General features: G+C 64.5%; 57 protein-coding genes and 1 tRNA gene (1 of these 58 cut by a window edge). 18 read left to right on the forward strand and 40 right to left on the reverse strand.

The genetic code is table 11. The annotated features are described in order from the left end of the window. From BLP96_RS16615 to rplU, 17 genes are all read right to left on the reverse strand, one after another. Window positions 1-296, reverse strand: a 296-nt coding sequence (locus tag BLP96_RS16615) for a transposase (protein WP_143005131.1), incomplete at its 3' end; no start/stop codon positions are given. Between the two features lie 219 nt (window positions 297-515). Further along, entirely contained in the window at window positions 516-1616 is a 1101-nt protein-coding gene (locus tag BLP96_RS16620; RefSeq protein ID WP_176761549.1) for a pilus assembly PilX family protein, read from the reverse strand. 11 nt (window positions 1617-1627) lie between these two features. After that, window positions 1628-2134 (reverse strand): PilW family protein, encoded by a 507-nt coding sequence (locus BLP96_RS16625; RefSeq protein ID WP_089688420.1) that lies wholly within the window; start codon window positions 2132-2134, stop codon window positions 1628-1630. Continuing rightward, a complete protein-coding gene (gene pilV, locus BLP96_RS16630; protein WP_089688422.1) occupies window positions 2131-2535 on the reverse strand; it encodes a type IV pilus modification protein PilV in 405 nt (134 codons plus the stop codon). Before pilV ends, BLP96_RS16625 begins: the two co-directional genes overlap by 4 nt. Further along, window positions 2532-2987, reverse strand: a complete 456-nt coding sequence (locus BLP96_RS16635; protein ID WP_176761550.1) for a GspH/FimT family pseudopilin — start codon at window positions 2985-2987, stop codon at window positions 2532-2534. The genes pilV and BLP96_RS16635 overlap by 4 nt, the downstream gene beginning before the upstream one ends. 4 nt (window positions 2988-2991) lie before the next feature. Then, the gene (locus BLP96_RS20505) at window positions 2992-3426 is read right to left on the reverse strand and encodes a type IV pilin protein (protein ID WP_089688426.1); all 435 of its coding nucleotides are present in this window, start codon (window positions 3424-3426) and stop codon (window positions 2992-2994) included. 173 nt (window positions 3427-3599) lie between these two features. Then, complete coding sequence (gene ispH / locus BLP96_RS16645) at window positions 3600-4598, reverse strand: 4-hydroxy-3-methylbut-2-enyl diphosphate reductase (protein ID WP_089688429.1); 999 nt, start codon at window positions 4596-4598, stop codon at window positions 3600-3602. A gap of 172 nt (window positions 4599-4770) precedes the next feature. Then, on the reverse strand, window positions 4771-5217 hold the full coding sequence (gene fkpB / locus BLP96_RS16650; protein WP_089688431.1) for an FKBP-type peptidyl-prolyl cis-trans isomerase: 447 nt from the start codon (window positions 5215-5217) through the stop codon (window positions 4771-4773). Window positions 5218-5257: 40 nt separating this feature from the next. After that, window positions 5258-5776, reverse strand: a complete 519-nt coding sequence (gene lspA / locus BLP96_RS16655; protein ID WP_245682294.1) for a signal peptidase II — start codon at window positions 5774-5776, stop codon at window positions 5258-5260. Beyond that, a complete protein-coding gene (gene ileS, locus BLP96_RS16660; protein WP_089688433.1) occupies window positions 5769-8603 on the reverse strand; it encodes an isoleucine--tRNA ligase in 2835 nt (944 codons plus the stop codon). The genes lspA and ileS overlap by 8 nt, the downstream gene beginning before the upstream one ends. 9 nt (window positions 8604-8612) lie before the next feature. Beyond that, window positions 8613-9650: a bifunctional riboflavin kinase/FAD synthetase gene (gene ribF, locus BLP96_RS16665; protein WP_089688435.1), complete on the reverse strand. Its 1038-nt coding sequence runs from the start codon at window positions 9648-9650 to the stop codon at window positions 8613-8615. Window positions 9651-9754: 104 nt separating this feature from the next. Continuing rightward, window positions 9755-11278: a murein biosynthesis integral membrane protein MurJ gene (murJ, locus tag BLP96_RS16670; RefSeq protein ID WP_089688577.1), complete on the reverse strand. Its 1524-nt coding sequence runs from the start codon at window positions 11276-11278 to the stop codon at window positions 9755-9757. Window positions 11279-11458: 180 nt separating this feature from the next. Then, window positions 11459-11725 (reverse strand): 30S ribosomal protein S20, encoded by a 267-nt coding sequence (rpsT, locus tag BLP96_RS16675; protein WP_089688437.1) that lies wholly within the window; start codon window positions 11723-11725, stop codon window positions 11459-11461. 216 nt (window positions 11726-11941) lie between these two features. Further along, window positions 11942-13081, reverse strand: a complete 1140-nt coding sequence (proB, locus tag BLP96_RS16680; RefSeq protein ID WP_089688439.1) for a glutamate 5-kinase — start codon at window positions 13079-13081, stop codon at window positions 11942-11944. Between the two features lie 11 nt (window positions 13082-13092). Continuing rightward, on the reverse strand, window positions 13093-14277 hold the full coding sequence (cgtA, locus tag BLP96_RS16685; RefSeq protein ID WP_089688441.1) for an Obg family GTPase CgtA: 1185 nt from the start codon (window positions 14275-14277) through the stop codon (window positions 13093-13095). 86 nt (window positions 14278-14363) lie between these two features. After that, the gene (gene rpmA / locus BLP96_RS16690; RefSeq protein ID WP_089688443.1) at window positions 14364-14621 is read right to left on the reverse strand and encodes a 50S ribosomal protein L27; all 258 of its coding nucleotides are present in this window, start codon (window positions 14619-14621) and stop codon (window positions 14364-14366) included. Between the two features lie 35 nt (window positions 14622-14656). Beyond that, window positions 14657-14968, reverse strand: a complete 312-nt coding sequence (rplU, locus tag BLP96_RS16695; RefSeq protein ID WP_089688446.1) for a 50S ribosomal protein L21 — start codon at window positions 14966-14968, stop codon at window positions 14657-14659. 263 nt (window positions 14969-15231) lie between these two features. Between rplU and ispB the strand changes: the two genes are divergently transcribed. The 3 genes from ispB to BLP96_RS16710 all read left to right on the forward strand — a co-directional run bounded on the left by ispB (window position 15232) and on the right by BLP96_RS16710 (window position 18853). Then, the gene (ispB, locus tag BLP96_RS16700) at window positions 15232-16236 is read left to right on the forward strand and encodes an octaprenyl diphosphate synthase (RefSeq protein WP_089688448.1); all 1005 of its coding nucleotides are present in this window, start codon (window positions 15232-15234) and stop codon (window positions 16234-16236) included. A gap of 90 nt (window positions 16237-16326) precedes the next feature. Further along, window positions 16327-16403 (forward strand) — tRNA-Pro (locus BLP96_RS16705). A gap of 317 nt (window positions 16404-16720) precedes the next feature. Then, entirely contained in the window at window positions 16721-18853 is a 2133-nt protein-coding gene (locus BLP96_RS16710) for a TonB-dependent siderophore receptor (RefSeq protein WP_089688450.1), read from the forward strand. A 110-nt stretch (window positions 18854-18963) separates the two neighbouring features. Here the strand turns inward: BLP96_RS16710 and BLP96_RS16715 are convergent, their stop codons facing one another. Continuing rightward, the gene (locus BLP96_RS16715) at window positions 18964-20664 is read right to left on the reverse strand and encodes a putative bifunctional diguanylate cyclase/phosphodiesterase (RefSeq protein WP_089688452.1); all 1701 of its coding nucleotides are present in this window, start codon (window positions 20662-20664) and stop codon (window positions 18964-18966) included. Window positions 20665-20945: 281 nt separating this feature from the next. Here BLP96_RS16715 and BLP96_RS16720 point away from each other — a divergent pair, with 281 nt between their 5' ends. After that, a complete protein-coding gene (locus BLP96_RS16720) occupies window positions 20946-22280 on the forward strand; it encodes a sensor domain-containing diguanylate cyclase (RefSeq protein WP_089688454.1) in 1335 nt (444 codons plus the stop codon). A 10-nt stretch (window positions 22281-22290) separates the two neighbouring features. Here the strand turns inward: BLP96_RS16720 and BLP96_RS16725 are convergent, their stop codons facing one another. From BLP96_RS16725 to BLP96_RS16735, 3 genes are all read right to left on the reverse strand, one after another. Continuing rightward, window positions 22291-22740: a universal stress protein gene (locus tag BLP96_RS16725; protein ID WP_089688456.1), complete on the reverse strand. Its 450-nt coding sequence runs from the start codon at window positions 22738-22740 to the stop codon at window positions 22291-22293. A 94-nt stretch (window positions 22741-22834) separates the two neighbouring features. Next, window positions 22835-24337 carry an SLC13 family permease gene (locus tag BLP96_RS16730; RefSeq protein ID WP_089688458.1) on the reverse strand — a complete coding sequence of 501 codons (1503 nt, stop codon included), beginning with the start codon at window positions 24335-24337 and terminating at the stop codon, window positions 22835-22837. Between the two features lie 45 nt (window positions 24338-24382). After that, complete coding sequence (locus BLP96_RS16735; protein WP_089688461.1) at window positions 24383-24628, reverse strand: hypothetical protein; 246 nt, start codon at window positions 24626-24628, stop codon at window positions 24383-24385. Window positions 24629-24749: 121 nt separating this feature from the next. Between BLP96_RS16735 and BLP96_RS16740 the strand changes: the two genes are divergently transcribed. Then, a complete protein-coding gene (locus tag BLP96_RS16740) occupies window positions 24750-25550 on the forward strand; it encodes a TlpA disulfide reductase family protein (protein WP_089688463.1) in 801 nt (266 codons plus the stop codon). Between the two features lie 107 nt (window positions 25551-25657). Continuing rightward, window positions 25658-28606, forward strand: coding sequence for an RNA polymerase-associated protein RapA (rapA, locus tag BLP96_RS16745; protein ID WP_089688466.1), 2949 nt, complete (start codon window positions 25658-25660; stop codon window positions 28604-28606). Window positions 28607-28612: 6 nt separating this feature from the next. On the opposite strand, the gene BLP96_RS16750 is transcribed toward rapA, so the two are convergent. After that, window positions 28613-29518, reverse strand: a complete 906-nt coding sequence (locus BLP96_RS16750; RefSeq protein ID WP_089688469.1) for a TIGR01777 family oxidoreductase — start codon at window positions 29516-29518, stop codon at window positions 28613-28615. An 87-nt stretch (window positions 29519-29605) separates the two neighbouring features. Here BLP96_RS16750 and BLP96_RS16755 point away from each other — a divergent pair, with 87 nt between their 5' ends. The 9 genes from BLP96_RS16755 (at window position 29606) to BLP96_RS16795 (ending at window position 38329) form a co-directional block, all read left to right on the forward strand. Next, entirely contained in the window at window positions 29606-30637 is a 1032-nt protein-coding gene (locus BLP96_RS16755; RefSeq protein ID WP_089688472.1) for an NAD(P)/FAD-dependent oxidoreductase, read from the forward strand. 185 nt (window positions 30638-30822) lie between these two features. Then, window positions 30823-31731 carry a MerR family transcriptional regulator gene (locus BLP96_RS16760; protein WP_089688474.1) on the forward strand — a complete coding sequence of 303 codons (909 nt, stop codon included), beginning with the start codon at window positions 30823-30825 and terminating at the stop codon, window positions 31729-31731. Between the two features lie 27 nt (window positions 31732-31758). Beyond that, window positions 31759-33174, forward strand: coding sequence for a deoxyribodipyrimidine photo-lyase (phrB, locus tag BLP96_RS16765; RefSeq protein WP_089688475.1), 1416 nt, complete (start codon window positions 31759-31761; stop codon window positions 33172-33174). Window positions 33175-33207: 33 nt separating this feature from the next. Next, on the forward strand, window positions 33208-33648 hold the full coding sequence (locus tag BLP96_RS16770; protein WP_089688477.1) for a nuclear transport factor 2 family protein: 441 nt from the start codon (window positions 33208-33210) through the stop codon (window positions 33646-33648). 40 nt (window positions 33649-33688) lie between these two features. Further along, a complete protein-coding gene (locus tag BLP96_RS16775) occupies window positions 33689-34480 on the forward strand; it encodes an SDR family NAD(P)-dependent oxidoreductase (protein WP_089688479.1) in 792 nt (263 codons plus the stop codon). After that, window positions 34477-35805, forward strand: a complete 1329-nt coding sequence (locus BLP96_RS16780) for an NAD(P)/FAD-dependent oxidoreductase (protein WP_089688481.1) — start codon at window positions 34477-34479, stop codon at window positions 35803-35805. Before BLP96_RS16775 ends, BLP96_RS16780 begins: the two co-directional genes overlap by 4 nt. Next, complete coding sequence (locus tag BLP96_RS16785) at window positions 35802-36575, forward strand: DUF1365 domain-containing protein (RefSeq protein WP_218118627.1); 774 nt, start codon at window positions 35802-35804, stop codon at window positions 36573-36575. Before BLP96_RS16780 ends, BLP96_RS16785 begins: the two co-directional genes overlap by 4 nt. Then, a complete protein-coding gene (locus BLP96_RS16790; protein WP_089688485.1) occupies window positions 36572-37840 on the forward strand; it encodes an SAM-dependent methyltransferase in 1269 nt (422 codons plus the stop codon). Before BLP96_RS16785 ends, BLP96_RS16790 begins: the two co-directional genes overlap by 4 nt. A 6-nt stretch (window positions 37841-37846) precedes the next feature. Then, window positions 37847-38329, forward strand: a complete 483-nt coding sequence (locus tag BLP96_RS16795; protein ID WP_089688487.1) for a DUF2878 domain-containing protein — start codon at window positions 37847-37849, stop codon at window positions 38327-38329. Here BLP96_RS16795 and BLP96_RS16800 read toward each other — a convergent pair. After that, a complete protein-coding gene (locus BLP96_RS16800; protein ID WP_089688490.1) occupies window positions 38300-40168 on the reverse strand; it encodes a putative bifunctional diguanylate cyclase/phosphodiesterase in 1869 nt (622 codons plus the stop codon). The two genes, BLP96_RS16795 and BLP96_RS16800, sit on opposite strands and share 30 nt — an antisense overlap. Before the next feature lie 246 nt (window positions 40169-40414). Here BLP96_RS16800 and fabA point away from each other — a divergent pair, with 246 nt between their 5' ends. Next, a complete protein-coding gene (fabA, locus tag BLP96_RS16805) occupies window positions 40415-40930 on the forward strand; it encodes a 3-hydroxyacyl-[acyl-carrier-protein] dehydratase FabA (RefSeq protein ID WP_089688491.1) in 516 nt (171 codons plus the stop codon). Window positions 40931-40943: 13 nt separating this feature from the next. Then, the gene (fabB, locus tag BLP96_RS16810; RefSeq protein WP_089688493.1) at window positions 40944-42161 is read left to right on the forward strand and encodes a beta-ketoacyl-ACP synthase I; all 1218 of its coding nucleotides are present in this window, start codon (window positions 40944-40946) and stop codon (window positions 42159-42161) included. A gap of 83 nt (window positions 42162-42244) precedes the next feature. On the opposite strand, the gene BLP96_RS16815 is transcribed toward fabB, so the two are convergent. The 4 genes from BLP96_RS16815 to BLP96_RS16830 are packed head-to-tail and all read right to left on the reverse strand — an operon-like array spanning window position 42245 to window position 45940. Then, window positions 42245-43006 (reverse strand): lysophospholipid acyltransferase family protein, encoded by a 762-nt coding sequence (locus BLP96_RS16815; protein WP_089688495.1) that lies wholly within the window; start codon window positions 43004-43006, stop codon window positions 42245-42247. After that, window positions 43003-43890, reverse strand: a complete 888-nt coding sequence (locus BLP96_RS16820) for a sugar nucleotide-binding protein (protein ID WP_089688497.1) — start codon at window positions 43888-43890, stop codon at window positions 43003-43005. The genes BLP96_RS16815 and BLP96_RS16820 overlap by 4 nt, the downstream gene beginning before the upstream one ends. Before the next feature lie 24 nt (window positions 43891-43914). After that, complete coding sequence (gene ssb, locus BLP96_RS16825) at window positions 43915-44460, reverse strand: single-stranded DNA-binding protein (RefSeq protein WP_089688580.1); 546 nt, start codon at window positions 44458-44460, stop codon at window positions 43915-43917. A gap of 55 nt (window positions 44461-44515) precedes the next feature. Continuing rightward, entirely contained in the window at window positions 44516-45940 is a 1425-nt protein-coding gene (locus BLP96_RS16830) for an MFS transporter (RefSeq protein ID WP_089688499.1), read from the reverse strand. Window positions 45941-46102: 162 nt separating this feature from the next. Between BLP96_RS16830 and uvrA the strand changes: the two genes are divergently transcribed. Beyond that, entirely contained in the window at window positions 46103-48973 is a 2871-nt protein-coding gene (uvrA, locus tag BLP96_RS16835) for an excinuclease ABC subunit UvrA (RefSeq protein ID WP_089688500.1), read from the forward strand. 243 nt (window positions 48974-49216) lie between these two features. Here the strand turns inward: uvrA and rplQ are convergent, their stop codons facing one another. From rplQ to rpsH, 13 genes are all read right to left on the reverse strand, one after another. Then, window positions 49217-49609 carry a 50S ribosomal protein L17 gene (rplQ, locus tag BLP96_RS16840; protein WP_089688503.1) on the reverse strand — a complete coding sequence of 131 codons (393 nt, stop codon included), beginning with the start codon at window positions 49607-49609 and terminating at the stop codon, window positions 49217-49219. A gap of 39 nt (window positions 49610-49648) precedes the next feature. Then, on the reverse strand, window positions 49649-50647 hold the full coding sequence (locus BLP96_RS16845; protein ID WP_089688505.1) for a DNA-directed RNA polymerase subunit alpha: 999 nt from the start codon (window positions 50645-50647) through the stop codon (window positions 49649-49651). A gap of 84 nt (window positions 50648-50731) precedes the next feature. Then, window positions 50732-51352 (reverse strand): 30S ribosomal protein S4, encoded by a 621-nt coding sequence (gene rpsD / locus BLP96_RS16850; RefSeq protein WP_089688507.1) that lies wholly within the window; start codon window positions 51350-51352, stop codon window positions 50732-50734. Window positions 51353-51364: 12 nt separating this feature from the next. Beyond that, window positions 51365-51751 (reverse strand): 30S ribosomal protein S11, encoded by a 387-nt coding sequence (gene rpsK, locus BLP96_RS16855; protein WP_010626488.1) that lies wholly within the window; start codon window positions 51749-51751, stop codon window positions 51365-51367. Between the two features lie 39 nt (window positions 51752-51790). Next, entirely contained in the window at window positions 51791-52147 is a 357-nt protein-coding gene (gene rpsM, locus BLP96_RS16860; protein WP_089688508.1) for a 30S ribosomal protein S13, read from the reverse strand. A gap of 122 nt (window positions 52148-52269) precedes the next feature. Further along, the gene (rpmJ, locus tag BLP96_RS16865) at window positions 52270-52383 is read right to left on the reverse strand and encodes a 50S ribosomal protein L36 (RefSeq protein ID WP_031384759.1); all 114 of its coding nucleotides are present in this window, start codon (window positions 52381-52383) and stop codon (window positions 52270-52272) included. A 29-nt stretch (window positions 52384-52412) separates the two neighbouring features. After that, entirely contained in the window at window positions 52413-53744 is a 1332-nt protein-coding gene (secY, locus tag BLP96_RS16870; RefSeq protein WP_089688511.1) for a preprotein translocase subunit SecY, read from the reverse strand. After that, window positions 53745-54179: a 50S ribosomal protein L15 gene (gene rplO / locus BLP96_RS16875; RefSeq protein ID WP_089688513.1), complete on the reverse strand. Its 435-nt coding sequence runs from the start codon at window positions 54177-54179 to the stop codon at window positions 53745-53747. 3 nt (window positions 54180-54182) lie between these two features. Next, complete coding sequence (gene rpmD / locus BLP96_RS16880) at window positions 54183-54365, reverse strand: 50S ribosomal protein L30 (protein ID WP_089688582.1); 183 nt, start codon at window positions 54363-54365, stop codon at window positions 54183-54185. 5 nt (window positions 54366-54370) lie between these two features. Then, window positions 54371-54871, reverse strand: coding sequence for a 30S ribosomal protein S5 (gene rpsE, locus BLP96_RS16885; protein WP_089688515.1), 501 nt, complete (start codon window positions 54869-54871; stop codon window positions 54371-54373). Between the two features lie 11 nt (window positions 54872-54882). Continuing rightward, window positions 54883-55233 (reverse strand): 50S ribosomal protein L18, encoded by a 351-nt coding sequence (gene rplR / locus BLP96_RS16890; RefSeq protein ID WP_089688518.1) that lies wholly within the window; start codon window positions 55231-55233, stop codon window positions 54883-54885. A 9-nt stretch (window positions 55234-55242) separates the two neighbouring features. Further along, window positions 55243-55773, reverse strand: a complete 531-nt coding sequence (gene rplF / locus BLP96_RS16895; RefSeq protein WP_089688520.1) for a 50S ribosomal protein L6 — start codon at window positions 55771-55773, stop codon at window positions 55243-55245. A gap of 9 nt (window positions 55774-55782) precedes the next feature. Beyond that, a protein-coding gene (gene rpsH, locus BLP96_RS16900; protein WP_089688522.1) for a 30S ribosomal protein S8 crosses the window boundary here: on the reverse strand, window positions 55783-55879 show its end. The gene runs 296 nt beyond the window's last position; only the last 97 of its 393 coding nucleotides appear in the window; its start codon lies beyond the right edge, outside the window — the gene reads right to left on this strand; the stop codon is at window positions 55783-55785.

Genomic DNA, 55879 nt, shown 5'->3' on the forward strand with positions numbered 1-55879 from the left:
CGCCAGGCCTCCACCTGCTCGGGGTAGAGCCCACGCTCGCGGCAATAGGCGCTGAGTTCGGCCTCGTTCATCGGGGCCGTCTCCAGGACGATCTGGAATTTCTCCTGGCTGGTCCACTGGTCGGGCTCGTTCGAACGTGATGGCAAAACCTGTCCTCGTGCTCTGGCCTGTTTCCGCCAATTGTAGAGGGTTGTCGCGGTGATGCCTTCCTGCTCGGCCAGTTCCGGGATGGTTATGCTCATCGGCGGCGCCATCTTCTTGAGGATGGCTTCCTTACGCTCTGCGGGGTAACGCATGTTGATCACCTCTCAATCCGTTTAGGTGACAACTACGTTGACGCATAGGGCCGATGGGCGACGACAAGCCACGCAGCGTCATCAAGCGGGTCTACGTGCCGACGTACGTGAAGATAGGGCCGCATGGGGAGCGGGTTATCGTGCCGGGACATTATAAGAAATAAAAAAAGATAATAACAACCAATCAGCATAGAACAAAAATCAACAACACATTGAGAGTCACCTCCACTCAGAAATTTTTGGCTTTCCTCCAACTTTACCAGAATCGCCGCCTCCAAAAAATTCTTCTAACGAAAAACCATAGGGCTCTAGAGCATCTACAACGACCTCCTCTTGGTACCACACACTTCCTTTATTCCCTCCACCATTAAACCTAGCTTCAGTCACCGCTCCAACTTTCCAGCCAACATCAGAGCCATCTTTGTAGTCATCAAGGTTTTCAACATCCAAAACGATCAAAGACCCACCCAGATCAACATTTCCATTAAAATTAACCTCCCCCCCAAGCACAATATGCAACCCCTCCACACTAGAATTACCAGAAAGAGTCATTCCACCTTCATGAAAAACAACACCAGACCTCTTGTCATCAGCTAAATATTCATCATATAATTTTTTAATATTTTCAACAAGCATCTCTTTACCACTCTTAGAATACGACTCCAAAGTACCGTCTCTTAAGCCCGTTTTGTTATTACCTCTCTCAACCTCGCTTAGGATATCATCTCTCGAATAAAGGCCCTCACCCTCAAAGACAGAAAGCGCTGAAACATAAAAACTATCACCACTCTCCCCCTGCCCAGCTATCCTGCTTTTATTCGAATTAGGCCAATGAACATTGGCGTCATCGGAAAGTCCACCGGGAAAATTAACGGCTGAAGGACCAGCATACCCCTCATCCAAATCAACCTTTACAAACAACGGGTCACTTGTAGCTAAAACCTCCCCACCATTACTTAAAACAGAGCCCAATGAAACGATATAATACTCACCCTCGGCCTCAACATAAACATACTTACAACCAACACTCCCTTCACACACATTTTCATCTACTGTTAGCCCTTCACCAAAACCATCCCAAGCGACACTCTCAAAATCATCCAAACCACCAACTTCAAAATCATCAGAGCTAAGATCTTCCTTATCAAAGGCAGCTGAAACCGCCTTCTCTGCTGCCATTTGCGCTTCGGTCGCTGCCTTATAATTCCCTGCCAAGCGCTCTTCCACCAACGACGACTGCATGCCGGAGAGGCCAAGCATCAGCGACATGGTCAGCATGGAAAGGACCACGACCAGAGCGGCACCCTGCTGTTGTTTCATATCCCACCCCATCAGTTGGTAGTGGCTTCAGTCCGGTTCATGGCATGAAACACGATATCGTCCCCTTCGGACACTAACTGAAATGTGATTACATAGAGCCCGTCACTTGCTCCATCCTCCGCCGCAGAAAATGCACTATCACTGCTGAACCCCTGCACTACCGGCTCCTTTGATCCACCTTCTTCAAGATACAAAGACCAAATGGCACGATCTTCATCATCATGTCTATCCAGGTAGTATTTTCGCGTCGCTCCATCTGCCAGGGTGATCTGCAATTCACCCTCTTCTCCCGCATCGGTGCCCTCGATGCTGTCAGCCCGCCGGATGTCCCTGATCAAGACATCCGCCGCGAACATCAGCGCAGCCTGCTTGTCACTCAACTCTTCGACTTTTTTGAAATTCTGAAACCCCGTGAGAAACAGCTGCCCGGCGCCGAGGATGATGACGAGACCGATCAGCAGCGCCACCATCAGCTCGACGAGAGAGAAACCTCGAGAACGATGCATCCCCCCTTTCATGGCCGACTCCCCGGCAGCCGCGTCGTGTAGGTAAAACTGGCATCGCCACTATCACCAAGACGAGAATCGTCCCAGCTCAAGACCACATCGAACACGCACTCATTGCCGTTGGGCGTCACACTCCCTTCCAGCCCGGGGATGACTGCTCGCCAGCGAGTCTGCCAAGCCGCTTCGTCTCCACCCAGATCGGGGCACTCCATTTCATCGGCATCGAACTTGGACCACAGCAGCTCGACGGCATCCTGGGCCGCCAGCGATGCCGTCGCACGCTGATAACCGGCATGCGCACTCTGCAGCGACTTCAGTTGCATGGCCGCCACGCCCAACAGTCCGATGGAAAGCACCAGCAGCGCTACCAACGCTTCGATCAGCGTGAAGCCGCGTTGCTGCTTCGCTTTCATGAGCCACCTCGGCCGATTCTGCCAAAGCCACTGATCTGGATGTTCTTGCTACCGCCATCGTCATGGCTGACGGTCAACGTGCAGCCGCCATCACAATCCGTACTCTCGACGATGCGCCCCAGCCGATCGAACTCGACGGTGCTGCCGTCGGATAGCGTGATCTCGTCCCCGGAAGCCGTGCGAGTGCGGATGGGATCGTCGCTACCCTCATCCGTCACGTAGACCCGGTATTTCCAGGGCGAGCCGGCCACTACCTCGAAGGAGACTTCCTCGCGCCGCTTGATGGCTTCACTGCGGGCGAGATGCAGGCCGGATAGCACTTCGTTGTAGTCACTGTTGAGGCGGTTGGTGGCCATCATGCTCTGAAACCCCGGAATGGCGATCGTTGCCATGATGACGATCACGGCAATGGTGACCAGCAGCTCGATCAGTGTGAAACCGCGCTGTCGCATGCCATCACCAGCAACCGGACGCACCGGCACTCGTTTCACCCGTTTCATCGACGCTCAAGTCACCACAGGCATCACCTGCCTGAGAGCCCGTCGGGCTGGCAGTAACGGTGAAAGCGCCACCATTTGCCGACACCGTAAAGCTGTAGTAGTCGCTTTCGGTGTTGGCATCGCTCTCGGCATCGTCAGCCGGACCACAACCCGAATAGCTGTAGTCGTTCGTGTAGCAGCGCTCTAGAGCACCGGCGATATTCAGAAGGAAGGATTGCGCCTCTGCCCTTCGACTCTTCTCTACGTACCCCGTGTAGCTCGGATAGGCGATGGCGGCGAGGATACCGATGATGGCCACGGTGATCAGCAGCTCGATCAGCGTGAAACCGGTGCTTCGGCGTGCCCGAGCGGTCGATGTCTGGCGGTGGCAGAAGCGGTGGTGGCTGGTCACGCGGTGCGTCTCCCCTGCGGTGCGGCGTTCGATTTCAGTATGTGGCAACTCAGTCGCAGGTACCAGGGACGAGATCAACGAAGCCAGGCATTTGCCCGGCTTCGTTGAGAAACGGAGAATGACAGAACCGATATGGCGGGTACCGTTCGCGTGCCCCGCCTGGCTTGAAATGCCTAGTCGCTGGCGATCACCCTTTCACGCAGTTCCCGCGGCATGGAGAAGGTGATGGTCTCCTCGCGGCCGGCGAGTTCTTCCGGCGCCGTGGCGCCAAGGCGCTGCAGGCGTTCGATCACGCCCTTGACCAGCACCTCGGGAGCGCTGGCCCCGGCGGTAACGCCCACCGAGTTCACACCTTCCAGCCAGGCCGGGTCGATCTGCTCGGCGTTGTCGATCAGGTAGGCCGGCGTTCCGACCCGCTCCGAGAGTTCGCGCAGGCGGTTGGAGTTGGAGCTGTTGGGGCTGCCCACCACCAGCAGCAGGTCGCTGCCGGACGCGAGGTCGCGTACCGCATCCTGGCGGTTCTGGGTGGCGTAGCAGATATCGTCCTTGCGCGGTCCGTCGATGGCCGGGAACTTGGCACGCAGAGCGTCGATCACCTTGGCGGTGTCGTCCATGGAGAGCGTCGTCTGGGTGACGAAAGCGAGTCGGCTCGGATCCTTGACCTCGAGCCGGGCCACGTCGTTCTCGTCTTCTACCAGGTAGATCTGCCCGCCATGTCGAGTGTCGTAGCGCCCCATGGTGCCTTCCACCTCGGGGTGGCCTTCGTGACCGATCAGGATGCACTCCTGGCCACGCTTGGCGTAGCGCAACACCTCCATGTGCACCTTGGTGACCAGCGGACAGGTGGCATCGAACACCTTGAGGCCGCGGCGCTCGGCATCCTCCTGCACGGCGCGAGAGACGCCGTGGGCGGAAAAGATGACGATGACGTCGTCAGGCACTTCATGGAGCTCCTCGACGAACACCGCCCCCCGCTCGCGCAGGCTGTCGACCACGAAGCGGTTGTGGACCACCTCGTGGCGCACGTAGATGGGCGGGCCGAAGACGTCCAGCGCGCGGTTGACGATCTCGATGGCGCGGTCGACGCCAGCGCAGAAGCCGCGCGGGTTGGCCAGCCTGATCTGCAAAGAATTCGCTTGCATGGTTGCCTTGCCTCGATGCGTCAGGGGCATCTGCTTGTGAAAAGTAGGAAAGCGCTGAGTTCCGTCGCGAGTGAAGATAGGCTGGCCGCCGCCGGAGCGGAGAATCCGGAGTTTACACGGCAGTAAATGAGGATTCGACCGGGCTGGCGACCCAGTACCGCCGGCGGCCAGGTATCGAGCGCAGCAGGAAGTCAATGTTTTCCTAGTGTGTTTGAGCGGGCTTCACGTCCAGCACTTCCACCTCGAAGGTCAGGGTACGCCCCGCCAGCGGATGGTTGAAGTCCACCTCCACCTGTTTTTCGTCGACGCGCTTGATCACCCCGGGCAGCTCGCCGCCGGCAGGGTCGGCGAAGGACATCACCGTGCCCACCTCGGGCTCCATGTCCTCGAAGTCATCGCGCTTGAGTAACTGGATGTTCTGCGGATTGTGCTGGCCGAAGGCATGCTCCGGAGTGATCTCGAAGGCACCGCTTTCGCCCGCCGCCATGCCTTGGATGGGCTTCTCGAAGCCGGGCGGCAAGTTGCCGTCGCCCACCGCGAAGGTGGCCGGAGACTTGTCGTGGGTGGTATCCACCACGGTGCCGTCTTCCAGCTTGAGGGTAAAGTGCAGGGTCACTTCCATGCCTTCGTCGATGCGGTAGTCGCTCATGGTTTCTCTCATGCGTTGCGACTCGAGACTCGCTCGAGACTCAAGGGTTCCGTCGGCGCGCCCGACGCTTCTCGCCGAACACCGATTCCCAGACCAGCCCGATGGCACCCAGGGTGATGCCGATGTCCGCCACGTTGAAGGCCGGGTAGTACCAACCGCCAACGTGGAAGGAGAGGAAATCCACCACGTAGCCGTGCACGAGGCGGTCATAGAGGTTGCCCAGCGCCCCGCCGATGATCGCTGCCAGAGAGACGGCCAGCAGGGTCTCGTCGGCCTTGAGGCGGCGCATCCAGATCGTCAGGCCGACGCTGGCGCCCACGGCGATGGCGGCGAAGAACCAGCGCTGCCAGCCCGGATGGTCGGCCAGAAAGCTGAACGCCGCCCCGGTGTTGTGCAACAGCGTCAGGTCGAAGAACGGCAGTACTTCCACCGGCCGAGCGTACTCCAGCCAGGACGTGGCAGCGGTCTTGGTAGCCAGGTCCAGCACCAGCACCGCCACTGCCAGCCACAGCCAGCGCAGCGGACGCTGCATGGGTGGCATGCCCTGTTCGTCAGGCATGACGACGCGTCTCGCCGGGGCCGTCGGGCAGATTGCTCACGCAGCGTCCACACAGGTCGTCATGGCCGGGGTGAGTGCCCACATCGGCACGATGGTGCCAGCAACGTTCGCACTTGGTGTGTGCGCTGGCGGCCACGCTCACCTTGAGGCCGTCGAGGTCGGTGGACTCGGCGCTCGCGCCGTCGGCAAGCGGCGCCAGGGTGACCTCGCTGGTCAGCATCACGAAGCGCAGCTCGTCGCCCAGCTTGGATAGCGTTTCGCGTAGGCCATCGTCGACGTAGAGCGTGATCTCGGCGGCCAGGCTGCCCTTGATCACCTTGGCGTTGCGGGCCTCCTCCAGGCACTTGTTGACCGCCTGCTTGACCTCGAGCACCTGTTCCCAGAAGTCGCGGCCCATCTCGGCATCGGCAGCCAAGGTCTCGAGCCCGGTGTAGTACTCCTCGAGCAGCACGCTGTCGTTGCGCTTGCCAGGAATGTGCTTGTAGATCTCCTCGGCGGTGAACGAGAGGATCGGCGCCACCCAGCGGGCCAGCGCCTCCACCACGTGGTAGAGCGCGGTCTGGGCGCTGCGCCGCGCCACGGAGTCGGCCTGGGTGGTGTACTGGCGATCCTTGATCACGTCGAGGTAGAAACCGCCCAACTCGCGCGCGCAAAAGCCGTGCACCTGCTGATAGACGTCGAGGAAGCGGTACTCCTCGTAGGCCGTCTCGATGCGCCCCTGCAATTGGGCGGCACGGTCCACCACCCACTGGTCCAGCGCCAGCATGTCGTCGAAGGCGACCGCGTCGCGCTCGGGTTCGAAGCCATTGAGGTTGGCCAGCAGGAAGCGCGCGGTGTTGCGGATGCGCCGGTAGACGTCGGCGGTGCGCTTGAGGATCTCGTCGGAAACGGCCATCTCGCCGGCGTAGTCGGTGGAGGCGACCCACAGGCGCAGGATGTCGGCGCCGAGCTTGTCCATCACCTCCTGAGGCGCCACCACGTTGCCCAGCGACTTGGACATCTTGCGGCCATGGGCGTCGACGGTGAAACCGTGGGTGAGCAGGCCGCGATACGGCGGATGGCCGTCGATGGCACAGCCAGTGAGCAGCGAGGAGTGGAACCAGCCGCGGTGCTGGTCGGAGCCCTCGAGGTAGAGGTCGGCTCGCGGGCCGCTGTCGTGGCCGTGGGGATGCGAGCCGCGCAGCACGTGGCGGTGGGTGGTGCCGGAGTCGAACCACACGTCCAGGGTGTCGGTAACCTTGTCGTAGTCGGCCGCCTCGTCGCCCAGGAGTTCGGCCGGCTCGAGGCGGAACCAGGCATCGATTCCCTCCTTCTCCACGCGCTTGGCGGCCTCCTCCATGAGCTCGACGGTACGCGGGTGCAGCTCGCCGGTGGTCTTGTGCAGGAAGAACGGGATCGGCACGCCCCAGTTGCGCTGGCGCGAGATGCACCAGTCGGGGCGGTTGGCGATCATGCTGTGCAGGCGCGCCTGGCCCCAGCCGGGGGTGAAGCGGGTAGCCTCGATGCCGGCGAGCGCCCGCTCGCGCAGCGTCCTGCCGTCCTTGCCCTTGACGTCCATGCCCACGAACCACTGGGCGGTGGCACGATAGATCACCGGCGTCTTGTGCCGCCAGCAGTGCATGTAACTGTGGGTGATGCGCTTGTGGGCGAGCAGTGCGCCTACCTCATCGAGCTTGGCGACGATCTGCGGGTTGGCCTTCCAGATCAACTGACCGCCGAAGAACGGCAGGTCATCGGCGTAGACACCGTCGCCCTGCACCGGATTGAGCATGTCGCTGAAATCCATGCCGTGGGCGCGGCAGGTGACGAAGTCGTCGACACCGTAAGAGGGAGCGGAGTGAACGATACCGGTGCTGCCCACCTCCACTTCGACGTAATCGGCTAGGTATACCGGCGACAGGCGATCGTAGAAGGGGTGGCGGAACTCGAGCCCGTTCAGACGCTCACCGGTGGCGGTGGCAACGATCTCGCCTTCCAGGCCGAACCGCTCGAGACAGCTCTCCACCAGTTCCTCGGCCAGCACCAGCAGGCGCTCGCCCACGTCGACCAGCGCATAGGTGAACTCGGGGTGAACGTTGAGCGCCTGGTTGGCGGGTACGGTCCAGGGCGTGGTGGTCCAGATGACGATCGCCGCCGGCCTGGGCAGCTCGGAGAGCCCGAAGGCGGCGGCAAGCCCGGCATCGTCGGCGCTGGGGAAAGCCACGTCGATGGCGTCGGACTGCTTGTCCTGATACTCCACCTCGGCCTCGGCCAGCGCCGAGCCGCAGTCGAAGCACCAGTTGACCGGCTTCAAGCCCTTGAAGACGTAGCCCGCCTCGACCATGTCGGCCAGGGCGCGAATCTCACCAGCCTCGTTGGCGTAGTCCATGGAGCGGTAGGGGTTGCCCCAGTCGCCGACCACGCCCAGGCGCACGAAATCCTGCATCTGTCCCTGGATCTGCTCGGCTGCGTACTCGCGGCACAGCGCACGGGCCCGTTCGGGCTCGAGGTGCTTGCCGTGGGTGGTTTCCACCCTGTGCTCGATGGGCAGGCCGTGGCAGTCCCAGCCGGGCACGTAGGGAGCGTCGAAACCAGCCAGGTTCTTCGACTTGACGATGATGTCCTTGAGAATCTTGTTGACGGCGTGCCCGATGTGGATGCTGCCGTTGGCGTAGGGAGGACCGTCGTGCAGCACGAAGAGCTGGCGACCGCGGCGCTCTTCGCGCAGGCGATGGTAGAGATCGAGCGCTTCCCACTGCGCCAGCCTCTCGGGCTCGCGCTTGGGCAGCATCCCGCGCATGGGGAAGTCGGTTTCGGGCAGGTTCAGCGTATGCTTGTAGTCGCTCATATCCGGGGATCAGCCGTCGTCGTGGTCGGCGGGCAGCTCCGCCGAGGAATCGGAAGTCACGGCCTCGCGCGCCAGCGGCGCCGATGCCAGGAAAAGGGCGTCGTCGCCCGTGCCGAGCGGATGCTCGACGAAATAACGCTGCGCTCGCCGCAGGTCGGTCGCAATCTGCCGTTTGAGCGCCGTGAAGTCGTCGAACTTGATCTCGCCCCGCAGCTTGGCACAGGGCGTGACCGCCAGTCGCTCGCCGTAGAGCTCGCCGTCGAAATCGAACAGATGCACCTCGAGCACAGGCCGGTGGCTGCCTACCGTGGGCCGCCAGCCGATGTTGGCCACACCGGCACGCACCGTGCCGTCGGGTAGCTCGGCAACCACGGCGTAGACGCCGCGCAGGGCCAGCGGCAGAGGCAGCAGCGGCAGGTTGGCGGTAGGCACGCCGATGGTGCGGCCAAGCTTCTGGTCGGCCACCACTCGGCCGGAGAGCCGGTAAGGGCGTCCGAGCATGCGCGCCGCGGCGGCGAAGTTGCCGCTGGCCAGCAGGGTGCGCACGCGGGTGCTGGAAACCCGCTCGTCGTCGAGAGTGAAGGTGCGCGTGTGCTCGACGCCGAAGCCGCGAGCCTGGCCCACGGCCGTGAGCAGATGGAAGTCGCCGCGGCGATCGCAGCCGAAGCGGAAGTCGTCGCCCACCACCAGGTGACGCACGTCCAGCCCCTCGATCAGTACGCGGTCGATGAAGGACTCGGCGGTGAGGCTTCTCAGCGCCTCGTTGAACGGCAGGCAGAGCACGTACTCCACGCCGCACTCGCCAAGCAAGCGCACCTTCTCGCGCAGACGGGTCAGTCGCGGCGGTGCCTGATCGCCGGCGAAGAACTCTCGCGGCTGGGGCTCGAACACCACCACGGTCACCGGCAACCCCAGGCGAGAGGCCTGCTCGCGACACTGCTCGAGAATCGCCCGATGGCCGCGATGCACCCCATCGAAATTGCCGATGGTGGCCACGCAGCCGCGATGCATCTCGCGCAGGTTGTGCAGTCCTCGAATCACTTGCATGGCGATGCCACCCGGACGGTGTAAAGTCGTCGATTATAACGGACCGAGCCCCCCTTGACAGCCGGACCGGCTTGGTCTTTCTCTCAGCCCTTCATGTGCTCGCTTCAGCTTTTCATTCGAAAATGGCGTAGACGTACCCCGGTGGCGGCAAGCCAGGCGAAATAGAGCCCGGATCCGCCGAATACCAGCGCCGCCAGCCAGGCTGTGCGCGTCCACACCGACCAGCCGAGCCAGGCCTGCCACTCGGGAGCGAGCCACGCCAGCCCCGCCACCATTACCGCGCAGCCGCCGAGCAGCTGCACGCCATAGCGCCCCCAGCCAGGCTGGAAGACCAGCACGCCCTCGCGGCGCAGCAGCCAGCCCAGCATGCCGGCGTTCATGAACGCCGAGAGCGCGGTGGCCAGTGCCAGGCCGGCATGGGCCAGCGGCCAGATGAAGATCAGGTTGAAGACCATGTTGGCTACCATGGCGACGATGCCCACCTTCACCGGGGTCTTGGTGTCCTGACGGGCGAAGAAGCCTGGCGCCAGCACCTTGATCAGCATGAAGGCGACCAGACCGACGGCATAGGCACGCAGGCTCATCGCCGCCATGGCGATGTCGTGTTCGGTCATGGCGCCGTAGTGGAACAGGCTGATCAGCAGTGGCTCGGCGAGCACGACCAGAGCCAGCGCCGCCGGCAGACCGAGCAGCAGTACGCTGCGAATCGCCCAGTCGAGCATGGCGCTGAAGTGTTCGCGAGACTGCTCGGCGTGGCGCTTGGAGAGCGCCGGCAGAATCACCGTGCCGATGGCGATGCCGAACACGCCCAGCGGCAGCTCCACCAGGCGGTCGGAGTAGTAGAGCCAGGAAACGCTGCCCGCCGCCAGCAGCGAAGCGAGCACGGTGTCGAGTAGCAAATTGATCTGCGATACCGAGACGCCGAACAGCGCCGGCACCATCAACTTGAGGATGCGCCGCACCCCGGCATGGGCGAAATCGGGCCAGGGCCGAGGCAGCAGCCCCAGGCGTGCCAGGAAGGGAGTCTGGAAGGCCAGCTGCGCGAGCCCGGCGATCAGCACCCCCCAGGCCAGCGCCATGGCAGGCTCGGCGAACAGCGGGGTGAGTGCCAGCGCCGAGCCGATCAGCGCGAGGTTAAGCAGCACCGGGGTGAAGGCCGGCACCGCGAAGCGGTTCCAGGTATTGAGCACGCTGCCGGCGAAGGCGGTGAGCGAGATCAGCAGCAGGTAGGGAAAGGTGAGCCGCAGCATGTCGGCAGTGAGCGCCAGCTTGGCCGGGTCGCGACCGAAGCCGGGGGCGAAGAGCCACACCAGCCATGGAGCGGCGAACATGGCCAAGGCGGTGATCAAGGCGAGCACCGCCGCGAGGCTGCCGGCCACCGCATCGAGCAGCTCGCGCACCTCGCGCTTGCTGCCGCGGGTCGCCACCTCGGAGAGCACCGGCACGAAGGCCTGGTTGAAGGCGCCCTCGGCGAACAGGCGGCGCAGGAAATTGGGAATCTTGAAGGCCACGAAGAAGGCGTCCGCGCCATTGCCCGCCCCGAGCAGCGCGGCGATGACCACGTCGCGGACGAGTCCCATGACCCGCGAGAGCATGGTCATGGCGCTGACCACCAGACCCGAGCGCATCAGTCCCCCGCTCTTGGGGGCCACGGCGCGCTCGTCATCGGTCACGGGCGATGTCTCGGGCTCCGGCGGTGAACCGGGTGGCTGGCGATCCGTCACGATCTTCCTCGGTCGACGCGAAAGTCTTGCGGGCGGGCACAAAAAAACCGGCCGCAGCCGGTTTTTTCTGGCGCCTCACCGGCCTTACGCCGCGAGCGCCTTGATGCGCGCGTTGAGACGGCTCTTGAGGCGAGCGGCCTTCTTCTTGGACAGCACGTCCTTGTCGGCGATGCGATCGATGATCGGCTGCGCCTGCTTGAAGGCATCCATGGCCTGGGCGTGGTCGCCGCCGTTGATGGCCTTGATGACGTTCTTGACGTAGGTACGAACCATGCTGCGCTGGCTCGCCTTCAGGACACGACGGCCCTCGGCCTGACGGGCCCGCTTGCGGGCTTGCTTGCTGTTTGCCACTGACTGTCTCCTTGGAGAAAGTTGCTGCCGCCGACACCGGACGACATGTATTCAACCGATTGATCCGACAGGAAAACGAAAAGCTCCCCATCGGCTTGGCCATCTGGCCGACCGCCTGCTGCGAAGCGATCGCTTACGGGCCGTGTCTGAGAGGATGGCGCATCCTATCACAACCCCGACGCCTCTTGCCAGCGTCCGACGCGGTGCCGGCCTCCTTCACAACACGACCAGGTTGTCGCGGTGGATCAGCTCGGGCGCCTCCATGAAACCGAGGATCGCCTCGATCTGGTGGCTGGGTTGCCCCTGGATCTGGCGGGCGTCCTCGGCACCGTAGTTGACCAACCCCTTGGCCACTCGCTCGCCGTGCTCGTCGATGCACAACACCATGTCGCCACGCACGAAACTGCCGGATACCGCCTTGACGCCCACCGGAAGCAGGCTAGAACCGCGATCGCGCAGCACCTTCACCGCTCCGGCATCCAGCGTCAGGCTGCCGCGCACCTGCAGCTGGCCGGCCAGCCAGCGCTTGCGTGCCGCCATCGGCGCCTGGTCAGGGCTGAGCAGGGTGCCGAGCCGCTCGCCATCGAACAGCCGGGTCAGCACTTCGGACTGACGACCACTGGCGATCGCCGTGCAGGCACCGGAACGCGCGGCCAGTCGCGCGGCACGCACCTTGGTGGCCATGCCGCCGCGCCCCAGAGTGCCGCTGCCCCCGGCCATCGCCACGAAAGAGGGATCATCGGCCCGTCCTTCATGGATCAGTCGCGCCGCGGAGTGGTGGCGCGGGTCGGCATCGAAGAGGCCTTCCTGATCGGTGAGAATCACCAGCGCGTCGGCTTCCAGCAGGTTGGCGACCAGCGCCCCCAGGGTATCGTTGTCGCCGAAGCGGATCTCGTCGGTGACCACGGTGTCGTTCTCGTTGACCACCGGCACCACCCGCAGGTCGACCAGCGTACGCAGAGCGGAACGCGCATTGAGGTAGCGCTTGCGGTTGGAGAGATCGTCGTGGGTCAGCAGCACCTGGGCGGTGAGCAGATCGTGACGGGCGAAATGGTGCTCATAGCACTGGGTGAGGCCGTTCTGCCCCACCGCGGCAGCCGCCTGCAGCTCGTAGACCGCCGAGGGGCGCATCTGCCAGCCCAACCGCACCATTCCCGCCGCCACGGCGCCGGAGGAGACCAACACCACCTCGATACCGCGGCGATGCAGTGCGGCAATCTGGTCCACCCAGCCGCCGATGGCAGCCTCGTCGAGGCCGCGGCCGTCGTTGGTCAGCAGCGCGCTGCCGACCTTCACCACCACCCGGCGGGCATCACGCAAGGCGTCACGCCCTCCTCGCTGATCTTCGAGCGTCATCTCACGCGCTCCTACTCCACATATTCGACCTCGACGTCGTAGTCATCGTCATCGAAATCGTCGTCGTCCTCAGCGCGCTTGCGCTTGCGACCCAGTCGCGCCTCGGCACGCGCCACCGCCTCGGACTCCATGCGCGTGCGCATGTCACGAGCCTGTGCGGCAACCTCTTCATCCTCGTTTTCCAGGCGCCGCTGCTCGATCAGCCAGCGATAGGCGGCCTGAACCAAGGCATCGGTCCCCTCGCTGGCAATGGCCGAGATACGGAACACCGGCCCCTGCCACCCCAGGCGGGCGACGATTTCCTCGGCCTTCGCGTCGCGTTCGTCTTCGGGCAGCAGATCGAGCTTGTTGAGCACCAACCAGCGTGGCAACTCGGCCAGAGTCGGCGAAAACACCCCCAGCTCGTGGGCGATCGCTTCGGCCGCCGCCACGGGGTCCGACTCGTCGAAGGGCGCCACGTCAACCACGTGGAACAGCAATCGCGTGCGCGTCAGATGCTTGAGGAAACGCAGCCCCAGGCCGGCGCCATCGGAGGCGCCCTCGATCAGCCCCGGCACGTCGGCCATGACGAAGTGCTCATGCAGGCCCAGCTTGACCACACCAAGGTTGGGAACCAGCGTCGTGAAGGGGTAATCGGCGACCTTGGGCTTGGCCGCAGAGACAGCGCGGATCAGCGTCGACTTGCCGGCATTGGGGAGGCCCAGCAACCCCACGTCGGCCATCACCTTCATCTCCAGGCGCAGGTTGCGCCGCTCCCCTTCCGTTCCCGGCGTGGTTCTGCGCGGCGCACGGTTGGTCGACGACTTGAAGTGGATGTTGCCCAGTCCTCGACGGCCACCCTGGGCTACCAGTACCTGCTGGCCGATCTCGGTGACGTCAGCAATCACCTCCAGAGTATCTTCGTCGATCACCGTGGTACCCACTGGCACCTTGACCGCCAGATCGCTGCCGGCGCGGCCGCTCATCTGCCGCCCCTGTCCAGGGCGGCCGTTCTCGGCGGCATAGAAACGCTGATACTTGAAATCGATCAGCGTGTTGAGCGAGTCGTCGCCCACCAGGTAGACGCTGCCGCCATGACCGCCGTCGCCACCGTCGGGCCCACCCTTGGGCACGTACTTCTCGCGACGGAAACTCAGGCAGCCGTTGCCCCCCTTGCCGGCGGCCACGATGATCGAAGCCTCATCGACGAACTGCATCGTTTCACTCTCCTGACGACATCCGTCGCCATGATACAAGAAGGCCCCGCCAGGGCGGGGCCTTCTCGCTGCAAGGGCCGGCGCTCTCAGGCAGAGACGACGCTGACGAACTTGCGATTCTTCGGACCCTTGGTCTCGAACTTGATCACACCATCGTTCAGGGCGAACAGGGTGTGGTCGCGGCCCAGGCCGACACCGGTGCCGGCGTGGAACTTGGTGCCGCGCTGGCGCACGATGATGTTGCCGGCGGTCACGGTCTGACCACCGAACAGCTTGACGCCAAGGCGTTTGGACTCGCTGTCGCGACCGTTACGGGTGGAACCCGCTGCCTTCTTGTGAGCCATTGCAAATACCTCGCTGGTTCAGGGGGACGGACCGCTCAGGCGGAAATCCCGGTGATCTTGACTTCAGTGAACCACTGACGGTGGCCCTGACGCTTCATGTGGTGCTTGCGGCGACGGAACTTGATGATGCGCACCTTCTCGCCACGGCCGTGAGACACGACCTCGGCGGAAACCTTGGCACCCTCGACCAGCGGCGCGCCGACCTTGACGTCGTCCTCACCGCCGACCAGCAGCACTTCGTCGAAGTCGATGCTTTCGCCGGTCGGCACCTCGATCTTCTCGAGCTTGAGGGTCTGGCCTTCCTGAACGCGGTACTGCTTGCCGCCGCTCTTGATAACTGCGTACATGCTTCTCTCTCCAGGGCTCATCGGGAGTTGGCTCTTCATCGGCCTGCTTCGAGTGGCGCCCCTTACGGCAGCCATCTGACAGGGAGCGTGATGAGTGGGTCGCGAATTATAACGGCGAGCGCGGCCGGGCACAACCGTCAAGCGCCCGTGTGTCGCGCGTGGCGCTTGACGCCCCCGCAGGGGGCCCATAGCATGGCCGGCATCCCAAGGCCAGCGGCACCAAGCGCCATGCGCCGGCCCCACCCGCTCGATGAAACCGCGCCATGCCAGCCAACGCCTCCACCACATCCGCCTCTTCGCTCGCTGCCTCGCCGCTGCACGCCACGGTGGCCGACGACTTCGCCGCGGTCGACCGCACGATCATGGCGCAGTTGACTTCCCGTGTACCGCTGGTGGAAACCATCGGGCAATACATCGTGGCCAGCGGTGGCAAGCGTCTGCGCCCGCTGCTGGTGCTGCTCGCCGCCCGCGCACTGGGCTATGACGGCAACCGACACGTGACGCTGGCCACGCTGATCGAGTTCATGCACACCTCGACCCTGTTGCATGACGACGTGGTGGACGATTCGCACCTGCGCCGCGGCAAGGCCACCGCCAACGATGCCTGGGGCAACGCCCCCTCGGTACTGGTGGGCGACTTCCTCTATTCGCGCTCCTTCCAGATGATGGTAGAAGTGGGCTCGATGCGCATCATGGAGGTGCTTTCCAGCGCCACCTGCGTCATCGCCGAGGGCGAGGTGCTGCAGCTCACCAACGTCGGCAACCCGGACATCGACGAGGCCGCCTACTTCGAGACCATCCAGGGCAAGACGGCCATGCTCTTCGAGGCGGCATCGCACAGCGGCGCCATCCTCGCTGACGCCACGCCCGAACAGGAGGCCGCCCTGCAGCACTATGGGCGCTACCTGGGGCTTGCCTTTCAGCTCGTCGACGATCTACTCGACTATCAAGGCAACGCCGAGGCCATGGGCAAGAACGTCGGCGATGATCTGGCTGAGGGCAAGCCCACTCTGCCCTTGATCCAGGCCATGGCCGTCGGCACTCCGGAGCAAGCCCAGTTGGTACGCCGCGCCATCCGCAAAGGCGGTCTCGACCACCTCGAGGCCGTGCTCGAGATCGTCCGCGACACCGGCGCCCTGGACTACACCCGGGCCCGCGCCATCGAAATGGCCGACCGCGCCCTGGCCCAGCTCGACGCCCTGCCGGCCAGCCGCTATCGTGACAGCATGGCCGACCTGGCGCGCCTGGCCGTGGATCGCCAGAACTGACTGCGGCGCTTCGCCGCGGGGCTTGCACCAAGTCTCGATTCAGGTATAGTACGCAACGCGTTTACGGCAACGGCCTTCACGACGCGACAACGGAGTATAGCTCAGCTTGGTAGAGCGCTGCCTTCGGGAGGCAGAGGTCGTAGGTTCGAATCCTGCTACTCCGACCATCGAATTCAGCAAAAACCGCCACTTACGGATCATACCGGGTGGCGGTTTTTGCGTGGCCGGCTCGCAACCCACTATGAGGGCGACAATGCTGCCGATCGAGTCCCCTCCGCCTGGCCCGGGAACGGTGCCACTCCTACGATGCGACGCCCTCTGGTAACGCTCACTGCAACGTCATGCCATCGATGATATATTTAATGATAATCACTACATTTAGCATTGCTCTCTATGGCCGCTCGTACGCCCCGACGACAGCGCTCCCGCAACTGAAAGTCATAGGCGCGCGGCTGAGACTTCTACACCACAGGGGATGTCACGCATGACTGATCGTAAGATCCGGACTGGTGCCTCACGGACACGTTGGCAGCGCACCACCACCACCCTGGTGTGCTGCACACCGCTGGTCGCCTTACCCATTAGCGGGAACGCCCAAGAGACAGGCAGCAGCCAGGACGACGAGCAGGAGGCGTATCGCCTCACGCCCATCATCGTCAACGCCCGGGCAATCGCCGATGACAACGCGAACACGATCATGGCCAGGGAGCTTTGGATGGGCGGCAAGGTCGCGACCAGCATCCAGGACACCCCCGCTTCCGTCTCGGTCATCACCGAAAAAGAAATCGAGCAACGCGACGCCGATAACACCGAGGAGGTCCTGCAATATACGCCCGGCATCCTCACCGGCTACTGGGGGACCGACAACCGCAACGATTACTACAAGATTCGCGGCTTCGACGCCACGACCTACCGCGACGGGATGACGCTCGGTTCGATGCGCGGCGTACGCGAGGAACCTTACGCCTACGAACGCGTCGAGGTACTGCGAGGTGCCAACTCCACCCTGTTCGGCCCGGCGGACCCCGGTGGCTCGATCAACTTCGTGAGCAAACGGCCAAAATTCGAACGCTTTGGCGAAGGCTACCTGGGCTATGGCTCCTTCGATCACAAGGAGGCCGGTATCGATGTGGGAGATACGCTGGATGCCGACAAGACGCTGGCCTATCGCCTCACCGGCAAAATCCAGGACAGCGACCGCGAATACGATCACTCCAAGAACGACAAGCAGTTCTTCATGGGCGGCCTGACCTGGGAACCGACGGCGTACACCACCGCAACTGTCATCGTCGACTATCTGCAGCGTGACAACACGCCCAACAGCGGCGGCTATCCGTTCGACAGGGAATATGACCGCAGCAACTTCTTTGGCGAACCGGATTACAACTTTCACGATGTCGATCGGTCCAGTATTACCGGGATGCTCACCCATGATTTCGCTAACGGGCTGACCCTGCGCGGCAACCTGCGCTACAGCGATCTGACCGACGACTACGGTTACGTCTACATCACTGACAATCCGGCACGAACCGGCACGCTGGTCGACCGTGGCTATATTGGAAGAGATAGAGAAGCTCAGGAGTTGATCGGCAACGCCATCCTGCAATACGACACCAGCGTTGGCCCGGTCGATAGCAGTACGCTGGGCGGGGTCGAGTATCGCGATGAATCCAGCAAAACCACGTCCGTTTACGCCCCGGGAGATCCGATCGATGTCTCGAACCCCGTATATCAAGGCGCCCCGAGCAGCCTGACCCCCTATAGCGCCAATGACCAGGACAACAGGACTCGGTCGATTTTCCTGACGCAGAACCTGTCCTTTTATGACCATGTCATCGTCACCGCGGGCGTTCGCAATGACTCAATGGATCTTTCCAGCACGGACCTCGCGGGAACCACCTCGTCCGACGACGTCTCGGAAACCTCGTACCGGGGCGCATTGACCTACAAAATCACTGACGAGGTTTCCACCTATTACAGCTATGTGGAATCGATCGCGCCTCCGACCATCGGCGTCAAACCCGAGCGCGGCAAGCAGCATGAGCTTGGCGTGAAATATGCGCCCATTGGTATGAACGCGCTGTTCTCGGCTGCCGTTTATGAACTGAACAAGGACAACGTGGGCATCGCGGTGGTACAGGGTGACGGCACCATCGAACAGGAAACCGTCGGCGAATCCCGCGTGCGCGGCTTCGATCTGGCAGCCAAGGCCGAACTGACCGACAACCTGAGCCTGACCGGCGGCTATTCGTATATGGACCAGGAGGTGATTCGCGGCACGCTGAGCGATGGTACGTCAATCGAAGGGAACCAGTTCGCTACGGCACCGAAGCAAACCATTTCGCTGTGGACGCATTATACCCTGCCGGATACGGGCATGAGTCTCGGTCTGGGTGCCCGCTATGTCGATTCCTATTATTTTGATGCCGCCAACACCTCCAAAAGCGAGTCGGCAACGCTCTTCGATGCCTCCTTCGGTTACCAAGTCGTCAAGAATACCGACCTGACCGTCAACGTCAGCAACCTGCTCGACAAGCAGTACGTGGTCAACTCCGGCACGGCGGATTTCTATAATCAGGGCCGAGAAATCAAGGCAAAGCTTAGCTACCGTTGGTGAACGAACGCTTCCCTCAGGACTGGCTGCCTGCAAGCCCAGCTCTCGGACGGCGGCACTGATGCCGATACGGCCTGAACTCCGGCTGGAAGGCTCGAACCCGCTACTGTGCCTCACGCGGGGTGGCGGCTTTGCGTGGTCGGGCCGGGACTCTCCGCGGGGCCCATGAAACCGCTGACATTGAGCTCGTCGGCCGGCACGGGCTTGGCGAAATAGTAGCCCTGATAGGCATGGCAACGCTGCGCCGCCAGGTAGCGCCAATGCTCCCGGGTTTCGACGCCCTCGGCGATGATCTGCAGGTCGAGTGCCAAGCCCATGGCGATGATGGTCTCGACGATCACCCTATCGTCCGGATCCTCGTGCAGGTCGCGCACGAAGGACTGGTCGATCTTGATCTGATCCAGAGGCAGCCGCTTGAGGTACTGCAACGATGAGTAACCGGTGCCGAAATCATCCAAGGCAAAACGCAGCCCCAATTCCTTGAGGTGGTGCATACGCTGAATGGTCTCCTCGACGTGACCGATCACGGCACTCTCGGTCAACTCCAGCTTGAGACGACGAGGATCGGCGCCGGTGTGCGCCAGGATATTGGCGACCCGCTCGACGAAATCCGGCTGTTGGAACTGACGTGCGCTGACGTTGACGGCCAGCGTCAACCCGGCGGTAAGCGGCGATCGTTGCCAGAGGACCAGCTGACGGCAAGCGGCTTCCAGCACCCAGTGGCCGATCGGCACGATCAATCCCGTTTCCTCGGCGAGCGGAATGAAGTCGCCCGGCGATACCCGCCCCCGCTCCGGGCTGTTCCAACGCAGCAGCGCTTCGGCACCGATCGGCTTCCCACCGACATCGACCTGGAGCTGATAGAACAGACACAACTGCTGGCGCTCGATGGCCAGACGCAGCCCCTGCTCCAATGCCGTTCGCGCCTCGATCACGGCCTGCACTCGCGGATCGTAGAAGCAGGCCGCATCGCGCCCTTCCTGCTTGGCGCGCAGCACTGCCGCATCGGCATGGCGAAATAGCGTCTCCGCATCGCTATCGCCATCCGGAAAGATCACGATGCCCTGACTTGCACTGATGAAGTGGCGCTGCCCCTCGATCTCGAAGGGAGCACCGAAAGTCTCAGCCAACCGTATGGCCAGGCTCTCGACACGGTCCGCGACGGTCATGTGCTTCTCGCCCAGCGCACCCACGACCACGGCGAACTCATCACCGCCCAGGCGACCCAGGATCGCGACATCGTCCAGCAACCGTTGCAACCGCTCGCTCACCTTGCGCAACAGCTGATCTCCCACACCGTATCCCCCGCTGTCGTTGATACGCTGAAAATGATCAAGATCCAGCAAGATCAATGCCCCGAGGGTGCCGTTGCGACGACTGAGCTCCAGCGAATGCGCCAAGTGTTCGCTCATCAGCCGCCAGTTGGGGAGGTCGGTGAGCGTGTCATAATAAGCCAGGCGGTGAACCTCACGCTCGGCACAGCGCCGCCGGCACTCCGCTTCGCGCCAGCGCAGCAATGCCGAAGCCAGCCGGCCTGTCGGCCCACGAGCCCTGCCGGCCAGTGCCTCTACGGGCGTCAGAGCAGTCAGATCGGAAGCCGGGGCTGCCAGAGCGAGGATGGCATCGCCGATGACCATCAGCTGACGATGCAGCCGAAAGGCCATCAGGCTGGCAATCAGCAACAGCACCGCCAGGCCCGCGCCCACCATCCAGGCCGGCAGCTGCCAGACACCGATGCCGAACAGCGTAGCCGACGCCAGCAACAGCAACATCGGCAACAACAGCAGCAAGCGCAGTCGAAGGGAGTCGTTCATTTTCTCGAGGTCTCTTGTCTCGCAGGCGGCTACATTGCCCGGTTCCCATGGTGAACCAGCCTGCTTCTGACTCCATATCTTAGGCGGCATATCATTTTTGTACAATTTATTGGCACAAATTGCGGCCATAAGTACAACTTTTGTAAAGCTACATGCTAGCTCCATGTCGGGTACCCAGACACGGGCAAAGGGGGTATGCTCTAGGGCGTATCACCTTTCATCATCCCCCTTCGCTCAAGCTACTTGCCTGACCGGCTTGCTTCAGGACAAGGAGAGTGCTCGTGGCGTCCAACGGGCTCGACACCGCTCCCGGCAACGACTTCCGCCCCCCTCGGGCATTCCGCGACATCCATGCCAATGCCGATCTCGACACCCTGCGCGAGAAGTTCTATCAACTCTATATCGCCGTGGAGCAGAGTCCGGCGGCCACCGCCATCACCGACACCGAAGGCCGCATCGAGTACGTGAACCAGCGCTTCCTCGACGTCACCGGCTTCAGCCGCGAAGAGCTGCTCGGCAAGACACCGGCCATGATCCAGTCGGGCATGACGCCAGAGGACGTCTACCGCGACATGTGGCAGACCCTGCGTAGTGGTCGGGTGTGGAAGGGCGAACTGCAGAACCGCAAGAAGAACGGTGAGCTGTACTGGGAGTCGGAAGTCATCACCCCCGTACGCGACGACCGGGGGCGAGTGGTCAACTTCGTAGCCGTGAAGGAAGACATCACCGAGCGCAAGCGCCAGGAAGACGAGCTCAAGGTCATGGCCAGCGTGTTCGAGACGGGGCAGGCGACACTGATCACCGATCCGGACATGTGCATCGAAAAGGTCAACCAGGCCTTCACCGACATCACCGGCTACCGCGCCGAGGAAGTGATCGGCCAAACGCCGCGGCTATTCAAATCGGGCGTGCACGACCAGGCTTTCTACGCCCGGCTGTGGGATGCGGTGCTGGAGACCGGGCACTGGCAGGGCGAAATCTGGAACCGCAATAAGTACGGCGACATCTATCCTCTGTGGCAGTCCATCACCGCGGTACGCGATGAAGCTGGCGACATTCGCCACTTCATCGCCGTGTTTCACAGCATCGCCGAGCGCAAGCAGATGGAGATCGAGCTGGAGCGCCAGGCCACTCGCGATCACCTCACCGGCGCCCACAATCGCCGTGCCTTCGATCGGGCCATTCGCCAGGCGATCCGTCAGGCGGAACACAGCGGCGACGGCTTCTCGCTGCTGCTGTTCGACATCGACCACTTCAAGGCGGTCAACGACAGCTACGGACACGACGCTGGCGACGCCATCCTCAAGCGCCTGGCGACTCGCGCCGGCGAAGGGCTGCGCAGTACCGACCTGCTCGCCCGCTGGGGCGGCGAGGAGTTCGCCATCCTGCTGCTCGACACGCCGCTCAAGGGAGCCACCACCTTCGCCGAAAGGCTTCGCGAGCAGGTCGCCATGTCACGCTTCGAGGGGCTGGCCATCACCATCAGCCTGGGCATCACCGAGTATCGGCCCGGCGACGACCTGGACAGCCTGCTCGCCAGGGCCGACGACGCCCTCTACCGCGCCAAGCGCAGCGGCCGCAATACGGCCGCGGTCGCCACCGGCCAGCAGGACTGACCCAGCGCCATCAGGTCACCGTGATCACCGTACAGGGGGCCGCATGCGACACCTTGTGCGAGACGCTGCCCAGCAGCATGCCCTGCAGGTTACTCATGCCACGGCTGCCCATGACGATGGTGTCGACACCGAGGGCCTCGGCTTCGGCGAGTATGACCTCGTTGGGCCTGCCCTCACGAACGTGTTCCTCGACGACGACCCCATCGAGGCTCACCGACCCACGCGCATGGGCAAGGACCCCTTCGGCGTCACGGCGCATGCGCTCGGCCAACTGCGCTCGGCGCTCTTCCGTGAAGGGCACCCCCGGGGCACCGGCTAGAATGCCGATGTCATCGGGGTATTCGCTGACATGCAGCAGATGAAGGGTGGCCGAAGCGCTGCGCGCCAGCTGCGCGGCCACCGCCAGGGCCTTCTCGGCATGCGCTGACCCATCGAGGGGAACCAGTATGGCATGTGTCATCGGCAATCCTGCCCTTCCGTGCATGATCATGAAGATGCGTAACCCAGGCTGCTTCTCTCCAGATTAGACGCAACGGGGCAGACTCACCATGGCATCACGACGCGGCCCAGCCAAAGCCCAGCACCGGCATCACCAGCGCGAACACCACCAGGGTGATCAGGAGGACGCCCACCAAGCTCACCAACGCCCCGGCCCGCACCATATCGATCACGCGAAGCTTGCCACTGGCGAACACCACGGCGTTGGGCGGAGTAGCCACCGGCAGCATGAAGGCACAACTGGCTGCCATGGCGACCGGCACCGCGAGCAGCAAGGGGCTCGCCTCCAGGCTCACCGTCAGCGAAGCCGTCAGTGGCAGAATGGCAGCCGCCGTGGCGGTGTTGCTGGTCACGTGGCTCATCAGCATCACGACCGTCGCCACCAGAGCGACCAGGCTCCACGTCGGCCAACTGCCGAAGGTGGCGAGCCCTTCGGCCACCGCGGCGGCCAGGCCGCTCGACTCGATGGCACTGCCCAGGCTGAGCCCTCCGCCCACCAGTACCAGAACCCCCCAGGGCAGGTGGCGAGCGCTTTCCCAGTCGAGCAGGAACTGACGCTCGCGCCATCGGGCCGGCACCGCAAACAGCAGCACCGCGGCGATCATGGCGATCCCCGCATCGCTGAGCTCGATGCCGGGCAGCCACACCTGCAACAGGGGGCGGGTGACCCAGGCCAAGGCCACCAGAACGAAGATCGCGGCCACCCGACGTTCGGGGCCATGCATGCGTCCCAGGTCGGCAGCCTGCTCCTCGATCAGCGCCGCCACGCCGGGCAGAGGCTCGCGCGGTAGCGGGTAGACGAGACGGGTGAGCAACCACCAGGCCAGCACGAGCAGTACCAGTGCGGGCGGCACCGCGAACAACATCCACTGGGCGAAGCCGATCTCGATGCCGTAGCTCTCGGCCATGAAACCGGCCAGAAGGGCATTGGGAGGCGTGCCGATCAGCGTGCCCATACCACCGATATTGGCCGCCAGAGCGATCCCCAGCAGCAGCGTCAACGCCATGTGCCGGCTCGCCCCCACACCGCCCTGTCGCTCCAGCAGCCCCAGCACTGAAAGACCGATGGGCACCATCAAGGCGGCCGTGGCAGTGTTGCTCACCCACATGCTGAGGCCGGCGGTGGCCAGCATGAACCCGCCCACCAGCTGATGGGGACGATGTCCGGCCAAACGCAGCACCAGCATGGCGATGCGTCGATGCAGGCTCCAGCGCTGGATGGCCTCGGCCAGCAGAAAACCGCCCAGGAACAGAAACAGCAGCGGATTGGCATAGGGCGCCGCCACCTCGGCAATGGGCGCCACACCCAGCAGTGGCAGCAGCGCCACGGGAAGCAGCGCGGTGACCGCGATGGGCACCGGCTCGGCCACCCACCAGACCGCCATCCAGGCGGTCAGTGCGACCACCTGCCAAGCCGTCGCGGGCACCCCCTCCGGTGCCGGCAGGCCGACCAGCGCCAAAGCCATCAGCGGGCCGCCCAACAACCCGATCGCCAGCCAGGCGCGCTGACGTCGCGCCGTGCGTGCCGCCTCGGCCTGCTCCTGTGGCGGTTCGTCCATCGCCTCTCTCCTGTATGCCGATATCGCTGGCGCAACGCGCGCGACTCAAGACGCCTCGTCGTCGTCCAGGGCAGCCAGGCGACGATCCCGCGATTTGCGCGCCCGGTTGCGCCGATACAGGCGTACCAGAGCGATGCTCAGCGCACACAGCAGCATGGCGGCCAGCGTCCAGCCCTGCCAGGGCCGAGCGGCATCGCCCATCAGCGTCTCCAGGGTGATGATCAGGATGAAACCGCAGGCCTGACTGGCAATCGCCAGGGCACGCAGAGTATCGAAAGCTTGCTTGGCCATGAAGGCTCCTGCCAGGTGACATGCCCCGCCACGAACAGTAGGCTTGGCCAGACGTCGTGACGCAAGTCCGTGATTCTACCCGGTCCCGCCGCCCGCGCCGACCCATGACGGAGCCCCACCCATGGATGCGTTCGCTCTTGGCCCCGTACTGATTTCCGTGCCGCGCCTGTATGCGCTGGCCTGCGCTGCGCTGCTGCTAGCTGCTGCCTGGCTGCTGCTGGGCCTCTCGCCGGGTGCACGGGCACGCTGGTTCAACGGCCTGCTCCTGACCTGGCTGGTGGGAGCGCGGCTGGGCCACGTGGCGCTCAACCTGGATGCCTACGCTGCCGCACCGCTGGATGTCCTCAAGCTGTGGCAGCCCGGCTACCACGGCCTGTGGGGACTGCTCGCGGCCCTCGTCTGGACCGGCTGGGCCCTGCGCGACCACCTGCTGCGCCTGATCGGCGCCATGGCGCTGACGCTGGGCGCCTCGGTGCTGTGGCTGGTGCTCGTCACTCTGGCTCCGCTGGGCAGCGACGCCAGCCTGCGCGAACTGCCCGACCTCACCCTGGAGAACCTCGAGGGAGAAGCGGTCGAACTGAGTTCGCTGGCCGGCGAGCCCGTGGTGCTCAACCTCTGGGCCACCTGGTGCCCGCCCTGCCTGCGCGAACTGCCCCTGCTCGCCGAAGCCGACCGACGCGACGACGTCACCGTGGTGGTGGCCAACCAGGGCGAGGAGCTGCTCCAGGTGGCCCGCTACCTGGACGAACAAGCGCTGGACTTCCGCTACCCGCTGCTCGACCCCAACCAGGAGCTGATGGTGCTCAGCGAATCGCCGGGGCTACCCACTACCCTGTTCTTCGATGCCGAGGGTCGTGTGGCCGAGCGCCACGTTGGCGAACTGACTCGCGCTCAGCTCGATGCCTGGCTCGATCACGACTGACATCCCCTTAAGCCGTGCGGGGCTTTCAGGTAGAATCCTCCGCCCCATGGCCGCCAGCCCCGCGATGGCGGTTCGCGCACCGTGACATCCGTATCCTTCGAGGCAGCATGAGCGACTATTCCCCCGGCCAGCGCTGGATCAGCGACGGCGAGGCCGAACTCGGCCTGGGCACCATCCTGAACAGCGATTCTCGCAGCGTCACCGTCCTGTTCGGTGCCAGCCAGGAAACCCGAACCTACAGCAGCCGCCAGGCACCGCTGACGCGGGTAGTCTTCGGCAGCGGCGACCGCATCCGCGCTGCCGAGGGCTGGACGCTCACCGTCGACGACACCAAGGAAATCGACGGCCTGATCGTCTACATCGGCGAGGACGAGCAGGGCGAACTCGCCGAGCTGCCCGAAGCGCGCCTGGCCGACACCATGCAGTTCGACCAGGCGCGCGACCGCCTGCTCACCGGCCAGGTCGATCGTAACGACTGGTTCGACCTACGCTTCCGCACGCTGCACCACCACCACCGCGTGGAGCAGAACCCGGCGCTTGGCCTGGCCGGCCCGCGCATCGACCTGATCCCCCACCAGCTCTACATCGCCGACGAGGTCTCGCGGCGCCACGCGCCACGAGTGCTGCTGGCCGACGAGGTAGGACTGGGCAAGACCATCGAGGCAGGACTGATCCTGCACCGTCTGCTGCTCACCGGCCGCGCCGAACGGGCGCTGATCCTGGTGCCGGCCAGCCTCACCCATCAGTGGCTGGTGGAACTACTGCGTCGTTTCGCCCTGGAGGTGAGCTTGCTCGACGAGCAACAGAGCCAGGCACACGGCGACGCCAACCCCTTCGAAGCGGGTCAGCTCATTCTGGCCAGCCAGGACTGGCTGTTCTCCAATCCTCACCGCCAGACCCAGGCCGAGGCCTGCGATTGGGATCTGCTGATCGTCGACGAAGCCCACCATCTCGACTGGAGCGAGGCGCAGATCGGCCCCGGCTACGCCTGTGTGGAGCGCCTGGCCGCAGGAAGCGAGGGCGTGCTGCTGCTCACCGCCACTCCCGAACAGATGGGCGTCGAGAGCCATTTCGCACGCCTGCGCCTGCTCGACCCGGATCGCTACCACAGCCTGGCCGCTTTCCGTGCGGAGGAAGCCCACTACGTAGAGGTCGCCGAAGCCATCGACGCTCTGCAGCGTCTGCCCGGCGCCGAAGCGGATCGCGAGCGCATCGCCGCGGTGATCGACGAGCCCGACAGCCTGGCGCTGCTCGCCACTCTGGCCAACCCCGAGGCCGACGCGGAACAGCGCGATGCCGCGCGCGATCAGCTGCGCGATCAGTTGCTCGACCGCCACGGCACTGGCCGGGTGATGTTCCGCAACAGCCGCCGTCACGTGGGCGGATTTCCCGAACGACATCTGCACGTTGCACCGCTGGCACCGCCCGCCGCCTATCGCCGGGTGCTGCGCAAGCTGGCCCGCGACGAGGACTACCTGGACGAGCTGCTGATCGAGACCGGCCTCGACCATCCCGATGTGCTGATCTACCCGGACGCCATGTACCGAGCGCTGACCGACGACCCACTGAATGAGGAACCCTGGTGGCAGATCGACCCGCGGGTACCCTGGCTGCTGGAGCGCCTGGCCGATGACGGCGAAGACGGGCTCGCCGGCGACAAGGTGCTGGTGATCGCCCACGACCGCGAGACCGCCGAGGGCCTGGCCGAGGCGCTGCGCGTACTGGGTGGCTACCACGCCCCGCTGTTCCACGAAGGGCTCTCCCTGGTCGAGCGCGACCGCGCCGCAGCAGCCTTCGCCGACGAGGAAGAGGGTTGCCAGGTGCTGGTATGCTCGGAGATCGGCTCCGAGGGTCGCAACTTCCAGTTCTGTCGCCACCTGGTGATGTTCGACCTGCCGCTGCACCCCGACCAGTTGGAACAGCGCATCGGCCGCTTGGACCGCATCGGCCAGCGCCACGCCATCGAGCTGCACGTCCCGGTGTTCGAGGCCAGCCCTGGCGAAAAGCTGCTGCGCTGGTACCGCGACGGCATGGACGCCTTCAGCACGCCCCACGGCATCGGCAGCGAGATCTTCGACGCCTTCGGTGACGCCCTGGCGGACGCCCTGCTCGACGACGAGGCCCTGGAAGAAGTGATCGCCGAGACCCGGGCACTGTTCGAGAGCCGCCTGGCCGAGCGCGATGCCGGGCGCAACCGCCTGCTGGAGTGGGGCGCCTGCCGTTCCGAGCGCGCCGAAGCGGTGGCCAAGAACATCCTTGAGCTGGACGAGGACCGCGCCCTGCCCCGCTACCTGGACCTGGCACTGGACATCTTCGGCGTCGACAGCCAGGAGCTCGGCGGCGACATCCAGCATCTGGTGGCAGGCCCGCAGATGCTCGACGGACTGCCCGGTCTGGCCAAGGGCGAGGAGGGCTTCTCAGCCACCTTCTCGCGCTCGCGAGCCCTGGCCCGGGACGACGTCCAGCGGCTCTCCTGGGAGCATCCGCTGCTGCGCGAAATGATGGGACGCATCCTCGACGGCACCATGGGCAACACCGCCCTGGCTCTGCTCGAGCACCCGACGCTACCCGCCGGCCGCGTCATGGCGGAGCTGATCTATCGCACTCACTGCCCGGCGCCGAAGAAGCTGCATCTCAACCGGTTTCTGCCGCCTACCGCCGTACGCGTGCTGCTCGACGAGTCCGGCGTCAACCTCACCGACAAGATCTCCTTCACGGGGCTGTCCAGGAACGTGCAGAAAGTGAAGAAGGCCATGGCACGCGACCTGATCCGCAGTCGCCTGACGGTGCTGCGCGAGCTGCTCGATCGCGGCGAAGGCGAAGCGGAACGCGAGCTGCCGAGCATCGTCGAGGCCGCTCAGTTCCGCATGCGCGAGGAACTCGACGGCGAGCTGGCACGCCTGATGGCACTGGCACGACGCAACCCCGCAGTACGCGACGACGAGCTGACGGCGCTGCGCGACGAACGTGCCGCCCTTGACGCGGCGATCGAAGGCACCCGCCTGCGGCTGGATGCGGTACGGGTGATCGTCACCGTCGGCGAGGAAACGCACTGAAGGCATTTAGCCCAGAATATCCGCCAGGGCGGCCTCCAGCGTCTCGAAGCGGAACGTGAAGCCCGCCTCGAGCAGCCGCTTGGGGCGCATGTCGGCGCCGGTGAGCAGCAGCCGCGACATCTCGCCGAGGGCGGTCTCCAGCACGATGGCCGGCACCGGGAGAAACGCCGGGCGCCCCAGTTGCCCGGCCAGGGTGCGGGCGAACTCGGCGTTGGTGACCGGATGCGGAGCACTGCCGTTGAACGGTCCTTTCAGGTCGTCACGGTCCAGCAAGAAGAGAATCGCCCGCACCAGATCCTCGCGATGAATCCACGGCATGTACTGCCGGCCACTGCCGAAACGCCCGCCCATCCCCAGCTTGAAGGGCGGCAGCATCTTCTGCAGGCTGCCGCCGCCGGCGTCCAGTACCAGGCCGATGCGCAGCAATGCCACGCGCGTGCCGAACTCTTCCGCCTCCCTGGCGGCATCCTCCCAGCGCTTGCACAGCCGATGCGCGAACTCGTCATGCGGCGGCGTCTCCTCGCTCACTTCGCGATCGCCCTGGTCACCGTAGTAGCCCATGGCCGAGCCCGACACCATTACCTGCGGCACGGGGTCGCCGCGCTGTGACAGCTGCTCGCAGAGAATCACCAGATCGCGAGTGACATTGACCCGCGAGTCGATCAGCCGCGTTTTCTGCTCGTCGCTCCAGCGCTTGGCGGCGATGGACTCACCGGCCAGGTTGACGATGGCCTGCGGTGGCGATTCGACGAAATCGAGCACCGAATGGCGGATGTCGGTACCCGTCGGCAGACGCGAACGCACCGCTTCGGGGTCGCGGGATACCACCAGCAGCTCATGCCCAGCCTCCGACAGTCGCTGACACAGCCGCTGGCCGACGAAGCCACTGCCTCCCGTGATCAACACGCGCATAGCGATTTCCTCCCGTGAGACAGATGTTGTACACATATTGTACATATCTGTTAGTCTAGTAGAAACTCTACCCGGTGCGAGACCGTAATGACCACGATCGACCGCCCCAACACCGCCATCATCGGCGCCGGCATTGCCGGACTGGCCTGCGCCCGTGCGCTCCAAGACGCCGGTCATCCGGTCACGCTGTTCGAAAAAGCCCGCGGACCCGGAGGACGCATGGCGAGCCGGCACCTCGGCACGGCCACGGTGGACCTCGGTGCACAGTACTTCAGCGTAAGGGATGAAGCCTTCCAAGGCGAAGTCGAGCAGTGGGTGGCCGCTGGCGTGGTGGCCACTTGGCCAACCAGCCACTACCGGGTCGTCGGCAATGCCTGGCAGGCACACAGCGACCAAGCCCAGCGCTACGTCGGCATGCCGCGCATGAGTGCAGTCACCCGCCACCTGGCACGGGGTTTGTCTCTGGTGACCGAGACCCGCATCTCTCGCCTTGCCGAAGAGGCCGATGGCTGGTGGCTGAGCGATCCCGAGGGGATGGAACACGGCCCCTTCGACCGGGTAGTGATCAGCATCCCGGCTCCACAGGCACAAGCCCTGGTGGAGCCACACGACACCACCCTGGCCTCGGCCTGCCGTCCACTTGCCCAGCACCCCTGCTGGGCCGCCTGGGTACGTTTCGATGCGCCACTGCCGGCAATGCCCGGTGTGGCGCCGGGGTGGCAGGCGGCAACGTTGAACGACGGCCCGTTACGCTTCGTAGCCCGCAACGACCACAAGCCTGGCCGCGAGCGGCAGGGCGAAAGCCTTACCCTGCTGGCCCGTACCGACTGGAGCGAAGCCCAGTACGATGCGTCTGCCGACTGGGTCGCCGAACAGCTTCTGGCCGCCTTCTTCGCTGCCCTGCCCGATGGCACCCACCTGCCGCTGCCCGTGGCCACGGGCGCGCATCGCTGGCGCTACGCGCATCCGGCATCGCACGGCGACACCCGCTCTCATGACTACCGAACGACCGCCAGCGGACTGGCTCTGTGCGGCGATGGCTGGCGTGGCCCCCGAGTGGAGGATGCCTGGCTCTCGGGGCACCATCTCGGCCAATCCCTGACTGGCTCCCAGCCATGAACCGGAGGCGCACTCTCCGCCTTCACGGGGGCATTGCCCGCCGTCATCGCGGAATACGACATGAAAACCGCGACGATCAAATCGCAACGGTTGTACATGGCGCGCTTGGTGTACAATATTAGGCGACATAGAGCCCCGCGCGCTCCACCGGGCCGAATTCGCGCAAGCAAGAGGCAACCTCCGTCATGACCGACCCCCATCCGACCGACACACCGCTCTACCCCATTCGCGAAGTGTCCCGTCTCACGGGCGTCAATTCGGTCACTCTGCGTGCCTGGGAGCGACGCTACGGCCTGATCCGTCCCCAGCGCACCCCCAAGGGACATCGCCTCTATGCCCGCGAGGACATCGAAAGGGTCGAGCGCATCCTGCAGTGGTTGGGCCGTGGCGTCCCCGTCAGCCAAGTCAAGGATCTGCTCGACCAGCCGGAAACCACCAGTGCGCCCGAGCCCGCTTCGGACGACTGGCCCAGCCAACGTCGCCAGCTGATCTCCGCCGTCGAAGCTCTCGACCTGGCGCGTATGGAAACCCTGTTCAATCAGAGCCTGGCTCTCTATCCGGTGGTCACCTGTCTGGCCGAACTCTGGCAACCCACGGTGCACCACCTGGAAGAACACTGGGACGATCAGCTGGGGGCTCGCCTGCAGCGGCTGTGCCTGGAAACCTTCCTGCGCACGCGCATCGGTACGCGCCTGTATCACGCCAACCAGATTTCACTGGGCCCCACCCTACTGGTCATGCCTCTACCCGACGATCCCGGCCCGTTGTGGTTGCTGCTGGCTGCCCTGGCCGCCAGCGATGCCGGCTACCGCGTCCAGTTGCTCGACGCATCGCTACCCACGACCGAATTGCCCCTGGCCGTGGAGCGCTTCAAGGCCAATGCCCTGCTGCTGGCCAGCGGTCGCGCCGAACGCGCCGAACTGGTCCGTCGCCAGCTTCCCAGGCTCGCCGAGCAGCTCGATGTACCCCTGGCGCTATGCGGCCCGGTAGCGCGCATTCGTGCGGCGGAACTCACCGACGGCCCCGTGACGCTGCTGGGCGACGATCTTCCCCAGGCCGTAGCACGTCTGCGCCCGCTGCTGCGCGACGGCTGAGCCCCACCGCTACCGGAGACTCCTGCCATGTCGCCCGTGCTGATGTGGTTTCGCAGCGACCTGCGCATTCACGACAACACCGCCCTGGCGGCCGCCGCCCGGCAAGGGCCAGTGATCGCCGTCTTCGTACGTAGCGTGGCGCACTGGCATCGTCACGGTCACGGCGCCAACAAACTCGACTTCTGGCAACGTGGGGTGAAAGCGCTGAGCGAGGCGCTCGCCGGCCTCAACATCCCTCTGCTTCACCGCGATATCGACGATTTCCAGGACGCCCCCGCCGCCTTGCTGACCCTGGCACGAGAGCACGGCGCCACGGCACTGCACTTCAATCACGAATACCCGCTCGACGAGCAGCGGCGTGATGCCGCAGTGATCGATGCCTTCACCCAGGCCGGCCTGACCGCCCGTGGCCACCATGACGCCGTGGCCTTCGCACCGGGCGAACTGCTCACCGGCAAGGGGGACTACTATGGTGTCTTCACCCCCTTCGCCAAGGCCTGGCACCGCCAGTTGACGTTACAGCGCCTGGCACTGCACGACGTTCCCGCGCCTCAACCCCCGTTGGCTCTCGAGCCGGACCGGCTACCCGAGCTTCCGGCACTGCAGGACCCTCCCGTGGGGGCGCACTGGTGGCCGGCTGGAGAAGAAGCGGCCAGCGACCGCCTGGAGCGCTTCCTGCGCTTTCGCGCTCGCCACTATGCAGCGCAGCGCGACTTCCCCGGCATTCGCGGTACCAGCGAGCTCTCGCCCTATCTGGCGCTCGGCATGCTCTCTCATCGCCAGTGCCTGCAGGCCGTGCTCGGCGAGAACGACGGCCGACTGGCAGACGGCGAACATGGCCTGACGAGCTGGGTCAACGAACTGATCTGGCGCGAGTTCTACCAGCACGTGGCAGTCGGCTTTCCACGCGTCTGCCGCCACCGCCCCTTCCAGGCCTGGAGCGAAGCGCTACCCTGGCGCGACGACGAGGCCGGCTTCACGGCCTGGTGCGAAGGGCGCACCGGCTACCCCATCGTCGATGCCGCCATGCGCCAGCTGGTGCAGACCGGCTGGATGCACAACCGCCTGCGCATGGTCAGCGCCATGTTCCTGGCCAAGCATTTGCTGATCGACTGGCGCCGCGGCGAGGCGTTCTTCCTCCGGCACCTGGTGGACGGCGAGTTCTGCGCCAACAACGGCGGCTGGCAGTGGGCGGCCTCTACCGGTACCGATGCGGTTCCCTATTTTCGCATTTTCAACCCCATGACCCAGGCCCGGCGTTTCGACCCGGAAGGCACCTTCATTGCCGAATTCGTACCGGAACTGTCCAAGCTTCCCGCTCGCCATCGCCATGACCCGCCTAGCGATATCCGGCACCGGCTGAACTACCCACAACCCATCGTCGACCACAGGGTCGCTCGGCAGCGCGCCCTGGATACCTTCAAGTCACTGAAAAACGACTGATCCCCTCTCCCTTCCCAGCCTGGAGGACTCTGCATGTCCACCGACCCTGCGCTGGAGGCCTTCTGTGCCTTCTTCAATAAACTCGACAAGACCTATACAAATAATCTCTACAAGATCTATACTGAGGACGTGGTGTTCAGTGATCCCCTCCACCATATCGAGGGACGTGCCGCGTTGCAGCGCTACTTCGACACCCTGTACGCCAACGTGAAAACCTGCCGTTTCGCGTTTCACGACAGGCTGCACCAGGGTCGAGAGGCCTGCGTCACCTGGACGATGCACCTCGAACATCCACGACTGGCGGGCGGTCAGCCGTTCTCGGTATCCGGCTGCTCGCGCCTGACCTTCGCTGCCGACGACACGCAGCGGGTCTGCCGCCACCACGACTACTTCGACGTGGGCGCGATGCTCTACGAGCGACTGCCGATGCTCGGGCCCACGATTCGCTGGATCAAGCGCCGCGTCGGCGACTGACGACCTCGAGTCGGCGCCAGGCGGCAGGAGAGGGACAGGCATGACGGCTCTCAGCGGCTCACGCCGTATCTGGCTGACCGGCGCCTCCTCCGGCATCGGTTTGGCCGTGGCCCGAAAACTGCTCGACCAGGGGCACAGGGTGGCACTGAGCGCCCGGAGCGTAAGCGCTCTCACCGCGCTTGCAGAAGTGCGTGACAACGCCCTGGTCGTGCCGCTCGACACCACGGACCCGCAGGCAGTGGCGCGGGCTGCCGACCGGATCGACGACGCCTTCGGTGGCCTCGACCTGGCACTGCTCAATGCCGGCACCTGCGAATACCTGGATGCCCGACACTTCGACATGGCGCTGGTGAAGCGGGTACTGGACGCCAATCTCTACGGCACGCTGCACTGCCTGGATGCGGCCCTGCCTTTGCTTCGTCGGGCCCGCGCCGCCAACGGCCGCCCTCTGATCGCCGTGACGTCCAGCGCCGCCGCCTACCTGCCTCTGCCGCGTGCCGAAGCCTATGGCGCCTCCAAGGCGGCACTCAGCCACTTCATGGAAGCCCTGCGCATCGACCTGATCGACGAGGGTATCGACGTCAGCGTGATTCATCCCGGCTTCGTGAAGTCGCCGCTCACCGACCGCAACGATTTCCCCATGCCGCTGCGCATCGATGCCGAAACCGCCGCCCAGGCAATCCTCGAAGGCCTCGAGGCGCGCCGCCTGGACATACACTTTCCCCGCCGTTTCACGCTGGCGATACGCCTGCTGGGCATACTTCCCCCCGGCCTGCGCCTGCGGATCGGCCGGCGGCTGGCCCGCCCCAACGACATGGAGAGCCGCTCATGAATGCTCCCGTTCCCCTGCCTGGCGCGCCCCAGCGCATTGCCATCGTGGGCAGCGGCATCAGCGGCATGGCCGCCGCCTGGTATCTCAACGCCCATCACGAAGTCACGCTCTTCGAGGCCGCTGACCGTCTGGGCGGCCATACTGCCACCGTGGATGTGAGCGTCGGGGGCCGTGACTACGCCATCGATACCGGCTTCATCGTCTTCAACGACCGTACCTACCCGCATTTCCGCACGCTGCTCGCCGAACTCGGCATGGCCAGCCAGCCCACCGAAATGAGCTTCTCGGTACACGAGACCGACCGCGACTTCGAATACAACGGTCACACCCTGGGCACGCTCTTCGCCCAGCGACGCAACCTGCTGCGACCGCGTTTCCACCGCCTGCTGGCCGATATCATGCGCTTCAACCGCCGTGCGGTGCGCGACCTGGAAGACGGCCAACTGACCGATACCCTGACCCTTGGCGAATACCTCATCGCCGGCGGCTACGGCAACGACTTCGCCAGTCGCTACCTGCTTCCCATGGGGGCGGCCATCTGGTCGGCCAGCCTGGCCGATCTGCGTGCCATGCCAGCCCTGTTCTTCGTCCGCTTCTTCCATCACCACGGCTTGCTGTCCCTCAGCAACCGACCGCAGTGGCACACCCTGGTGGGTGGCTCGCGGGCTTACGTTCCGGCATTGACGGCGCCCTACGCGCAGCGCATCCGCCTGGCCACACCGGTGCTCGGCCTGCGCCGACTGGCCGACGGCATATCCCTGCGCACCGCCTCGGGCAACGAACGCTTCGATCAGGTGGTACTGGCCTGCCATGCCGACCAGGCCCTGGCGCTGCTCGACGATCCCAGTCCGGCGGAGCGCGACATCCTCGGCGCCTTGCCCTATCGCGACAACCAGGTGGTACTGCACACCGATACTCGCCTGCTGCCGCGCCGACAGCGCGCCTGGGCGAGCTGGAACTACCGCCTGGACGGTCGAGGCGAAGGGGCTCGCGTTTCGGTGACCTACGACATGAACATCCTGCAGCGCATCGATGCCCCCGAGACGTTCTGCGTCACCCTCAACGACAGCGCAGCCATCGACCCGCGACGCGTGCTGGGGCGCTACACCTATGCCCATCCCCAGTTCAGCCGCGCGGGGCTTGCCGCCCAGGCACGCCATGCAGAAATCTCGGACACGGCACGACGCACCCACTACTGCGGCGCCTACTGGCGCAACGGCTTCCACGAGGATGGCGTGTGGAGCGCCCTGCGCGTGGCCAACGCGCTGGCGGTCACCGCCATGCCCGGCCGACGCCCAGCGATGCCGCTGGAGACGACATCGTGATGGCGTCTCCTCGCTCCCGACTCTATCGCGGCACCCTGCGCCATCGCCGTTTCGTGCCCCTTCATCATGCGTTCCACTATCGGCTGTGGATGTTGTGGCTCGACCTGGACGAACTGCCGGGACTGTTCGACGGAGTACCCGGCTTCAGCGCGCGACGCCCCGCCCTGGCACGCTATCGCCGCGAGGACTACCTGAGCCCCCATGGGCCTGCGCTGGCCGAAGTGGCGCGCAGCGAGGTCGCTCGTCAACTGGGCAGCGCCCCGGCCGGGCGAGTGTGTCTACTCACCCAGCTACGCACCCTCGGCTCGGGCTTCAACCCGCTATCGCTCTACTACCTGCACGACGAAGCCGATCAGTTGCGTGCCGTGCTCGGCGAGGTGACCAACACCCCCTGGGGGGAGCGTACCCGCTACGCCTGTGCCGTGGATCCGCGACGGCACAGCCATGGTGCCCAGTTTGCCAAGGCGCTGCACGTATCGCCGTTCCACCCCATGGACATGACCTACCGCTGGCGTTTCAACACGCCAGGAGAAGCCCTGCTGCTGCATATGGAGAACTGGAAGGCGGGAGAGCGCCATTTCGATGCCACCCTGACGCTGACCGGGGCGCCGGCCACCCGCCGTGCACTGCTCGCCGCCCTGGCCAGCCAGCCCGCCATGAATTTCGCCACGCGCCTGGGTATCCACTGGCAGGCGCTGCGCCTATGGCTGAAGGGCGTACCGATTCATGACCACCCCGGTCCTGCGCCGGCCAAGGAGACGACACGATGACCACCCTGCGCACTGCCACCTCACGCTCCCCATCAACGGCTCGTGAGCGCCTGTCGCGCTGGCTCAAGCCCCATCTTCTGGCCACCCTCGATCGTCTGGAGGGCGGTCGGATCACGCTGATCGAGGGCAGCGACTGTCATCACCTGGGCCAAGGCGGCGAACTGAACGTCACGCTGGTGGTACGCGAACCCAGGGCCTGGCGGCGGCTGGCTCTGGGCGGCAGCGTCGGCGCCGCCGAGGCCTATATCGACGGCGACTGGGAAGTCGACGACCTGGTCACCTTGGTTCGCCTGTTCGCGCTCAACCTCGAGCGGGTCAATGGTGAGCTGGAAACCGGTACGGCGCGGGTGGGGCGCTGGCTGCTGGGGGCTCTCCACTGGCTGCAACGCAACACGCCGGCCGGCGCCAAGCGTAACATCGCCGCTCACTACGACATCGGCAACGACCTGTTCGCGACCTTCCTCGACCGCGAGCACGCCATGTACTCCAGCGCGCTCTTTCCCCACCCCGCGGCCAGCCTGGAAGAGGCCTCCACCCACAAGCTGGACCGGCTCCTCGACCGGCTCGACGTGCGTGCCGAGCACCACCTGCTGGAGATCGGCACCGGCTGGGGCGGCTTGGCCATCCACGCAGCAAGAACCCGCGGTTGCCGGGTCACCACGACGACGATCTCCGACGAACAGTACGCCTTCGCCGCGCGTCGTATCGAGGAGGAGGGTCTGGGCGAGCGCATCACCCTGCTCAAACGGGATTACCGGGAGCTTTCCGGTCGCTACGACCGATTGATCTCGGTGGAAATGATCGAGGCGGTGGGCCACCACTACCTAGCGACCTATCTAGCGACCCTCGACCGCCTGCTCAAGGACGACGGCCTGGCCATGCTGCAGGCCATTACCATCCGCGACCAGCGCTACGCCGCCGCTCGGCGCGAGATGGACTTCATCAAGCGCCATGTCTTTCCTGGCGGCTTCCTGCCCTCGCACCATGCCATTCTCGCCGGCCTGGCAAAGCGCACGTCGCTCAACGTGCTGTCGCTGGAAGAAGTCGGCCCACACTATGCCCGCACCCTGCGCGAATGGCGCCACCGCTTCGAATCCAACCTGGAGCGCATTCGGCGGTTAGGCTACGACGAGCGCTTCATTCGCCTGTGGCGCTACTATCTCTGCTACTGCGAAGGGGGATTTCTGGAGCGCACCATCGGTACCTGCCACCTGCTGCTGGCCAAGCCCAGAGCCCGGCCGGCACCGCTCAGCGGCGCAGTTTGAGGCGCGATGGCAATGCCCGTGATCGTCAACCTGATGGCTTTTCAGGTCGGATGGTTCACCTGCGTGCTAGGCGGTTCGAGAGCAGGGGGGATCGTGGTCGCCCTCATCCTGGCAGGGCATTGGCGCTGGCTGGCGCGCCCGGGAGAGTGGCGTTGGCTGGTCGGCTTTGCCGGCTTGGGATTCGCGGTGGAGACGGCTCTGACGCTCGGCGGCGGCTATGACTTCGGCACGCCCCCGCGCGTACTGCCACCGGCCTGGCTGTGGCTGCTATGGCCGCTGTTCGCCACACTGCTCCACCACGGCCTGGCCTGGCTATGGCACCGTCCCTGGTTGGCCATCGGGGGCGGTGCGCTGGGCGGCACGACCTCCTATGCCGTGGGGGCACGGCTGGCCGATGTGGAGCTGGCCGTCTGGATGCTACCCGTGCAAGCTGTGCTGTGGGGCGCCCTCTGTGGATGGCTATGTCGACGGCTGGGAACCCAGCGCTGAGACATCGGCGCGTTGGGCATCGGAGGCCTGCTGCCATTGATCGATCAGCGCCTGGGCCGGTGCCGGACGGGCGAAGAGGAAGCCTTGAACCAGGCTGCAACCGGCCGCGTTCAGGAAGTCGAGCTGCTCCTGGGTCTCGACCCCTTCGGCGATGACGTCCAGCTCGAGGCCGCGCGCCATGGCCAGGACGGCACTCACGATGGAGGCATCGGCGGCGTCATCGGGGAGCGAGCGGATGAAGGCACGGTCGAGCTTGATCTTGTCCAGGGGCAGGTGCTTGAGATAGGAGAGCGAGGAGTAGCCGGTGCCGAAGTCGTCGATGGCGATACGATGCCCGCGGGCACGCAGCGCCTTGAGTCGCGGCACGATATCCCCCGCACGCTCGTCGAGCAGCACCGACTCGGTGATCTCGAGCCCGAGTTGGGACGCCGGAATGCCGTGGCGAGCCAGCCCCGAAGAGAGCGCCGATTCGAGCTCGCCCTGGAACATCTGGATCGCCGAGATGTTGATCCATACCGGCAGCGCCGGCAAACCCAGCTCCCGCCAGCGCGCCATCTGCGCCAGCGCCTCGTCGATCACCCAGTTGCCCAGCGGGCCCATCAGGCCATGGCGTTCGGCCAGTGGGATGAACTCCCCCGGCGACACCATGCCGTGCTCGGGATGGCGCCAGCGCAGCAGCGCCTCCATGCCCACCACGCCACCGTCATGAGTGCGATGCTGGGTCTGGTAGTGCAGTTCCAGCTGATCGCCGGTAGCCAGGGCGTCACGCAACGCATAGACCAGCGCCATGTGGGGGCTGTCCTGGACGTCGAGGGCCGGACGAAAGCGCTGACTGAGATTACGGCCATGGCGCTTGGCGGCATACAGCGCCGACTCTAGGCGCTGGAAGAGCACGCCGGAATCGCGACCGTCCTCCGGAGCACGGCAGCTACCGATGGAGAGCCCCAGGCGCAGCGTGCGGCTGGCCACCTCGAAGGGCTCGCTCAGGTACTGACGCAGCCCGGACACCCATTTGTCATGGTCGTCGAAGGTGGTCGTGCGGATGACCAGGAACTCGTCACCGCCCAGTCGCCCCACCACGCCGCCGGCCACGTGACGCGCCAGTCGCTGACCGAAACGGGCCAGCAGTCGGTCGCCCTGCTCGACACCCAGGCTGTCGTTGACCGACTTGAAACCGTCGATGTCGACGATGGCCATGTCGAGACTTTCGCCGGCGCGCAGGTGGCGCAGCCGCGAGGTCATCAGGTCGTGCAGGCGGCGACGGTTGGGCAGGCCGGTGAGTGGATCTTCGAAACCGATGCGACGCAAGTCCTGTTCGCGCGCCTTGTGCACCGATATGTCGCTGAACGTGCCGACGTAGTGAGTGATCCGCCCTTGGCGATCGACGATGGCCTTGAGGCGCAGCCACTCGGGATATTCGTCGCCCTGCTTGCGACGATTCCATATCTCGCCCTCCCAGCGCCCCTTGGTTGCGAGGGTCTGCCACAGCCTCTGGAAGAATGCGCTGTCGTGCCGCGCCGCCGCCAGGTTGGCGGCATTGAGCCCACGCACTTCGTCTTCGCTGAAGCCGGTGATGCGAGTGAAGGCTGGATTGACGGCCAGGATGCGGTTGTCGGCATCGGTAATCTGCACCCCCTCCTCGGAGAGCATCAATGCCTGCTGCATCAGTTCGGCATTCTGTCGATCGCGTCTCAGTTGCCGCCAGGTGTCTACCAGACCCAGCACCACCACGCCCACCGCCACCAGCCGCAGGCCAGGCGACGGCAACCAGACGCAGGCCGGCAAGGCTGCCAGGGCGAGCCAGAAAAGGGGGCGATTGAGGGTCAGCGAAGGCGCCATGTAGGTTCCCGGTAGGCGGCGATGAGCGCAGGATAACGCGTCACGGCAAGACGTCGTGAGTAGAGAACGGTATCGTCATCTTGCGCCAATACTTTACCCTCTGGGCCGAGTGACGTCATGCTGGCGTGCATTCGCCCGTCACCGCCAGTAGACTAGGCGGGGCTGTCCGGGCGGGGCAGCCGCCTGCGCCATGCCGCACCCGATGCCCGCGGCAGGCCCACGACAACTGCGACTCGGAACGACTCAGTGACCAAGCAACACTCTTTCGAACGCGAAGAACTGCTGGCATGCTCGCGCGGCGAGCTGTTCGGTCCCGGCAATGCCCAGCTGCCGGCCCCCAACATGCTGATGCTCGATCGCATCACGCACATCCATGAGCAGGGCGGCCAGTTCGACAAGGGCGAGTTGATCGCCGAACTGGATATCCATCCCGATCTGTGGTTCTTCGCGTGCCACTTTCCCGGCGACCCGGTGATGCCCGGCTGCCTGGGGCTGGATGCCATGTGGCAGCTGGTCGGTTTCTATCTCGGCTGGCTCGGCCACCCCGGGCGCGGTCGCGCTCTGGGCTGTGGCGAGGTCAAGTTCACCGGCCAGATCCTCCCCGAGGCCGACAAGGTCAAATATCATATCCATATCAAGCGCATCATCACGCGGCGCCTGATCCTCGGCATTGCCGACGGCATGGTGTCGGTGGATGGCCGCGAGATCTACCAGGCCCAGGACCTGCGTGTCGGCCTGTTCACCTCCACTGCGAATTTCTGATCAGGAGGCTTCCATGAGACGAGTGGTAGTCACTGGCCTGGGCATCGTATCCTGCCTGGGCAACGACCGGGAAACCGTCGTCGAAGCGCTCAGGAACGGGCGCTCCGGCATTCGCTTCAAGGAGGAGTACGCCGAACGAGGCTTCCGCAGCCAGGTCGCCGGTGTCGTCGACATCGACCTCGACGCCCTGATCGACCGCAAGTTGCGCCGCTTCATGGGCGATGCTGCGGCTTACGCCTATGTTTCCATGGCCCAGGCCATCGAGGATTCGGGCCTCACGCCCGAGCAGGTGTCCAGCGAGCGCACCGGACTGATCGCCGGCTCTGGCGGCGCCTCCAGCGCCAACCAGGTAGAGGCTGCCGACGTGATGCGCGAGAAGGGCCTGCGCCGCGTGGGACCCTACCGGGTCACCCGCACCATGGGCAGCACCGTTTCCGCCTGCCTCGCCACGCCGTTCGCCATCAAGGGCGTCAACTACTCGATCTCCTCGGCCTGCGCCACCTCGGCACACTGCATCGGCAACGCCATGGAGCAGATCCAGATGGGCAAGCAGGATGTGGTCTTCGCTGGCGGCGGCGAGGAAGAACACTGGACGCTCTCCTGCCTGTTCGATGCCATGGGAGCGCTGTCGACCCACTACAACGATGCGCCCGACAAGGCCTCACGCCCTTACGACCAGGCCCGAGACGGTTTCGTCATCGCCGGCGGCGGCGGCATGCTGGTCCTCGAGGAACTGGAGCACGCCAAGGCGCGCGGGGCGACGATCTACGCCGAGCTGGTCGGCTATGGCGCCACCTCCGACGGCCACGACATGGTCGCTCCCTCCGGCGAGGGAGCAGTGCGCTGCATGCGTCAGGCGCTGGCCACCGTGGACGGCGAAATCGACTACATCAACACCCACGGAACCTCGACCCCGGTGGGCGACGTCGCCGAGCTCAAGGCGATCCGCGAGGTGTTCGGCGACTCCACACCGGCGATGAGCTCCACCAAATCGCTGACCGGCCACTCCCTGGGTGCCACCGGCGTGCAGGAGACGATCTACTCCCTGCTGATGATGGAGCAGGGTTTCCTGGCCGCCTCGGCCAACATCGAGAACCTCGATGAACAGGCCGAGGGCTTCGACATCGTCGATCGCTGCCGCGACGGCGTGGCCGTGGAGCGCATTCTCTCCAACAGCTTCGGTTTCGGCGGCACCAACGCCTGCCTGGTGCTGCAGAAGTACCGCGACTGAGCCGCCGGCTGATCGCGGATGACGGAAAAGGCGCCCCGCGGGGCGCCTTTTCCATGTTCGACCGGGCCGCCGGATCCGCGGACTCAGACCACGGGCTTCTCACTGGCGGCGATATCGGCCCTGACCGGCCGCGGCACCTCGGAGATATCGCCAAGCTGAGCCTCGATCCAGGCCTCCACGTCCTCGAGTACCGACTCGGGCGTCCGAGAGTCGGTGGAAATCGGTTCGCCCACGACCAGGCGCAGCGTGCCGGGATTCTTCACCCAGTGCCGTCCCGGCCAGCGCTCGCCGGCATTGTGGGCCACCGGCACCACCGGCACCCCGGCACGGCAGGCGATCACCGCACCGCTCTTGTTGTAGCGCTTGCGGCTGCCCGGCGCGACCCGCGTTCCCTCCGGAAAGATCAGCACCGACAACCCCTCTTCCAGCCGCTGTTTGCCCTGGATCAGTACCTGCTTCATGGCCCGCGACGGCCGGGAGCGGTCCAGCGCGATGGGGTGCAGCAGGCGCAGTCCCCAGCCGAAGATCGGGATGTTGAGCAGTTCCTTCTTGAGCACCGTGCACACCGGCGGCTTGAGAAGCTGCAGATAGACGGTTTCCCACTCGCACTGGTGGTTGGCGAGTATCACGCAGGGACCGTCCGGCAGCCGCTCGCGGCCGTGGAACTCGTAGCGTACGCCGCACACCAGGCGAAACCAGGCGATGATGAAGTGGTTGTATAGGTTGAGCAGACGGTAGCGCGACTTGAGCGGCAAGAACGGGGAGGGCGGCAGGAACAACAGGCCGCAGACCAGCATGGCGACGAAATAGCCAATGTAGAAGACCACGCTGCGGATGACGTTCATGACTGGGCATTACCTTCGTCTGGCACCGGTCCACGTGCCTGCACCCACTCGTCCAGCATGCGCCCCACTTCCAGCCGCCAGGGGCGCTGGTGCACGCCGAACGCTTCGAGCACGCGACGACAGTTGAGCACGCGGCGCAACGGCTGGTCATGATGGTGTTTGAGGGGTTTGACCTCTCCCAGAGAGGGCCTCTCACCGAGCCCTTCCAGGCGAGTCGCCAGTTGGGTACGCACCATGGACGCGAAAGTGTAAGCGCTCACTGGCTCGGTACCCGCCAGGTGGTAAGCTCCCCAGGCCTGGGAGCCACAAGCCAGCTGATGGAGCATGCCGACCAGCGCCATGGCCACGGCGTCCGCCGAGGTGGGGCAGAAGATCACGTCCTGGGCAGCGCGCACGGGATCGCCGGCCATCAGGCTGTCGATGAGTCCACCCAGCCAGGCATGACTGCCCTCCAGGGCAAACAGCGGACCGAGGCGCACGATCAGATGATGCGGATGGCCGCTGCGAATGCGATCGCCGATAGCGATCAGCCGCCGCAAGCTCTCGTCGCGCGGTGCCGGGATGACGTGTTCGTCGATGGGGGCATCGAAGCCATCCTGATAGAGCTGATCGGAAACGCACCACACCAGGGGCGTCGCAGTTTCCTGGCAGGCAGCCAGGCAATCGTCCACTCCTTCGCCATGGGCGATCACCGCGGCCGGCTCGATATCCATGGGGCCGGAGAGAGGCGGTATGATCACTGCATCCGGTGCCAGCTCACGCAGCTTCTCCGCCGACACCGACAGCCCCGGCTCGATGATCAGCTCGGTATCGCTGCGCTGATGAGCGACTCGCGCCAACGCCAGGTTCAGGCAATGACCGGCATCCAGTATCAGCAGCTTCACGCTTCCCCCTCGACGTCCCGACGATCAGAACGGGATTTCGTCATCGAAGTCGTCGAAGCTGCCTGGATCGGGGGCACCATAGTTGCCTTGCTGCTGGGGCGGATTGTTGGCCGGCTGCCGATTGGGCTGGGCCGCCGGACGCGGCTGCGCTTGGCCGCCCTGCTGCTGGGGCGCATTGCCATAGCCACCCTGAGGCTGCTGCCCCGGACCGCTACCCTGGAAGTCGCCTCCGCTGCGCGAGTCGAGCATCTGCATGTCGTTGACGACGATCTCGGTGGTAAAGCGATCCTGGCCGTCCTGGCCCTGCCACTTGCGGGTCTGCAGGCGCCCTTCGACATAGATGCGCGAGCCCTTTTTGAGGTATTGCTGGGCGATCTCCGCCAGCTTGTTGAACATCACCACGTTGTGCCACTCGGTACGTTCCTGGCGCTGGCCGCTCTGGCGGTCCATCCAGGTATCGGTGGTGGCCAGACGCAGGTTGGCGACGGGATTGCCGGAAGGCATGAAGCGGACTTCCGGATCCTGCCCCAGGTTACCGATGAGAATGACTTTGTTGACGCCGCGGGCCATGCTGAACTCCCTGTTGTCGGTCATGAAGCGCGCAGTGCGCGCAGTCGGCTCGTCATCACGAGCGCGGTTGCTGTCTCAGCGTACCTGACTCTTCGTCGGCATGCTGGGGGCTGCAGGTCAGGCGCGCCAGCGCCTGCTCGTCGAGACGCTGGCGATCCACCTTGAGATAAGCCAGCCGTTCTTCGGGGACGACCAGAACGTCCTCGACGCCGGCCACCTCGGCAAAGCGGGTCATCAGCGTCTCCAGGGCATCTTCGGGTTGATCGGCGTCCAGCGCCACCACTTCGCTGGCAAGGTGGGGCGGTGTCGGCATGCCGAGCATCAACGCCCCCCAGACCAGGGTCAGCGCTCCAGCCCCAAGGAACACGGCGGCCAGACCCCATTGCTGGGCCAGAAACCCACCCATCACGCCGCCCAGGAAGGCCCCCAGAAACTGGCTGGTGGAGTAGATGCCCATGGCCGTGCCCTTGGCACCCGCCGGCGCCAGCTTGCTGATCATCGACGGAAGGGTCGCCTCGAGCAGGTTGAAGCCGATGAAGAACACCAGCAACCAGGCGAACAGCGCCATGCCGCTACCGGCCAGGCCAGCCAGGCCGAACAAGCTGACGGCGATCGCTGCGATGGCAAGCAAGCACATGCCCTTCATGCGCTGGCGCTTCTCGGCAACGATCACCAACGGCACCATGCCGATGAAGGCCAGGGCCATGACCCCGAGATAGGTCAGCCCATGCCGGTCGGCAGGGATGCCCGCTTCCACCAGCCGAAACGGCACCGCGACGAAGATCGCCATCAACACCAGATGCAGCGCGAAGATCGACATGTCTAGCCGCCACAGGTCGGCACGCGTGACGATATCGGCCAGTTGCCTGCGATCCATGCCCACGTCGCGGTGGCGCAGCCGACGTGGCGCAGGAGGTACCAGCTTCCACAGCACTGCCAGGCCCAGGACGGCCAGGCCGGCGGTGAACCAGAACACCGTCGCCAGGCCGAAGCTCGCCGCCAGCCAGGGCCCGAGCACCATGGCCACGGCGAAGGCGACACCGATGGAGAGGCCGATGGTGGCCATGGCGGCGGTGCGCACCTGCTCGCGGGTCTGGTCGGCGAGCAGCGCCATGATCGCCGCTGCCACGGCGCCGCTGCCCTGCAGACAGCGTCCGACGATCACCGCGGCGATGGTTTCGGCATTCGCCGCTACCACGCTACCCAGCAGGAAGAGCAACAGCCCGACGGCGATCACCGGCTTGCGCCCGAGGCGATCGGAGAGCACGCCGAAGGGAATCTGCAGGATCGCCTGGGTCAGGCCATAGATACCCAGAGCCAGGCCCACCAGCAGCGGCGTGGCACCAGCCAGGTCGTCGGCATGCAGCGCCAGCACCGGCAGCACCATGAACAGCCCCAGCATGCGCGTGGCGTAGAGCCCGGCCAGGCCGGTGATGGCGCGCCGTTCGGCGGCGAGCAGCAGTCCTGAGACCTTGCGCATAGGCAGTCGCGCGTCCTCTCGATGGGAGGGCCGCAGCCCCATGGTCGAAACGACTATTCTAGCGTCTCTGGACGGTGCGGGAAACGCCACTCGACAGGCGCTTTGCCGCTTACCGCCGAGCGCCCGTATAATGGACGTTTTGCCGTGCGACACGAGGTGGGAATGGACAGGATTCTGGTCAGGGGTGCCCGCACTCACAATCTCAAGCAGATCGACGTCGACCTGCCCCGCGACAAGCTGATCGTAGTCACCGGGCTATCCGGCTCCGGCAAGTCATCGCTGGCCTTCGACACCCTGTATGCCGAGGGGCAACGTCGCTACGTCGAGTCGCTTTCCACCTATGCGCGCCAGTTCCTGTCGATGATGGAAAAACCCGACATCGACCATATCGAAGGGCTGTCTCCGGCCATCTCGATCGAGCAGAAATCCACCTCCCACAACCCCCGCTCCACCGTGGGTACCATCACCGAGATCTACGACTACCTGCGTCTGCTGTTCGCCCGCGCCGGCACGCCACGCTGCCCCGAGCACGGTGAGGACCTGGAGGCGAGCACGGTCTCGCAGATGGTCGATCAGGTCTTGGCACTGCCCGAGGGCAGCAAGCTGATGCTGCTGGCTCCCGTCGTGTCGGGCCGCAAGGGCGAACACCTGCAGCTGCTCGCCGAGCTGCGCGCCCAGGGCTTCGTGCGGGCGATGATCGACGGCCAAGTGCTCGAACTCGACGACATCGCCCCGCTGGACAAGAACAAGAAGCACGACATCAGCGTGGTGGTGGACCGCATCAAGGTGCGCGACGGCCTGCACCAGCGCCTGGCGGAGTCTTTCGAGACCGCCCTGAACCTGGCGGATGGCACGGCCGTGATCCACTTCATGGACGGCGAAGCAGAGGACATGCCCTTCTCGTCGCGCTTCGCCTGTCCGGTGTGCGGCTACGCCATCGCCGAACTCGAACCGCGCATGTTCTCGTTCAACAACCCGGCCGGCGCCTGCCCCTCCTGCGATGGCCTCGGCGTACAACAGATATTCGACCCCGACAAGCTGATCAGCCATCCCGAGCTATCGCTCGCCGAAGGGGTGATCAAGGGCTGGGACCGACGCAGCGTCTATTATTTCAGCCAGCTGCAGGCCGTCGCCGAGCATTATCGTTTCACGCTGGAGACGCCTTGGCAGGAGCTGGCTCGCCATGAGCGCGACGTCATCCTCCACGGCAGCGGCCATGACGACATCGCCTTTCACTACGTCAACGACCGCGGCCGCAAGGTAACCCGCGAGCACCCCTTCGAAGGGGTGCTCCCCAACATGCAGCGCCGCTATCGCGAAACCGAATCGAGCATGGTGCGCGAGGAGCTGGCACGCTACATCGCCGAGCGCCCCTGTCCTACCTGCTCGGGGTCGCGGCTGCGCAAGGAGGCCCGCCACGTCTTCGTCGACGGTCACAGTCTCCCCGATCTCGTTGCCCTGCCCATCGGCGAGGCCTGGGAATACTTCAGCCGTCTCACCCTGCCCGGGCGCAAGGGAGAGATCGCCGTCAAGATCGTCAACGAGATCCAGGCGCGCCTGGAGTTTCTGGTCAACGTCGGCCTGGACTACCTGAACCTGGAGCGCAGTGCCGACACGCTGTCGGGCGGCGAGGCGCAACGCATTCGCCTGGCCAGCCAGATCGGCGCCGGCCTGGTGGGCGTGATGTACATCCTCGACGAACCTTCCATCGGGTTGCACCAGCGCGACAACGATCGCCTGTTGCGCACCCTGACCCATCTTCGCGACCTCGGTAACACCGTCATCGTGGTGGAACACGACGAGGAAGCCATTCGCGCCGCCGACCACGTCCTCGACATCGGTCCCGGCGCCGGCGTGCATGGCGGTCGCATCGTGGCCCAGGGTACGCCCCAGGCGATCATGGCCAGCCACGACTCCCTGACCGGCCAGTACCTCGCCGGCAAGCGCCGGATCGAGGTGCCGCCGTGGCGCATTCCCGGCAACCCGCAAAAGATGCTGCGCCTCACCGGCGCCAGCGGCAACAATCTCCATGACGTCACCCTCGAACTGCCGCTCGGCCTGTTCGTCTGCGTGACCGGCGTTTCCGGCTCGGGCAAGTCGACGCTGATCAACTCGACGCTGATGCCCATCGCTGCCCGCGAGCTCAACCGTGCAACCACGCTCAGCCCGGCCCCGTACGAGCGCATCGAGGGCCTCGAGCAGCTCGACAAGGTCATCGACATCGATCAGAGCCCCATCGGTCGCACGCCACGCTCCAACCCGGCCACCTACACCGGTATCTTCACCCCCATCCGCGAGCTGTTCGCCGGCACTCAGGAGGCGCGTTCACGCGGCTACAAGCCCGGGCGCTTCTCGTTCAACGTCAAGGGCGGGCGCTGCGAGGCGTGCCAGGGCGAAGGAATGATCAAAGTGGAGATGCACTTCCTTCCCGACATCTACGTTCCCTGCGACGTGTGCAAGGGCAAGCGCTACAACCGCGAGACGCTCGAAGTGCAATACAAGGGCAAGAGCATTCACGAAGTGCTGGAAATGACCGTGGAGGAGGCCCTGGCCTTCTTCAGTCCCGTGCCGGCCATTGCCCGGCGTCTGCAGACCCTGATGGACGTGGGCCTCTCCTACATCCGCCTGGGCCAGAGCGCGACCACGCTCTCCGGTGGCGAGGCCCAGCGCATCAAGCTGGCCAGGGAGCTGGCCAAGCGCGATACCGGCCAGACGCTGTACATTCTCGACGAACCCACCACCGGACTGCATTTCGAGGACATCCGCCAGCTGCTCACCGTGCTGCACCGCCTGCGCGACCATGGCAACACCATCGTGGTGATCGAGCACAACCTCGATGTCATCAAGACCGCCGACTGGCTCATCGACCTGGGCCCCGAGGGCGGCGCCGGCGGTGGACGGATCATCGCCGAGGGCACGCCCGAACAGGTCGCCGCCATGGACGTCTCGCACACCGGACGCTTTCTCAAGCCGCTGCTGGCGAAGCGGGCAACGAGCCACGAGCCGCGAGCCGCGAGCCGCGCAGAGAGCTGATCAAGCTCGAAGCTCGAAGCTCGAAGCTCGAAGCTCGAAGCTCGAAGCTCGAAGCTCGAAGCTCGAAGCTCGAAGGCAGCATGAGCCCGTTCACTCGGGGCTCAAGATTTTTCTTCCAGCTTCAAGCTCAAGCCTACGGAGCAGGCGTTCTTACAGCTCCCGGTGGAGCCGGGCACAAAAAAACCGGCTCCCTGAGGGAGCCGGTTTTTGTCAGCGCTTGCCGAAGCCGGAGACCGGCGAGGATCACTCCTCGACGGCTTCCTCGGCCTCCTCGACGACCGGACGGTCGACGAGTTCGACATAGGCCATGGGCGCATTGTCGCCGGTGCGGTAGCCGCACTTGAGGATGCGCACATAGCCGCCGGGCCGCTCGACGTAACGCGGGCCGAGCTCATTGAAGAGCTTGCCCACCGCTTCCTTGGAGCGGGTGCGGCTGAAGGCCAGGCGTCGGTTGGCGACGCTGTCCTGCTTGGCCAGGGTGATCAGCGGCTCGATGACGCGACGCAGCTCCTTGGCCTTGGGCAGGGTTGTCTTGATCACTTCGTGCTCGATCAGCGACACGCTCATGTTCTTGAACATGGCCTGGCGATGCGAGCTGGTACGATTCAGGTGACGACCACTCTTACGATGACGCATGGTTGTGATTCCTTACCAAACTGGGACTCGAGTCGACGCTCAGGCAGAGGTCTTGTCGTCCTTCAGGCTTGCCGGGGGCCAGTTTTCCAGCCGCATGCCCAGGGACAGACCGCGGGCCGCCAATACGTCCTTGATCTCGTTCAGGGACTTCTTGCCGAGATTGGGCGTCTTGAGCAACTCCACCTCGGTGCGCTGGATGAGATCGCCGATGTAGTAGATGTTCTCGGCCTTCAGGCAGTTGGCACTGCGTACGGTCAACTCGAGATCGTCGACGGGGCGCAGCAGGATGGGATCGATGTGATCCTCTTCCTCTTCGATCTCCTGTTCCTTGTCGGCTTCCAGATCGACGAACGCCGCCAACTGTTCCTGAAGGATGGTGGCACTGCGACGGATGGCCTCTTCGGGATCCAGGGTACCGTCGGTCTCCAGGTCGATGATCAGCTTGTCGAGATCGGTACGCTGCTCCACGCGTGCCGCATCCACGGCATAGGAGACGCGGCGCACCGGACTGAAGGTGGCATCCAACTGCAGGCGACCGATGGCGCGGGACTCGTCGTCGGCGTCCACGCGAACATCGGCCGGCTCATAGCCGCGACCCCGCGCGACCTTGAGCTGCATCTTGAGCTCGGCACCTTCATTGACGTGGGCGATGATGTGGTCAGGATTGACGATTTCGACGTCGTGGTCGAGCACGATATCACCCGCGGTCACCACGGCCGGGCCCTGCTTGTTCAGCGAGAGCATCGCCTCGTCGCGACTGTGCATGCGGATGGCCACGTCTTTGAGATTCAGCAGAATCTCGATGACGTCTTCCTGAACCCCTTCGATGGCGCTGTACTCATGCTCGACACCGGCGATCTCGGCCTCCACCACGGCACAGCCGGGCATGGACGAGAGCAGGATACGACGCAGCGCATTCCCCAGGGTGTGGCCGAAACCGCGCTCGAACGGCTCGAGCACGATCTTCGCGTGGTGAGCGCTGATCTCTTCGACCTTGATATCGCGCGGACGGAGAAACTCTGTCACTGAACGCTGCATAACTACACCTATAAGGCTGCCAAACGGTTACTCGGTACTCGGCACCGGCCCCGCCAGGGGCCGGCACGACGCGAACAGCGACGTTTACTTCGAGTACAGCTCGACGATCAGGTTTTCGTTGATGTCGGCAGACAGGTCGCCGCGTTCCGGGATAGCCTTGAAGGTGCCTTCCATCTTCTTCGCGTCCACCTCGATCCAGGCCACATCACCGCGGTTCGCAGCGATGCCGAGCGCATTCTGGATGCGCGCCTGATTCTTCGCTTTCTCGCGAATGGACACCACGTCACCGGGCTTGACCTGGTAGGAGGCCACGTTGACGGCCCGGCCATTGACGGCGATCGCCTTGTGGCTCACCAGCTGACGTGCTTCGGCGCGCGTGGCACCGAAACCCATGCGGTAGACGACGTTGTCCAGTCGGGTTTCGAGCAGTTGCAGCAGAACTTCGCCAGTGGCGCCGGAGCGGCGTGCCGCTTCCTTGTAGTAGCTGCGGAACTGCTTTTCGAGTACGCCGTACATGCGGCGCACCTTCTGCTTCTCGCGAAGCTGCAAGCCGTAGTCGGAAAGACGCTGACGGCGCTGGCCGTGCACACCCGGGATCTGCTCGGATTTGCACTTCTTCTCGAAGGGAGTGACACCGCTCTTGAGAAAGAGGTCGGTGCCTTCACGACGAGACAGTTTGCACTTCGGTCCAATATAACGAGCCATGAATCTGTCTCCTTAAACGCGGCGTTTCTTCGGCGGACGGCAGCCATTGTGGGGAATGGGCGTCGCGTCGGTGATGCTCTGCACGCGGAAGCCGGCGGCGCTCAGCGCGCGCACGGCGGATTCACGACCCGGACCGGGGCCTTTGACCAGCACGTCGACGTTTTTCACACCATACTCGGCTGCAGCGGTCGCTGCACGTTCGCTTGCCACTTGAGCAGCGAACGGGGTGCTCTTGCGAGAACCACGAAAACCCGAACCACCGGCAGTCGCCCAGGAGAGCGCGTTGCCCTGGCGGTCTGTGATCGTCACGATCGTGTTGTTAAAAGAGGCGTGGATATGCGCGACGGCATCCACTACCTGCTTTTTAACCTTCTTGCGGTTGCTACGCGGGTTAGCCATGTTGATGTCGTTTCCTGTCGTTACGCCAGAACGTGCGTGTTACTTGCGAATCGGCTTACGCGGGCCCTTGCGGGTACGCGCATTGGTCTTGGTACGCTGACCACGCAGCGGAAGACCGCGACGATGACGCAGACCACGATAGCAACCCAGGTCCATGAGACGCTTGATGTTGAGCGTCACATCACGACGAAGGTCACCTTCCACGGTGTACTTGCCGACTTCACTACGCAGGGTATCCACTTCCTCAGAGGACAGCTCCTGAATCTTGGTGGTCGGCGCGATGCCGGCGGCGGCACAAATGTCACGTGCGCGCGTACGGCCAATCCCGAAGATATAGGTCAGCGAGATCGCCGCATGCTTGTTGTCCGGGATATTGACGCCTGCTATACGGGCCATCAGCTTACTCCGAAATTTGAGCGGCTTGCTCGTTGGGTCACTACAAAAGGCGCAACAGCATACCCCTTTATCCGGACAGGGACAAGGGGCATGCCGGCACCGCTTTCAATGAACGCCAGAAATCAACCCTGGCGCTGCTTGTGCCGCGGCTCCGTACAGATGACGCGCACGGCGCCATTGCGACGGATGATCTTGCAGTTACGGCACATCTTCTTGACGGAAGCTCGAACTTTCATCGTTCTCTCCAAATCGCGTGCGGCACGCCTCAGCGCATGATGCCGCCGCTACCGTAGCCTTTCAGGTTGGACTTCTTCATCACCGAGTCGTACTGATGCGACATGAGATGCGACTGTACCTGGGCCATGAAATCCATGATCACCACCACCACGATCAGCAGCGACGTACCGCCAAAGAAGAACGGCACGTTCCAGGCCACGATCAGGAACTGCGGCATCAAGGAAACGCCAGTGATGTACAGGGCACCGAACAAGGTGAGACGCGTCATGACCTTGTCGACGTAGCGAGCGGTCTGCTCGCCGGGGCGAATTCCCGGCAGGAAGGCCCCCGACTTCTTGAGGTTGTCGGCGACGTCCTTGGGATTGAAGACCAGCGCTGTGTAAAAGAAGCAGAAGAATACCACCGCCACCGCGAAAAGCAAGATGTACAACGGCTGACCCGGCCCAAGGGCCTGGGACGCACGCTGCAGCCACTCGAGCCCATCACCGGCGCCAACCCACTGCCCCAGCGAAGCGGGAAACAGCAGGATGCTGGAGGCGAAGATCGCCGGAATGACACCCGCCATGTTCACCTTGAGCGGCAGATAGCTGCTCTGCCCGGCATACATCTTGTTGCCCACCTGGCGCCGCGGATAGTTGACCGTGATCCGACGCTGTCCACGCTCGATGAACACCACCAGAGCGACGGTGGCGATACCCAGTGCAGACAGCGCCAACAGCGGCAGCACGTTCCACGCACCCTCGTTGCGCGCCAGCTCGAAGGCCTGACCCACGGCACCCGGCAGACCGGCAACGATCCCCGCGAAGATCAGCAGCGAAATGCCGTTGCCGATGCCCTTCTCGGTGATCTGCTCACCCAGCCACATCAGGAACACCGCACCCGTGACGAAGCTCACGATGGCAGTGAAATAGAAACTGAAGTCGGCCGTGTAGGCGATGCCCTGACTGGCCAGTCCCACCGACATGCCCGTGGCCTGGATCAGCGCCAGTAACACGGTCCCGTAGCGGGTGTACTGGCTGATCTTGCGGCGGCCGGCCTCGCCTTCCTTCTTGAGCTGCTCGAGCTGCGGCGAGACGGCGGTCAGCAGCTGCATGATGATCGACGCCGAGATGTAGGGCATGATGCCCAGCGCCATGATGCTCATGCGCTCCAGGGCGCCACCCGAGAACATGTTGAACATGCCCAGGATGGTGCCCTGCTGCTCCCTGAACAAGGCAGCAAGCTGGTCAGGATTGATACCGGGCACGGGAATGTGGGCACCGATGCGGTACACCACGATGGCGAGGAGCACGAAGCGCAGGCGCGCCCATAGTTCACTCAAACCGCTGCCCATCGCCGGCATGTTTCCTGACTTGGCCATTTAGTCCTCTACCTTGCCGCCGGCGGCTTCGATCGCGGCACGGGCACCCTTGGTGACCTTGAGACCGCGCACGTTGACCGCCTTGTTCAGTTCGCCGGAAAGAATGACCTTCGCATGCTGCGTGGCGTCCTTCAGCACGTTGGCCTGCTTCAGCGTCTCCAGGGTGACCTCGTCACCCGCCACCTTGGCCAGCTCGGCCAGGCGCACTTCCTCGGAAACCAGCGATTTCGCGGAAGTGAAGCCGAACTTGGGCAGGCGACGCTGCAGCGGCATCTGGCCGCCCTCGAAACCGGGCTTCACCGTACCGCCACTGCGCGACTTGAGACCCTTGTGGCCGCGGCCACCGGTCTTGCCGAGACCGGAACCGATACCGCGTCCGACGCGCTTCTCGGCGTGCTTGGAGCCCGGTGCCGGGCTCAGCGTGTTGAGTTTCATGGATTACTCTCCCTCTACCCGCACAAGGTAGTTGACCTTGTGGATCATGCCGCGCACGGCAGGGGTGTCTTCCAGTTCGACCGTGTGACCGATACGGCGCAGCCCAAGGCCCTTCATGGTGGCCTTATGCTTGGGCAGCGTACCGATGGTGCTGCGGGTCTGGGTAACCTTGATCGTTGCTGCCATGGTATTCACCCCGTGATCGCTTCGACGCTCAGGCCGCGCTTGGCGGCGATGTCGTCCGGCGATTGCATGGAGGCGAGACCGTTGACGGTCGCCCGCACCACGTTCACCGGATTGGTGGATCCGTAGCACTTGGCCAGGACGTCGTGGACGCCGGCCAGCTCGAGCACGGAGCGCATGGCGCCGCCAGCGATGATCCCGGTACCCTCGGAGGCCGGCTGCATGTACACCTTGGAGGCACCGTGACGCGCCTTGACCGGGTACTGCAGGGTATGGCCCTTGAGGCTCACCTTGACCATGTTGCGACGCGCCTGATCCATGGCCTTCTGGATCGCGACCGGCACTTCACGCGCCTTGCCGCGACCGAAGCCCACACGACCGTTCCCGTCGCCGACGACGGTCAGGGCGGTGAAACCGAAGATTCGGCCACCCTTGACCACCTTGGCGACGCGATTGACCTGCACGAGCTTCTCTTGCAGATCGCCGGTGTTCTGTTCGTTCTTCGCCATCGTAAAACCCTTTAGAATTCCAGGCCGCCTTCACGTGCGGCGTCGGCCAGGGCCTTGACACGGCCGTGGTACTTGAACCCGGCACGGTCGAAAGCCACCTGGGAGATGCCAGCCTGCTTGGCGCGTTCGGCAATCAATGCGCCCACCTTGGCAGCGGCATCGGCGTTGCCGGTCGCACCTTCGCGCAGTGCCTTGTCCAGCGTGGAAGCGCTGGCCAGGACCTTGGCTCCATCCGGCGAGATGATCTGCGCGTAGATGTGACGCGGGGTACGGTTGACGCACAGGCGATGCACGCCCAGCTCGCGGATCTTGGCGCGAGCGCGGCGGGCACGACGGAGACGAGATTCTTTCTTCGCGTTCATAACCCTGCCTTACTTCTTCTTGGCTTCTTTGCGACGCACCTGCTCGTCGGCGTAACGAACACCCTTGCCCTTGTAGGGCTCGGGCGGCCGGAAGGCGCGAATTTCCGCAGCGACCTGGCCGAGCTTCTGCTTGTCCGCGCTCTTCAGCACGATGACGGTGTTCTTGGGCGTTTCCGCCGTGACACCCTCGGGCAGCGTGTAGTCGACCGGGTGCGAGAAGCCCAGTGTCAGATTGAGCGTCTGGCCCTTGGCCTGGGCACGATAGCCGACGCCGTTGATCTCGAGGGTCTTGGTGAAACCCTCGGAGGTGCCGGTGACCAGGTTCTGGACCAGAGCGCGCGTGGTGCCGGCCATCGCCCAGGACTTGGCCGTCTCGCTGGGAGTGAAGGTCAGTTGACCCTCCTCCTGGCCGATGACCACGTCGGGGTGGACGGACATGGAAAGCGTGCCCTGGCTGCCCTTGACGGTCAGCTGATCGCCGTCGAGCTTGACGTCGACGCCGGCAGGCACTTTAACCGGATATTTGGCTACGCGTGACATTCCAAACTCCTAGAATACGGTGCAGATGACTTCGCCACCGACGCCGGCCTGACGGGCGGCACGGTCGGTCATCACGCCCTGCGAGGTCGTGACGATCGCCACGCCC

The sequence above is a fragment of the Billgrantia gudaonensis genome, assembly GCF_900100195.1.
Classification (GTDB): Bacteria; Pseudomonadota; Gammaproteobacteria; order Pseudomonadales; family Halomonadaceae; genus Halomonas; species Halomonas gudaonensis.

Bases quoted from the DNA above. Each gene is read 5' to 3' on its own strand.
- rpmD (WP_089688582.1), bottom strand. From the start codon at position 54,365: ATGGCAGCAACGATCAAGGTTACCCAGACCCGCAGCACCATCGGTACG.
- BLP96_RS16845 (WP_089688505.1), bottom strand. From the start codon at position 50,647: ATGCAGCGTTCAGTGACAGAGTTTCTCCGTCCGCGCGATATCAAGGTC.
- rpsD (WP_089688507.1), bottom strand. From the start codon at position 51,352: ATGGCTCGTTATATTGGACCGAAGTGCAAACTGTCTCGTCGTGAAGGC.
- ispH (WP_089688429.1), bottom strand. From the start codon at position 4,598: ATGCCCCTGACGCATCGAGGCAAGGCAACCATGCAAGCGAATTCTTTG.
- BLP96_RS16760 (WP_089688474.1), top strand. From the start codon at position 30,823: ATGACCGACCCCCATCCGACCGACACACCGCTCTACCCCATTCGCGAA.
- BLP96_RS16790 (WP_089688485.1), top strand. From the start codon at position 36,572: ATGACCACCCTGCGCACTGCCACCTCACGCTCCCCATCAACGGCTCGT.
- rpmJ (WP_031384759.1), bottom strand. From the start codon at position 52,383: ATGAAAGTTCGAGCTTCCGTCAAGAAGATGTGCCGTAACTGCAAGATC.
- rplU (WP_089688446.1), bottom strand. From the start codon at position 14,968: ATGTACGCAGTTATCAAGAGCGGCGGCAAGCAGTACCGCGTTCAGGAA.
- rplR (WP_089688518.1), bottom strand. From the start codon at position 55,233: ATGAACGCGAAGAAAGAATCTCGTCTCCGTCGTGCCCGCCGCGCTCGC.
- rpsK (WP_010626488.1), bottom strand. From the start codon at position 51,751: ATGGCTAACCCGCGTAGCAACCGCAAGAAGGTTAAAAAGCAGGTAGTG.
- BLP96_RS16750 (WP_089688469.1), bottom strand. From the start codon at position 29,518: ATGCGCGTGTTGATCACGGGAGGCAGTGGCTTCGTCGGCCAGCGGCTG.
- rplO (WP_089688513.1), bottom strand. From the start codon at position 54,179: ATGAAACTCAACACGCTGAGCCCGGCACCGGGCTCCAAGCACGCCGAG.
- rapA (WP_089688466.1), top strand. From the start codon at position 25,658: ATGAGCGACTATTCCCCCGGCCAGCGCTGGATCAGCGACGGCGAGGCC.
- BLP96_RS16715 (WP_089688452.1), bottom strand. From the start codon at position 20,664: ATGAACGACTCCCTTCGACTGCGCTTGCTGCTGTTGTTGCCGATGTTG.
- rpsM (WP_089688508.1), bottom strand. From the start codon at position 52,147: ATGGCCCGTATAGCAGGCGTCAATATCCCGGACAACAAGCATGCGGCG.
- secY (WP_089688511.1), bottom strand. From the start codon at position 53,744: ATGGCCAAGTCAGGAAACATGCCGGCGATGGGCAGCGGTTTGAGTGAA.
- BLP96_RS16635 (WP_176761550.1), bottom strand. From the start codon at position 2,987: ATGCGACAGCGCGGTTTCACACTGATCGAGCTGCTGGTCACCATTGCC.
- rplQ (WP_089688503.1), bottom strand. From the start codon at position 49,609: ATGCGTCATCGTAAGAGTGGTCGTCACCTGAATCGTACCAGCTCGCAT.
- cgtA (WP_089688441.1), bottom strand. From the start codon at position 14,277: ATGCAGTTCGTCGATGAGGCTTCGATCATCGTGGCCGCCGGCAAGGGG.
- rplF (WP_089688520.1), bottom strand. From the start codon at position 55,773: ATGTCACGCGTAGCCAAATATCCGGTTAAAGTGCCTGCCGGCGTCGAC.
- BLP96_RS16620 (WP_176761549.1), bottom strand. From the start codon at position 1,616: ATGAAACAACAGCAGGGTGCCGCTCTGGTCGTGGTCCTTTCCATGCTG.
- phrB (WP_089688475.1), top strand. From the start codon at position 31,759: ATGTCGCCCGTGCTGATGTGGTTTCGCAGCGACCTGCGCATTCACGAC.
- rpmA (WP_089688443.1), bottom strand. From the start codon at position 14,621: ATGGCTCACAAGAAGGCAGCGGGTTCCACCCGTAACGGTCGCGACAGC.
- BLP96_RS16775 (WP_089688479.1), top strand. From the start codon at position 33,689: ATGACGGCTCTCAGCGGCTCACGCCGTATCTGGCTGACCGGCGCCTCC.
- BLP96_RS16795 (WP_089688487.1), top strand. From the start codon at position 37,847: ATGGCAATGCCCGTGATCGTCAACCTGATGGCTTTTCAGGTCGGATGG.
- ileS (WP_089688433.1), bottom strand. From the start codon at position 8,603: ATGAGCGACTACAAGCATACGCTGAACCTGCCCGAAACCGACTTCCCC.
- murJ (WP_089688577.1), bottom strand. From the start codon at position 11,278: ATGCGCTCGGGTCTGGTGGTCAGCGCCATGACCATGCTCTCGCGGGTC.
- BLP96_RS16710 (WP_089688450.1), top strand. From the start codon at position 16,721: ATGACTGATCGTAAGATCCGGACTGGTGCCTCACGGACACGTTGGCAG.
- BLP96_RS16770 (WP_089688477.1), top strand. From the start codon at position 33,208: ATGTCCACCGACCCTGCGCTGGAGGCCTTCTGTGCCTTCTTCAATAAA.
- pilV (WP_089688422.1), bottom strand. From the start codon at position 2,535: ATGAAAGCGAAGCAGCAACGCGGCTTCACGCTGATCGAAGCGTTGGTA.
- ispB (WP_089688448.1), top strand. From the start codon at position 15,232: ATGCCAGCCAACGCCTCCACCACATCCGCCTCTTCGCTCGCTGCCTCG.
- fabB (WP_089688493.1), top strand. From the start codon at position 40,944: ATGAGACGAGTGGTAGTCACTGGCCTGGGCATCGTATCCTGCCTGGGC.
- BLP96_RS16830 (WP_089688499.1), bottom strand. From the start codon at position 45,940: ATGCGCAAGGTCTCAGGACTGCTGCTCGCCGCCGAACGGCGCGCCATC.
- BLP96_RS16755 (WP_089688472.1), top strand. From the start codon at position 29,606: ATGACCACGATCGACCGCCCCAACACCGCCATCATCGGCGCCGGCATT.
- BLP96_RS16815 (WP_089688495.1), bottom strand. From the start codon at position 43,006: ATGAACGTCATCCGCAGCGTGGTCTTCTACATTGGCTATTTCGTCGCC.
- BLP96_RS16725 (WP_089688456.1), bottom strand. From the start codon at position 22,740: ATGACACATGCCATACTGGTTCCCCTCGATGGGTCAGCGCATGCCGAG.
- BLP96_RS16735 (WP_089688461.1), bottom strand. From the start codon at position 24,628: ATGGCCAAGCAAGCTTTCGATACTCTGCGTGCCCTGGCGATTGCCAGT.
- rpsE (WP_089688515.1), bottom strand. From the start codon at position 54,871: ATGGCGAAGAACGAACAGAACACCGGCGATCTGCAAGAGAAGCTCGTG.
- BLP96_RS16730 (WP_089688458.1), bottom strand. From the start codon at position 24,337: ATGGACGAACCGCCACAGGAGCAGGCCGAGGCGGCACGCACGGCGCGA.
- ssb (WP_089688580.1), bottom strand. From the start codon at position 44,460: ATGGCCCGCGGCGTCAACAAAGTCATTCTCATCGGTAACCTGGGGCAG.
- BLP96_RS16800 (WP_089688490.1), bottom strand. From the start codon at position 40,168: ATGGCGCCTTCGCTGACCCTCAATCGCCCCCTTTTCTGGCTCGCCCTG.
- uvrA (WP_089688500.1), top strand. From the start codon at position 46,103: ATGGACAGGATTCTGGTCAGGGGTGCCCGCACTCACAATCTCAAGCAG.
- ribF (WP_089688435.1), bottom strand. From the start codon at position 9,650: ATGCAAGTGATTCGAGGACTGCACAACCTGCGCGAGATGCATCGCGGC.
- fkpB (WP_089688431.1), bottom strand. From the start codon at position 5,217: ATGAGCGACTACCGCATCGACGAAGGCATGGAAGTGACCCTGCACTTT.
- BLP96_RS16780 (WP_089688481.1), top strand. From the start codon at position 34,477: ATGAATGCTCCCGTTCCCCTGCCTGGCGCGCCCCAGCGCATTGCCATC.
- lspA (WP_245682294.1), bottom strand. From the start codon at position 5,776: ATGCCTGACGAACAGGGCATGCCACCCATGCAGCGTCCGCTGCGCTGG.
- proB (WP_089688439.1), bottom strand. From the start codon at position 13,081: ATGACGCTCGAAGATCAGCGAGGAGGGCGTGACGCCTTGCGTGATGCC.
- BLP96_RS16625 (WP_089688420.1), bottom strand. From the start codon at position 2,134: ATGAAAGGGGGGATGCATCGTTCTCGAGGTTTCTCTCTCGTCGAGCTG.
- BLP96_RS16740 (WP_089688463.1), top strand. From the start codon at position 24,750: ATGGATGCGTTCGCTCTTGGCCCCGTACTGATTTCCGTGCCGCGCCTG.